The organism is Neobacillus rhizophilus (assembly GCF_018343535.1).
Classification (GTDB): Bacteria; Bacillota; Bacilli; order Bacillales; family Cytobacillaceae; genus Neobacillus; species Neobacillus rhizophilus.
In genome coordinates, this window is sequence record NZ_JAGYPF010000004.1 from 1 (window position 1) to 44,032 (window position 44,032).

The 44,032-nt window shown below is 41.2% G+C and carries 42 protein-coding genes, 1 rRNA gene and 2 riboswitches; of the genes, 36 read left to right on the forward strand and 7 right to left on the reverse strand.

Translation table 11 applies throughout. The annotated features are described in order from the left end of the window. The first annotated feature begins 10 nt into the window (after nt 1-10). The 10 genes from rrf to map all read left to right on the forward strand — a co-directional run bounded on the left by rrf (nt 11) and on the right by map (nt 9,706). A 5S ribosomal RNA gene (gene rrf, locus KHA99_RS18225) occupies nt 11-127 on the forward strand. A gap of 198 nt (nt 128-325) precedes the next feature. Beyond that, entirely contained in the window at nt 326-1,306 is a 981-nt protein-coding gene (locus KHA99_RS18230; RefSeq protein ID WP_213118930.1) for an NADPH:quinone oxidoreductase family protein, read from the forward strand. Nucleotides 1,307-1,398: 92 nt separating this feature from the next. Continuing rightward, on the forward strand, nt 1,399-2,142 hold the full coding sequence (locus tag KHA99_RS18235) for a glucose 1-dehydrogenase (RefSeq protein ID WP_213118931.1): 744 nt from the start codon (nt 1,399-1,401) through the stop codon (nt 2,140-2,142). A gap of 316 nt (nt 2,143-2,458) precedes the next feature. After that, nucleotides 2,459-3,565, forward strand: coding sequence for an iron-containing alcohol dehydrogenase family protein (locus tag KHA99_RS18240; protein WP_213118932.1), 1,107 nt, complete (start codon nt 2,459-2,461; stop codon nt 3,563-3,565). 24 nt (nt 3,566-3,589) lie between these two features. Continuing rightward, the gene (locus KHA99_RS18245) at nt 3,590-4,582 is read left to right on the forward strand and encodes an ABC transporter substrate-binding protein (protein ID WP_213118933.1); all 993 of its coding nucleotides are present in this window, start codon (nt 3,590-3,592) and stop codon (nt 4,580-4,582) included. A gap of 242 nt (nt 4,583-4,824) precedes the next feature. Next, entirely contained in the window at nt 4,825-5,622 is a 798-nt protein-coding gene (locus KHA99_RS18250) for an ABC transporter permease (RefSeq protein ID WP_213118934.1), read from the forward strand. Beyond that, the gene (locus tag KHA99_RS18255; RefSeq protein WP_249366769.1) at nt 5,612-6,451 is read left to right on the forward strand and encodes an ABC transporter ATP-binding protein; all 840 of its coding nucleotides are present in this window, start codon (nt 5,612-5,614) and stop codon (nt 6,449-6,451) included. The genes KHA99_RS18250 and KHA99_RS18255 overlap by 11 nt, the downstream gene beginning before the upstream one ends. Nucleotides 6,452-6,486: 35 nt before the next feature. Beyond that, nucleotides 6,487-7,689: an aminotransferase-like domain-containing protein gene (locus KHA99_RS18260; RefSeq protein WP_213118935.1), complete on the forward strand. Its 1,203-nt coding sequence runs from the start codon at nt 6,487-6,489 to the stop codon at nt 7,687-7,689. 320 nt (nt 7,690-8,009) lie between these two features. Beyond that, a complete protein-coding gene (locus tag KHA99_RS18265) occupies nt 8,010-8,837 on the forward strand; it encodes a dienelactone hydrolase family protein (RefSeq protein ID WP_213118936.1) in 828 nt (275 codons plus the stop codon). A gap of 128 nt (nt 8,838-8,965) precedes the next feature. After that, nucleotides 8,966-9,706, forward strand: coding sequence for a type I methionyl aminopeptidase (gene map, locus KHA99_RS18270; protein WP_213118937.1), 741 nt, complete (start codon nt 8,966-8,968; stop codon nt 9,704-9,706). A gap of 44 nt (nt 9,707-9,750) precedes the next feature. Here map and KHA99_RS31240 read toward each other — a convergent pair whose 3' ends face one another. Next, entirely contained in the window at nt 9,751-9,879 is a 129-nt protein-coding gene (locus KHA99_RS31240) for a hypothetical protein (RefSeq protein WP_261363815.1), read from the reverse strand. Nucleotides 9,880-10,092: 213 nt separating this feature from the next. On the opposite strand from KHA99_RS31240, the gene KHA99_RS18275 reads away from it, so the two are divergent. Continuing rightward, a complete protein-coding gene (locus KHA99_RS18275; RefSeq protein WP_213118938.1) occupies nt 10,093-11,397 on the forward strand; it encodes a sensor histidine kinase in 1,305 nt (434 codons plus the stop codon). A gap of 28 nt (nt 11,398-11,425) precedes the next feature. Here KHA99_RS18275 and KHA99_RS18280 read toward each other — a convergent pair whose 3' ends face one another. Both KHA99_RS18280 and dapA read right to left on the reverse strand, forming a co-directional pair. After that, nucleotides 11,426-12,196 (reverse strand): sulfite exporter TauE/SafE family protein, encoded by a 771-nt coding sequence (locus tag KHA99_RS18280; protein ID WP_213118939.1) that lies wholly within the window; start codon nt 12,194-12,196, stop codon nt 11,426-11,428. Between the two features lie 379 nt (nt 12,197-12,575). After that, on the reverse strand, nt 12,576-13,463 hold the full coding sequence (dapA, locus tag KHA99_RS18285; RefSeq protein WP_213118940.1) for a 4-hydroxy-tetrahydrodipicolinate synthase: 888 nt from the start codon (nt 13,461-13,463) through the stop codon (nt 12,576-12,578). A 112-nt stretch (nt 13,464-13,575) separates the two neighbouring features. Continuing rightward, nucleotides 13,576-13,756: riboswitch (Lysine riboswitch) on the reverse strand. Nucleotides 13,757-13,971: 215 nt separating this feature from the next. Here dapA and KHA99_RS18290 point away from each other — a divergent pair. The 4 genes from KHA99_RS18290 (at nt 13,972) to KHA99_RS18305 (ending at nt 17,823) form a co-directional block, all read left to right on the forward strand. Then, a complete protein-coding gene (locus tag KHA99_RS18290; protein WP_213118941.1) occupies nt 13,972-14,904 on the forward strand; it encodes a D-2-hydroxyacid dehydrogenase in 933 nt (310 codons plus the stop codon). Between the two features lie 22 nt (nt 14,905-14,926). Beyond that, a complete protein-coding gene (locus tag KHA99_RS18295) occupies nt 14,927-15,814 on the forward strand; it encodes an NAD(P)-dependent oxidoreductase (protein WP_213118942.1) in 888 nt (295 codons plus the stop codon). Nucleotides 15,815-15,980: 166 nt separating this feature from the next. Then, the gene (curA, locus tag KHA99_RS18300; RefSeq protein ID WP_213118943.1) at nt 15,981-16,997 is read left to right on the forward strand and encodes an NADPH-dependent curcumin/dihydrocurcumin reductase; all 1,017 of its coding nucleotides are present in this window, start codon (nt 15,981-15,983) and stop codon (nt 16,995-16,997) included. Nucleotides 16,998-17,154: 157 nt separating this feature from the next. Beyond that, the gene (locus tag KHA99_RS18305) at nt 17,155-17,823 is read left to right on the forward strand and encodes a phosphatase PAP2 family protein (RefSeq protein WP_213118944.1); all 669 of its coding nucleotides are present in this window, start codon (nt 17,155-17,157) and stop codon (nt 17,821-17,823) included. 29 nt (nt 17,824-17,852) lie between these two features. Here the strand turns inward: KHA99_RS18305 and KHA99_RS18310 are convergent, their stop codons facing one another. Continuing rightward, the gene (locus KHA99_RS18310) at nt 17,853-19,184 is read right to left on the reverse strand and encodes a solute carrier family 23 protein (RefSeq protein ID WP_213118945.1); all 1,332 of its coding nucleotides are present in this window, start codon (nt 19,182-19,184) and stop codon (nt 17,853-17,855) included. Nucleotides 19,185-19,366: 182 nt separating this feature from the next. On the opposite strand from KHA99_RS18310, the gene KHA99_RS18315 reads away from it, so the two are divergent. The 12 genes from KHA99_RS18315 to KHA99_RS18370 all read left to right on the forward strand — a co-directional run bounded on the left by KHA99_RS18315 (nt 19,367) and on the right by KHA99_RS18370 (nt 31,627). Further along, complete coding sequence (locus KHA99_RS18315) at nt 19,367-20,344, forward strand: Rieske 2Fe-2S domain-containing protein (protein ID WP_213119742.1); 978 nt, start codon at nt 19,367-19,369, stop codon at nt 20,342-20,344. Between the two features lie 128 nt (nt 20,345-20,472). Further along, nucleotides 20,473-21,372: a formyltetrahydrofolate deformylase gene (purU, locus tag KHA99_RS18320; RefSeq protein ID WP_213118946.1), complete on the forward strand. Its 900-nt coding sequence runs from the start codon at nt 20,473-20,475 to the stop codon at nt 21,370-21,372. Between the two features lie 109 nt (nt 21,373-21,481). Further along, complete coding sequence (locus tag KHA99_RS18325) at nt 21,482-21,619, forward strand: hypothetical protein (protein WP_213118947.1); 138 nt, start codon at nt 21,482-21,484, stop codon at nt 21,617-21,619. A gap of 38 nt (nt 21,620-21,657) precedes the next feature. Continuing rightward, nucleotides 21,658-21,801, forward strand: coding sequence for a hypothetical protein (locus KHA99_RS18330; RefSeq protein ID WP_213118948.1), 144 nt, complete (start codon nt 21,658-21,660; stop codon nt 21,799-21,801). A gap of 126 nt (nt 21,802-21,927) precedes the next feature. Continuing rightward, a complete protein-coding gene (locus tag KHA99_RS18335; RefSeq protein WP_213118949.1) occupies nt 21,928-22,929 on the forward strand; it encodes an LLM class flavin-dependent oxidoreductase in 1,002 nt (333 codons plus the stop codon). 239 nt (nt 22,930-23,168) lie between these two features. After that, complete coding sequence (locus tag KHA99_RS18340) at nt 23,169-23,702, forward strand: cysteine hydrolase family protein (protein WP_213118950.1); 534 nt, start codon at nt 23,169-23,171, stop codon at nt 23,700-23,702. Nucleotides 23,703-23,980: 278 nt separating this feature from the next. After that, nucleotides 23,981-24,433, forward strand: a complete 453-nt coding sequence (locus KHA99_RS18345; protein WP_213118951.1) for an OsmC family protein — start codon at nt 23,981-23,983, stop codon at nt 24,431-24,433. 86 nt (nt 24,434-24,519) lie between these two features. Then, nucleotides 24,520-24,720, forward strand: a riboswitch (cobalamin riboswitch). Nucleotides 24,721-24,856: 136 nt separating this feature from the next. Next, on the forward strand, nt 24,857-27,145 hold the full coding sequence (locus KHA99_RS18350; protein ID WP_213118952.1) for a ribonucleoside-diphosphate reductase subunit alpha: 2,289 nt from the start codon (nt 24,857-24,859) through the stop codon (nt 27,143-27,145). An 11-nt stretch (nt 27,146-27,156) separates the two neighbouring features. Then, nucleotides 27,157-28,194 (forward strand): ribonucleotide-diphosphate reductase subunit beta, encoded by a 1,038-nt coding sequence (locus KHA99_RS18355; RefSeq protein WP_213118953.1) that lies wholly within the window; start codon nt 27,157-27,159, stop codon nt 28,192-28,194. After that, nucleotides 28,191-28,646: a flavodoxin domain-containing protein gene (locus KHA99_RS18360; protein ID WP_213118954.1), complete on the forward strand. Its 456-nt coding sequence runs from the start codon at nt 28,191-28,193 to the stop codon at nt 28,644-28,646. Before KHA99_RS18355 ends, KHA99_RS18360 begins: the two co-directional genes overlap by 4 nt. A gap of 159 nt (nt 28,647-28,805) precedes the next feature. Further along, a complete protein-coding gene (locus KHA99_RS18365; protein WP_213118955.1) occupies nt 28,806-30,515 on the forward strand; it encodes a bifunctional metallophosphatase/5'-nucleotidase in 1,710 nt (569 codons plus the stop codon). Between the two features lie 185 nt (nt 30,516-30,700). Next, nucleotides 30,701-31,627, forward strand: coding sequence for a DMT family transporter (locus KHA99_RS18370; RefSeq protein ID WP_213118956.1), 927 nt, complete (start codon nt 30,701-30,703; stop codon nt 31,625-31,627). 138 nt (nt 31,628-31,765) lie between these two features. Here KHA99_RS18370 and KHA99_RS18375 read toward each other — a convergent pair whose 3' ends face one another. Further along, entirely contained in the window at nt 31,766-33,088 is a 1,323-nt protein-coding gene (locus tag KHA99_RS18375; RefSeq protein ID WP_213118957.1) for a M14 family zinc carboxypeptidase, read from the reverse strand. Nucleotides 33,089-33,617: 529 nt separating this feature from the next. Here KHA99_RS18375 and KHA99_RS18380 point away from each other — a divergent pair. Continuing rightward, on the forward strand, nt 33,618-34,904 hold the full coding sequence (locus KHA99_RS18380) for a Zn-dependent hydrolase (protein ID WP_213118958.1): 1,287 nt from the start codon (nt 33,618-33,620) through the stop codon (nt 34,902-34,904). Between the two features lie 54 nt (nt 34,905-34,958). Here the strand turns inward: KHA99_RS18380 and KHA99_RS18385 are convergent, their stop codons facing one another. After that, entirely contained in the window at nt 34,959-36,023 is a 1,065-nt protein-coding gene (locus tag KHA99_RS18385) for a sulfite oxidase (RefSeq protein ID WP_213118959.1), read from the reverse strand. Between the two features lie 105 nt (nt 36,024-36,128). Here KHA99_RS18385 and KHA99_RS18390 point away from each other — a divergent pair, with 105 nt between their 5' ends. The 4 genes from KHA99_RS18390 to argH all read left to right on the forward strand — a co-directional run bounded on the left by KHA99_RS18390 (nt 36,129) and on the right by argH (nt 39,733). Further along, entirely contained in the window at nt 36,129-36,302 is a 174-nt protein-coding gene (locus tag KHA99_RS18390) for a hypothetical protein (RefSeq protein WP_213118960.1), read from the forward strand. 114 nt (nt 36,303-36,416) lie between these two features. Further along, a complete protein-coding gene (locus KHA99_RS18395) occupies nt 36,417-37,562 on the forward strand; it encodes a DUF3800 domain-containing protein (protein ID WP_213118961.1) in 1,146 nt (381 codons plus the stop codon). 261 nt (nt 37,563-37,823) lie between these two features. Next, nucleotides 37,824-38,099, forward strand: coding sequence for a TetR-like C-terminal domain-containing protein (locus tag KHA99_RS18400; RefSeq protein WP_307852096.1), 276 nt, complete (start codon nt 37,824-37,826; stop codon nt 38,097-38,099). A gap of 143 nt (nt 38,100-38,242) precedes the next feature. Next, a complete protein-coding gene (argH, locus tag KHA99_RS18405) occupies nt 38,243-39,733 on the forward strand; it encodes an argininosuccinate lyase (RefSeq protein WP_213118962.1) in 1,491 nt (496 codons plus the stop codon). A 92-nt stretch (nt 39,734-39,825) separates the two neighbouring features. Here the strand turns inward: argH and KHA99_RS18410 are convergent, their stop codons facing one another. Further along, entirely contained in the window at nt 39,826-41,058 is a 1,233-nt protein-coding gene (locus KHA99_RS18410) for an NAD(P)/FAD-dependent oxidoreductase (RefSeq protein ID WP_213118963.1), read from the reverse strand. Between the two features lie 182 nt (nt 41,059-41,240). On the opposite strand from KHA99_RS18410, the gene KHA99_RS18415 reads away from it, so the two are divergent. From KHA99_RS18415 to KHA99_RS18430, 4 genes are all read left to right on the forward strand, one after another. Continuing rightward, nucleotides 41,241-41,543: an EthD family reductase gene (locus KHA99_RS18415; protein WP_213118964.1), complete on the forward strand. Its 303-nt coding sequence runs from the start codon at nt 41,241-41,243 to the stop codon at nt 41,541-41,543. A gap of 172 nt (nt 41,544-41,715) precedes the next feature. Continuing rightward, nucleotides 41,716-42,447 (forward strand): gamma-glutamyl-gamma-aminobutyrate hydrolase family protein, encoded by a 732-nt coding sequence (locus KHA99_RS18420; RefSeq protein WP_213118965.1) that lies wholly within the window; start codon nt 41,716-41,718, stop codon nt 42,445-42,447. A 266-nt stretch (nt 42,448-42,713) separates the two neighbouring features. Beyond that, nucleotides 42,714-43,007: a transposase gene (locus KHA99_RS18425; protein ID WP_213118966.1), complete on the forward strand. Its 294-nt coding sequence runs from the start codon at nt 42,714-42,716 to the stop codon at nt 43,005-43,007. Nucleotides 43,008-43,018: 11 nt separating this feature from the next. Then, a complete protein-coding gene (locus KHA99_RS18430) occupies nt 43,019-43,894 on the forward strand; it encodes an IS3 family transposase (RefSeq protein ID WP_307852136.1) in 876 nt (291 codons plus the stop codon). The last annotated feature ends 138 nt before the right edge of the window (nt 43,895-44,032 follow it).

Consider the following 44,032-nt stretch of genomic DNA (forward strand, 5'->3'; position numbering starts at 1 on the left):
ATTCAATAGGTCCGGTAGTAATGGCGAGAAGGTCACACCCGTTCCCATCCCGAACACGGAAGTTAAGCTTCTCAGCGCCGATGGTAGTTGGGGCGAAAGCCCCTGTGAGAGTAGGACGCTGCCGGGCAATCCAAAAGACAACCTGAAATATGGTTGTCTTTTTTGTTGGCTCTTTAATTTGAATGATGCATGAGAACCGTCCCTGTGCATCAAACAAATTGATTTACTAGTCAGAAAATATGGAATATAATAATTATAATGTTTGGTTTTTAAATACTAACCGGTCAGTATTAAGTGAAAGAATAATTAAAGGAGGAGTTTTAAGTTGAGAAGTTGGATTGTTAATGAATTAGGGGATCCGAAAGATGTGTTAAACCTGGAGGAAAAATCTGTACCTGCCCTTGAAAAGGGAAAAGTGTTAATTCAAGTGGAGGCATCCTCACTTAACTTTTTCGATATATTGCTTTGCCAAGGGAAGTATCAGGAAAAGCCGCCGACGCCGTTCACGCCCGGTGCTGAGGTATCAGGGATTATCCGGGAAGTGGGGGAAGGAAGCCGGTTTCAGATAGGTCAGCGAGTTATAGCTACACCACCTCTGCCAAACGGGGGATTATCTGAATGGGTCAGTGTTCCTGAGAATTCTGTTTATGTCATTTCTGAGAAGATGTCTCCTAGCGAGGCTGCATCTATGTTTATTACATACCAAACTTCTTATTATGCCTTATATCACCGTGCTAATCTTCAAAAAGGGGAAGTTCTTTTAGTACATGCCGGTGCAGGCGGTGTTGGATCGGCTGCCATCCAGCTCGGTAAGGCAAGAGGGGCGAAAATCATCGCTACTGCTGGTGGACCGGAAAAGGTTCAATTATGTAAAGACCTTGGCGCAGATATTGCCATCGATTATTTGACCGAAGATTTTGTTGATGTCGTGAAAAAAGAAACTGGCGGACGCGGAGCAGATGTCATCTATGATCCAGTTGGCGGTGATGTTTTTGACCGTTCCAGAAAATGTATTGCTTTTGATGGGCGTCTCTTGGTCATTGGATTTGCTGGCGGACGCATTCCGGAAGCCCCTGCAAATCATGCCTTAATTAAAAATTATTCAATCGTCGGAGTGCATTGGGGCTTGTTCCGCCGATTGTATCCGGAGAAGGCGGTCGAAATTCATGAGGATTTAATGAAACTCTATGACCAAGGCTTAATCAAGCCTCTCATTTACCGTGAATTTGATTTTACGGATGTTCCTTCCGCCTTGGAAGTTCTCGGTGATCGTCAAACTTATGGGAAATTGGTTGCCCTGCCATAATGAAATAGTTTAGACAAGACGCTTTAGTTAAATTTTACCCAATGATAATAGCAGGAAGTGTGCCTAAATAAAATGGAAAAAGGGTGAAAAATATGCGTTTAAAAGATAAAGTAGCTATTATAACAGGAGGCGGCGGAGGGATTGGCAGAGCAACAGCAATTCGCTTTGCACAAGAAGGAGCCCGGTTGGTCATTGCCGATTATAGTGAGAAAGCGGGAGCAGAAACCGTTCAGCTGGTCAATGAAATTGGCGGAGAAGCTAAGTTTATTCAAACTGATATGTCCAAACCCGAAGATGTACAGATTATGATTCAAGAAACCATAGATACTTATGGCAAATTAGACATTTTATTTAATAATGCTGGTGTAAAAAGTGGCGAGAAAAAGATTCCAGATGTTTCGTTTGAAGAATGGCAGCAGGTGTTTGATGTAAATACAAATGGAGTTTTCTTAGGCTTAAAATATGCCATTCCCCAGATGTCTTCAGGCGGTTCCATCATTAATACAGCAAGTATTGCCGGCATCAAAGGCCAAAAGCTGGTCGCAGCTTATTCTGCATCAAAAAGCAGTGTAATGGCTCTTACGAAAACAGCGGCAACTGAGTTTGGGAAAAAGAATATTCGTGTGAATGCGATCGCTCCAGGAATCATTGATACAAATATGGTTGAGGATTGGAAGAAAACAAAAAAATGGCCTGTATTATCTACAGCAAATGCATTGAACCGCATTGGTTATCCTGAGGAGATTGCTAACTTAGTTTTATTCCTTGCTTCAGATGAAGCATCCTTCATTACCGGCGAAACGATCGTAATTGATGGGGGTACTTTGAACTTGTAATTTGTGTGTTGAATTTAGATTATATTCGATAAAATATCTTACGCTAGTAAACTTCCATTTTGGAATTTTACTAGCGTTTTTTTAAACACTTTTTCAAAAAATCACCTTTATAAAGTACAAAATGGAGACTATAAATATTATCATTATAATAAAAATGGAAAATATATCAAGAAAATTTAATGTGTGAATAATTATCAATTAAATGTTATAAAAATAAGTTTTAGAAAATTTATATAATTATATTGACATAAAATGGACAAACATTTATATTAGTAGAATATTATTCATACGCAGGAACTAAAAGGGGAAATTGTAAATGAAAGTAGTCGTCGGTCCGGGACAATATGTCAGAAACCCTGGGATTCTAGCAGATGCAGGATTATACATAAGAAACTTTGGAACAACCGCTATTCTGATTGGCGGGAATACCAGTCGTCAGGTAATTGTGGAACCATTACGGCGAAGTCTAGAAGAGCAAGGGATCACGTTGAAACAGTCTCTTTGGTATGGCGGTGAATCCTCCCAATCGAATATTGATAGGTTGATAGATCAATTAAAATCTGAAACCTTTGATGTTCTGATTGCTACAGGTGGGGGTAAAGCATTGGATACTGTAAAAGCGGTGGCGTATCAATTGGAGAAACCGCTTGTGGCTATTCCAACGATTGCAGCCACTTGTGCGGCGGCAACACCCATCAGCATCATTTACAGTGATGAAGGGGAATTCCTTGAAATCAGCCGAAATGCTAAAGCACCGGAAATGGTGCTTGTGGACTCGAACATCATTCTTGAAGCACCTGTCCGCTATTTAGTGGCTGGAATCGGCGATACATTGGCCAAATGGTTTGAAACTAAATGTTCCATTAAAAAAGCTGTACCAAACGCCATCAATCAAACCGCGATTGCCATTGCCGGACAGCTATACCAAACCTTGCTGAAATCGGGAAAAGCAGCTGTTCAATCGATTCAGGAGCAAACCTTAACCAATGAGTTAGAGGACATTATTGATGCCGTCATTTTAGTCAGCGGCAGTGTCAGCGGGTATGGCGGTGATGATTGCCGGACTGCAGCAGCCCATGCGATATACTCAGGGTTGACCATCTTCCCGGAAATACATGATACCTATCACGGCGAAATTGTCGCTTTTGGTATTTTAGCGCAGCTTTGTATGGAAGGATTAGAAGCGGGAGAGGTAAGGTCGTTAATCGAATATTACCAAGAGGTTGATCTGCCTTATACATTACAGCAAATGGGAATAAAGGAATTAACCTCAGAACAATGGAAACAGCTAGGTGAAATAACTGTGACTATTGAAGATATGGAGAATATGCCATTCGCAGTTACACCGGAAATGGTCGTGACATCTGTTCAAAAAGCAGATGAAATTGGAACAACAATGTTAGCTGCTACAAATCAAAGATAAAGACAATCTTAGGGGGAAATTAGAATGAAAAAATGGCTAGTTATGCTTTGTTCAATTATGTTAGTACTAGCATTAGCGGCTTGTGGAAAAGATGAAGCTGCAAGCGGTGGCGCTAAGGAAAAGAAATCATCAGAACCGTTAAAGGTAACATTGCCTACTTGGACAGGTTATGGTCCATTATTTTTGGCAAAAGAAAAAGGCTTCTTTAAGAAAAATGGCGTCGATGTGGAGCTTTCCATCGTTGAAGGTTTGGGAGAGCGTAAGCAGGCATTAGCCAGCGGCAAAATCGACGGCATGGCAACAGCATTGGATGTTCAAGTAACACTTGCTGCAGCTGATATTCCGGTGCAGGTTGTTTGGTTACTGGATGATTCTTACGGCGGCGACGGAATTCTTGTTAAAAACGACATCAAAGATGTAAAAGATTTAAAAGGGAAAAAGGTTGCGTTTGAAGTGGGCTCTACCAGCCATATGCTTGCTTTAACCGCATTGAAGCAAGGCGGCTTAACGGAAAAAGACGTAGAAGTAGTTCAAATGTCTGCAGGTGATGCTGGTGCCGCTTTTGCAGCAGGCAAAGTGGATGCAGCTGTAACTTGGGAGCCGTGGTTATCAAAAGGATCTGAAGCAAACGGCAAAGTTTTATTATCAACAAAGGATCTTCCAGGCATTATTGTAGATACCATCAGCTTTAAAGAAGACGTCATTAAAAACCGTCCGGACGATGTAAAAGCATTTGTTAAGGCGATGGGTGAAGCAATGGCTTACTGGAAAGAGCATAAAGATGAAGCAGACGAAATCATGGCAAAAGGATTAAAGATTGATACAAAAGAATTTGTTGCCACCGAATCAGGCTTGAAGTTTTTCACAAAAGAGGATAACACCAAATTATTTGGTTCAGAAAGCAGCAAAGGCTCCATCTATCAATCAACTGAAAATGCCATTAAGTTTTACAAAGAGCAAAACATTATCAAAAAAGAGCCAAAAGCAGAAGATGTGCTTAATCCAAGCTTCCAATAAAGTGAAACTTCCATCAGTGGGGGAATCTTCACCTCCCCACTGATGGTTAGTTGAACCAATCGGACCTTTACGGGCAGTTGATTCCCCACCTATCGTCAATTTAATCTCTGAATCTTGAGGTGGGGGATCTTACTGCTCGTTAAGGCGGGATAAAGGATAGAGTAGAAAGCCTAATATATGAGGCGGGTTCGGTCCTCATATATTAGGCCTTTTTAAGAGATTAAGAGAATTGGGTGAGAAAAATGATTGCAAAATTATTAACGCCGAATAAGGACATACCAAAAAAGCTATATAGTACGGCAGGACTTGTAACATTTCTTTTATTTTTGTTAGTTTGGTCAGTACTGACCTATGGCGGTATTGTGAACCCGCTGTTTTTGCCGACACCTACTGCTGTGTTGACTACGGGTGTTGATTTATTTGTCAATGGAGACCTGCTATCTGATATTGGCATCAGTTTTACAAGGGTATTGGTTGGATTTTTGGTTGCCGCTCTAATTGGTATTCCTCTCGGGATTTTAATGGGTTCATTAAAAATTATGGAGGGAGCTTTTGAACCAATCATCGGATTCATTCGTTATATGCCGGCATCCGCTTTTATTCCTTTATTGATTTTATGGATTGGTCTTGGTGAACCGGAGAAAATGAGCGTTATTTTCTTAGGAACCTTTTTCCAGCTTACGCTCATGATTATGGACGTTACTAAAAACGTTCAAAATGACTTAATTGAAGTTTCCTATACATTAGGAGCAAAAAGAGGGCAGTTGTTCACAAAAGTGATTCTGCCAGCAGCGTTGCCGGGGATTGTTGATACACTCCGCATTACATTCGGCTGGGCGTGGACTTATTTAGTTGTAGCCGAAATTGTCGGAGCATCAAGCGGTTTAGGCTACATGATTATGCAGGCATCGCGTTTCCTGCAGCCTGATAAAATTATCGTTGGAATCTTAATCATCGGAATTCTCGGCTTGTTAACCGATATGATTTTTAAAGCCGTTTATCGGGCTTCGTTTTCATGGATGAGAAAGGATGGATTGTAATATGGTCATTCAAGCGGCGAAAAACATAATCGAAAACAATGTCCCTCAGGTAAAAACACCAAAGCTTGAAATTAAAGAAGTCGGTAAAGTTTTTAAAACAAAGAGCGGTGAAACGACAGCATTGGAGAAGACTTCTTTTTCCGTTAGCGATGGGGAGTTTGTCACCATTTTGGGTCCTTCCGGATGCGGTAAATCAACAGTTTTGAGGATTGTTGCGGGGTTGGAGGAAGCGACCTCTGGACAGGTTCTCATCGATGGACAGGAAGTAAACGGTCCGGGACTAGACCGGGGGATGGTGTTTCAGTCATACACCTTGTACCCTTGGTTGACGGTAAAGGATAATATTTCCTTTGGATTAAAATTAAAAGGGGTTTCTCAAAAGGAACGGGACGATGTAGCACGGCATTATCTGCAATTGATTGGCTTGGAAGGGTTTGAAAAACATTATCCAATCCAATTATCCGGGGGGATGAAGCAGCGCGTTGCCATCGCTCGTGCACTTGCCAATGACCCTAAGATTCTTCTAATGGACGAACCGTTTGGTGCTTTAGATGCCCAGACAAGAAATATTATGCAGGAAGTGCTATTAAAAGCGTGGGAGGATTCTAAGAAGACGATTTTGTTCATTACCCACGATGTCGAGGAATCGATCTTCTTGGCCGATTCTGTTTACGTTATGACGGCAAGACCAGGCCGCCTAAAGAAAAAGGTGCCGATTGCTTTGGAGAGACCGAGAGAGTTCAGTGTAAAAGGGTCGGTTGAATTTGCCCAATATAAAGAGGAATTACTGTCACTCATCAGGGAAGAGAGTTTAAAAGCAATTAACTAACAGATTGAGTTCGTAGTGAAAGGTGTTTGGTTAACGTGAAAATTGATTCTTTTTTTCCTGACAATGTGAAAGCGGCGTTAAAGAACGACCCGCCTGGGGAATGGATGCCTGCATTGCCTAAGGAGTGCATCCGTTTAAGTTCGGGGTATCCTGCGCCTAAACTTGTTCCTTCAGGTGAAATAAAGGCGGCAGCAGCCCGCTTGCTGGATGAGGAACATGATTTGCCGCTTCATTATTTGGGCACCCCACGGATGGAGAAATTAAAACAGCAAATCCAGAACCGCTTGGCTGAGCGTGACATAAAGGTCCAAGGGGATGAACTGTTAATTACAGCAGGGGCATGTCAGGCAATTGATTTAATTGCACGTGTGCTGCTTGACGAAAATGTGGCTGTTGCCGTTGAAGCGCCAACTTATATGGAGGCTTTGGAGATTTTTCGCAACTACACGAATCAAATTATCAGTATCCCGATTGATGACCAGGGACTTCGGACGGATGAACTCGCAAAGGTTCTTGCTGGAAGAAAAAGTGCAGGGCTGACTTTGCCGCGCCTCCTATACACGATTCCAACCTTTCAAAACCCGACTGGGACGACTTTGAGTGGAGAGCGTAGGAGACATTTATTGGAGCTCGCTGCTGTATACGACTTCCTTATTTTAGAAGACGATGCTTATGGTGAACTTTCTTTCGGAGAAAGCCCATTAACATTAAAAGCACTGGATACAGAAGGCCGCGTTTTGCATGTCGGTTCTTTATCCAAAGTCGTTGCTCCAGGTATGCGGGTTGGCTGGATAGTGGGGGAGCGTGAATTTATTACTGCTTTTTCATGGTTTAAAAAGGATTTGGACCACCCATTTTCTCAAGCGACAATGGCAGCCTATTTAGAAAAAATTAATCTTGATGAAAGGCTTGCGGAGTTAAAAACCGTATACCGGAGCAAAAGTGAAAGACTGGCTCAGTATATTGAGAAGTATTTTCCTGAATCGGTTTCTTGGTATGTTCCCCAGGGTGGTTACTTTGTCTGGGTAAAGGTTCCGGGTGTCGATACAGCTGAAATGTTAGAGAAGGCTTTAGCTGCAGGTGTTTCGTATGTGCCTGGAAAGTTCTTTTTTGCAAACCAACAGGAGGGCATCGAGTATCTGCGTTTATCGTTCAGCTACGAGTCTGAAGAGCGAATGGAAGCGGGCGTTCAGATACTTGGAGAGCTAATTGCTTCTTACTTAAAGAAAACAACCTAAAAATTGTAGGTTGTTTTTTTATATCCAAAATGCGCATTGTTTTTGTTTTCGTCTTTGTCTTCTTAAGCAAACCTGTGATTCTAATTGTTGGAATGGGCAGTTGACGAGTAAACGTTAAGAATAGGCGAGTAAATTCTAAATTTCGGCGAGTAAATCAAAAAATAGACAAGTAACCCCGGTATCAGGCTAGTAAAAATCAAAAATAGACGAGTAAATCCTGAAATACCCAAAATTATCCAGATGGGGCGGTTCACTTTATTTTAAAAACAGCTTTATTATGGTAAATTGGGATAGAAAAATTACATAAAAGAGGTGTCACGATGCCAATACAATCAGAATGGAGAACATTTACAGGGGCAAATGGAGATATTCGTGCTTATGTTGCTGCAATTGAACCTGTTACCGAACCAAGGCCGACGGTTATTGTCATTCAGGAAATTTGGGGTGTTGATGCTCATATCCAGGATGTTGCTCAGCGTTTCGCGGCTGCCGGTTACGTAGCCATTGCGCCAGATCTCTTTGCAGAAAATGGTGTCCGTCCAAATGAGTTGAATGAGGAGATGTTGAAAGAGGTGAAAAGCTTTCTCCATTCTATTCCACATCCAGCGTGGTTCAACCCGGATGCGCGGGAAGCGGAGATTTCAAAACTTCCAAACGAACGCCAAGAAACAATGCGTGCAGCATTAAACACGCTTTTTGGATTTTTAGATCCAAGTAAATCCGAAATGTTTGTCAATATTTTAAAGGCTGCCGCCGATTATGCACGAAATACTTACGAAAAAACGAAAAATATGACTGTCACATCTGTTGGATTCTGTTTAGGCGGCGCTTTATCAGCGGCACTTGCTGTGAATGACCAAAACCATGCCGGGGCTGTTGTATTCTACGGCCGCCCGCCAAAAGAACGTATAGATGAAATTCAATGCCCAATTCTCGGCTTTTATGGCGGAAATGATCCGAATATCACGAACTTGATTCCAGCGTTCGAGGAGGAAATGAAGAAGTTGGACAAATCCTTTGAAGCGATTGTCTACCCTGATGCGCAGCATGCGTTCTTTAATGACACGAACCCAACCTATAATGCTCGCTATGCACGTGATTCCTTTGCTAAAGCACTTACGTTTTTGAACCAAGTTACGGCCGAATAATTTCAAGGAAACAGGTACTAGTGAAATCATAATACCTGTTTTTCACTTGTTTTTTTCGAAAAAGAAAGGCTACAATAGAACCTATAAGTCATTTAGACAAACAAAACTAACATAAGTAGGGGAATGGCATGATTGTTAAAACAGAAGAAGATATCAATGGAATAAAGGAAATTGGCAGGATTGTTGGGGCCATTCGTGATGAATTGGTTGAACGGACAAAGCCTGGTATTACCACGAAAGAGTTAGATGATATCGCTGGTGAACTTTTTGCAAAGGAAGGAGCCATTTCCGCTCCAAAAGGGGAATACGATTTTCCTGGTTATACCTGCATCAGTGTTAATGAGGAAGTAGCCCATGGGATTCCGGGCAATCGGGTTATTAAGGAAGGAGACCTCGTTAACATTGATGTGTCGGCCTCAAAGAATGGTTATTTTGCGGACACTGGCATTTCCTTTGTTGTTGGCCAAGGAGACGAAGTGCTGACAAAACTCTGCGAAACGGCACAGGCAGCCTTTGATGCCGGTCTGAAAAAAGCGAAGCCAGGTTCAAAAAAGAGCGGAATTGGTAAAGCAGTCCACCAAACCGCGAAGCAGCATGGCTTCACCGTTATTAAAAATCTGACCGGCCATGGAATTGGACGGAGAATTCACGAACGTCCAGACCATATCTATAATTACCATGAGCCATGGGATGATGAGCTGTTGAAAGAAGGGATGGTCATTGCCTTTGAACCGTTTATTTCTACTCATGAGGAAGAAGTTTATGAAAAAGGCGACGGCTGGACCTACATTACGGAAAAAAGCTTTGTTGCTCAAGTTGAGCATACATTGATTTTGACGAAAAATGGCCCGATCATCGTAACTAAATAATAAGGAAAGATAAAAGGATAACTCTTCGGAGTTATCCTCTTTTCTTATTGATTTTTCTTGTTTTGTCTTGCAGCTTTCTTATCATCTTTTTTACTTAAAGTTGATTCGGCGCCAAATTCAGCATCATTACTGCCTGTATGCGGCTGGTTACGATTGTTATTACGATTTGTCATGGGTTCTCCTTTCATATGTACCTTCGTTAATAGGGCAAATGAGCCATTCATATAATGCAATTATTTTTGAAAAAATATTCATTCAATTTTATTGATATACGACTCAGGGGAAATTTTCCTTTAATTACTAGTATGATAAATGCTATAATAAATAAGCTGTGTTTCTTCTATTTTTAACTTGGAAATGCACATAACTTAAAGGGGCTGCCTGTAATGGATTTTGTTTATATTAATCACAATGTTTTAGATAATGTGTTTTATATAATTGTCAGTCTGTTGATGTTTTTTGTGTTAGTTGATAACGTCAAAAAATTTAAACAGTATCGAAAAGCCCTTCTGACAGCCTGCATGAGTTTACCGATCATATTTTGTATGAAATTCCCGATTTACATTGACGAGTATTGTGTACATGATTTAAGGCAAATTCCCGTATTTATTGGAACACTTTATGGCGGATGGCCAGTCGGGGCTGTTCTATTGGTGATTATGTTAACATCTCGCTTTGCCATTTACGGAATGAATGGTATTACATTAGTTGTATATATTGTGATATTTGTGGCTACAGCCCTATTTTCAGGAAGATTTAATAGGTTTAATCGAAAAAATAAATTGATCAGTTCCGTATTGCTGACCATTGTCCTTGAGATTTTTACGACTTATGTCGCCTTATGGATGTCTGATATTTTCGTTGTGACAGAAGCATACATTTTTTATTTTATTATTCTGCCTCCTATTCTTATGTTTTTTATGGTATATATCATTGAATTATTGTCAGATGCTATGTATATCCGATCAAAAATAGTTAAGTTTGAAAAAATGGAGGTTGTCAGCCAACTGGCGGCAAGTATTTCACACGAAGTTCGAAATCCTTTAACCGTTGTAAAAGGATTTATGGAATTGCTTAAATCTCCTAATCTATCTCTAGACGAGAAGAAACGCTATATTGAACATATAGAAAGAGAACTTCATAATGCCGAATCGATTATTAGTGATTACCTGGCCTTTGCAAAACCAGCAATCGAAAAAGTAGAACCACTTCTAATCGAACAAGAAATCCGCAATGTCATTGATATCATGAAGCCTTTAGCAAAAATGAGTTCCGTGACTATTACAGATAACCTTGGTCAAGGAACGGTTCAAGGAAACAAGAACTATTTCCGCCAATGCTTTTTAAATTTAATAAAAAATGCGATCGAAGCAATGCCAAATGGCGGGGAGCTTCAAATAGTTTCAGCTCTTGAAAAAAATAAGGTCACAGTTAAAATAGTTGATACCGGTGTCGGCATGAGTAAAGAGCAAATAAACCGCTTCGGTGAGCCATACTACACCAGTAAAACAAAGGGCACAGGATTAGGTTCCATGGTCGCGGTGAAAACCATTCAGACGATGAATGGGAAGCTTGATATTGACAGTATCTTAAATGTCGGAACGACCATAACCATCACATTACCCGCCTTTATTACAGAATATAAAATGGTTCAGAAGGATAGCCAATTAAAGTTAGAAACCGAATTTTAGCAAAAAAAGAGCTTTAAGCTCTTTTTTATTATAATCCTATAAGTTTTAGCGCGCTAAAAATGATGACCGCTGAGATGACCGTACGAAGGGGCTTTGTCGGTACTTTTGAAGATAAGGTACTCCCTATTAAAACGCCAGGGATCGACCCGATTAACAGGTTCCCTACAAGCATATAATTGACACTTCCAGCATTCGCGTGGAGGAGTCCGGCAACAGTCACTAATAAAAAGGCATGGGCAATATCGGTGCCAACCAGCTCAGATCCTTTCAAGCGGTAGAGATATAGCATGGCAAGGGCAAATAATGATCCTGATCCTATTGAAGTCAGGCCGACGATAAAGCCGAAACCGGCACCGATTAAAATTGTTAATGTTCGTTTTTCCTCAATCGGCCTTAATTGCCAGCGGTTCGGCCTGATTTTATTATCAAAAAATGTCTTAATTAAAATGGCTGTGGCCACTAGAATTAGAACATAGCCAAGTCCATGTTTGATAATTTGTTCTTGATTGTGGAAATATTTTTCAAAAACCTGAAGGATGAGAATGGCTCCTGCTGCACTTGGGACACTACCGATAGCAAGATACTTCATGAGTTTAAAGTTAATCGTTTTCTGTCTCCAATGCTGAATGACTCCAAACAGTTTTGTAATGGAGTTGTAAACAAGGTCCGTTCCCACCGCAATGGAAGGCTGAATTCCGACCATGATGAGCACTGGGGTTAACAATGCTGCCCCTCCAACCCCTGTTAATCCTACCAATAACCCAACTAATAATCCCATTAATGCAATTCCTATGCTCATGTTGGGGGCCTCCTTCTTTCATGATGAATTCCGAGTAAATATATGTGAATTATAGAGTTTGAAGGAGATTTTGTAAACACTTTTCTGAATTTATTAAAGAAATATTTTTGCAGTGAGGATAGAGGGAAAAAAGATTAGCGGATACATTGAGGCCATGAAGGACATAATGGACAAGGGAACAACTAAAAATGTCCTTCATCAAGGTTATGAAGGACATTTTGAAACAGGTAACGGAAGGTTTTGGTCTTCAACGGGGTTATGAAGGACATTATGAATTGGTGACAACATGAATTTGTCCTTCATCAAAAAAATGAAGGACAAATCCAACCAGAATCCGGTTATTTTTGTCCTTCTTAAACCGATATCAAATTATATCATTCTACAAAACTTCCACTGCACTGTTCTGCAACAGCATATTTCGAAGCGTTTTAGTCTCCTCATCGTTTAATGGAATCAGCGGCAAGCGCAGACCGCCAGCATTGATCCCTTTCATATTTAAAGCTGCTTTTACAGGTGCTGGGCTAGGCGCTGCAAATAAAGCCTTCATAATGGGCAGTAATTCACGGTGTGCTGCAGCAGCGCCCGCCAAATCCCCATTTTTAAAGCGTGTAACCATATCCTGCATTTCATTCCCGATAATATGAGATGCAACGGAAATCACACCAACGCCGCCAATCGAAAGCACCGGCAAGGTCATTCCATCATCACCACTGTATAAAGAAAAGTCATCAGCAGTTTGTTTAATAATTTCGGCCATGTCATCCAAGTGGCCGCTAGCTTCCTTAACCGCTACGATATTAGGAATCTGAGAAAGGCGGATGACCGTTTCAGCAGATATATTGACGACACTGCGGCCCGGAATATTATAAAGCATAACCGGAAGAGAAGTAGATTCAGCAATCGCTTTAAAATGCTGATACATGCCCTCCTGGGATGGTTTATTATAGTATGGTGCAACGAGCATGATGCCGTCTACGCCGACTTCCTCTGCTAGCTTTGTTAGACTGATTGAGGATCTTGTGTTGTTGGAGCCAGTGCCTGCAATAACGGGAACTCTCCCGTCCACAACTTCAACCACAAATTTAAATAATGCCACTTTTTCCTCAGTTGATAAGGTAGGGGACTCACCAGTTGTTCCACAAACCACCAACCCGTCAGTACCATTCGCTAATAAATAATTTACTAAATCACTCGTCGCATTAAAATCAATTTCGCCATGCTGATCAAACGGAGTCACCATTGCTGTTAAAACTTGGCCAAAGTACATAAATTTCACCCTTTTAAAATTATTTTTAAAAAGAGGTAAGGCCAAACGCAAAAAGCAGCTGAGGGAAGGGCCCAACAGCTGCATCAGAAACGTTAATTTTACAAGTTCCCCTGCGTGAGATAGCCCTCCATATAGTTTCCTATATGACAATTCTGTATTTATTCAATAACAGAACCAGCTTCCGGAACAATGAGATCCTCAGAAGCTTCGGCAAATTCCCCTTTCTGCCACCGTCAACGGGTCCCATTACCCTTGGATGGTTTACTGATGGTCTTTGCGCCTCTATCCTCACTTCATAAGGTATGAAGTAAGAAGTATGTAATTAAAATTAATATAACAGAATATTCCTATTTGTTCAAGGGGTTTTTATAAAAAACACTAAAATCGTATATTTATTGATAGTTATATAGCATTGGGAGGAGAGCAGGGATTAACAGACTACGCTTCTTTTTTGAGTTTTTTCCCAATTATCCTTAAAATGGAGGTAATGTTGAAGAGGTGAATTATTGTGAAAATCGAAAATATTTTAATTGTCAGTCCCATGTATCAGGAGCTTCGGGCATACATCCAAAATGCGGGCGTCCAAAAGAATTTCCGTTATATCCCGGAGGATGAAGTTATTCAGGATAATTTGAAATGGGCGGATGCACTTGTATCTTTTAATCTCAAATCCGATTACGATTACAGTCATTTAAAATGGGTGCACTCGCTCGGTGCGGGAGTTGACCGTTTTTTATTTAAAAATGCCTGGGACGATAGTGTACTTTTGACAAGGACCATTTGTTCGTTTGGTCAAAGAATCGGAGAGTATTGTTTAAGCTACATATTAAGAGATTTACAATTTCACGAGGAGTTCCGGGAATTACAGTTGCAGAAAAAATGGCAGCAAAGGACTCCGAAGTTATTAAACGAACTCAAAGTGATGGTTTATGGAACCGGTGAAATTGGACAGGCTGCCGCGAAGCTTTTGTCTGGTTTCGGAGTGGAAGTTTACGGCGTCTCCCAAAGTGGAAAAGAAAAAGAGTATTTTAATGATGTAATGACTGTTGAATCTCATTTTACCCTACTAGGGGAAATGGATGTGATCATCAACACGATGCCGCTAACGGAACAAACGGCTGGATTTTTTAATAGTCAAGTTTTTCAAAAAGTAACAAATTCCGGTTTTATTAATGTTGGGCGAGGGGCATCGGTGGATGAAGAAGCATTGCTGCAAGCTTTGGAAGACGGGCAGGTCCGTTATGCTGTCTTGGATGTGTTTGCACAGGAGCCGCTGCCGGAAAATCATCCATTATGGAAACATCCTGGCGTACTGATTACCCCTCATATTTCAGCGGTAACGTCACCAGAAGAAGGTGCAGCGTGTTTTTTGGATACACTTAAAAACTTGGAAGAAAACAAACCTCTTAACAATAGAGTAGATACCAAGAAGGGATATTAGAATAGCAGGAGGATGAACGAAAATGACAGGAGTAATTGGCTTTATTGGCCTTGGAAATATGGGAGAGCCTATGGTCATGAATTTATTGAAGGCTGGTTTTCAGGTGAAGGTTTACAATCGAACTCCCGAGAAAACAAAGGCAGTTGTTGAAGCTGGCGCCGAGCAAGTGAACAGGCCTGCAGACGCCGCAGCACCTGGCGGAATCGTGATTACTATGGTGGCAAACGATCAGGCAGTAGAAGAGCTCGTTATGGGACCAAATGGGTTTGGGGAAGTGCTGGGGCAGGGCGGTATCCATTTATCAATGAGTACAATAGCTCCAGCAACATCACGAAAATTAGCAACTTATCATCAGGAGCATGGCAGCCAATATGTGGCCTCCCCAGTTTTTGGTCGTCCGGAAGCAGCGGCAGCTCAAAAATTGAATATTCTTAGCTCAGGGTCCAGTGTAGCGAAAGAGCGGGTAAAACACATCCAGGATGCTCTTGGCCAGCGTGTTTTTGATGTAGGGGAGGAGCCTGAAAGTGCCAATGTCATCAAGTTAGGCGGAAATTTTATGATTATGGCAGCAATGGAAGCAATGGCCGAAGCCTTTAATCTAGCTGAGAAAAATGGTATAGACCGGCAGCTGGCTGCTGAAATTTATGCATCAACCTTATTTAATTGTACAGTGTATCAAGGTTATGGCCAGATGATTGCCAAAAAGCAGTTTGAACCGGCGGGTTTTCAGCTGGCGCTCGGTCTTAAGGATTGCAACCTAGTTTTGGAGGAGGCAAACTCGACCCAGACACCGATGCCGTTAGCGGGTCTATTGCATAACCGCCTGCTAGCCTCAGTGGCCAAAAATCGCGGAAATCAGGATTGGGCAGCACTTACTAGAATTGCTCTTGAAGAAGCGGGATTGGAATAACAGGGTGCAGTGATGAATGTTGCTGAAAAAGTAAGAAAAATAAGAAAAATTGAAGGTATACGCTCATTAATTTCGTGTTCTGGCAGGAGATTAGCCGTAAAAGTAGAACATTATAATCAAACACCTAGAATTGCTTCTTGGAGTAGATAAAACAGGGAGTGGTTAGATGTCAAACCTTTTGAACAGAAAAATTTTATTGGCAAGCAGGCCAGTAGGAATGCCAGATGAAAGTAATTTTGAATTTATTGAGGAGAATGTTCCAGAACTTCAGGATGGTGAAGTATTGATTCGTTCTCTGTATTTGTCTGTAGACCCTTATATGAGGGGCCGGATGTCGGCTGCCAAATCTTATGCCAAGCCATATGAAGTCGGTCAGCCATTTAAAGGTGGGGTAGTTGGAAAAGTAGTCGAATCGAAAAATTCTCGGTTTGAAGCGGGCCAGTATGTAGACGGACTACTTGAATGGGCTGAATATAACGTTTCTGATGGAAGCGGCCTTCGCAGACTTAATCCAGAAATGGCACCTGTGACCACGGCACTTCATGTGCTCGGAATGCCTGGCTTGACCGCATATTTTGGATTGCTATACATAGGGGAGCCGAAGGAAGGGGAAACGGTTGTCGTTTCAGGTGCATCTGGAGCGGTCGGCACTGTTGTTGGTCAAATCGCTAAACTGAAAGGCTGCCGGGTTGTCGGGATTGCCGGCGGCGATGATAAATGCGCTTATTTGACTGAGGAACTAGGTTTTGATGCGGCAATTAACTACAAAGCAGAGGAGAACCTGCGTAAAGCATTGAAAGAAGCCTGTCCTAACGGTGTTGATGTTTATTTCGACAATGTTGGCGGTCATGTAAGCGATGCGGTGATGTCCTTAATTAATTTCCAGTCCAGGACTGCTATTTGCGGACAAATCTCCCAGTATAATGCGGATAAACCGCCTGTCGGTCCAAGGGTTGCCGGTCAGCTGTTGACAACCAGTTCCTTGATGAAAGGCTTTATTGTTTCTGACTATGCACAGCACAACAAGGAATGCTTAGCACAGCTAGCCCAGTGGGTAAGGGAAGGAAAAATCAAATACCGCGAAACCATCGTTGAAGGCTTTGACAACACCATCGATGCCTTCCTAGGACTTTTCCGCGGTGACAACATTGGTAAACAGCTGGTGAAAGTAGCGGAGGAATAATGAAGAAAAGAAGTGTCCCTTTGGGGCACTTTTTGTATTTTGCCCTGAGCGAGAGTGTATTAGAGGTAAAAAACAAGTTGCCTATTTTTCCGAAACTTTATGATATAAACAGAAATAGGGTAAAATAAAGGAAATTTTATCTGTGAGGTTACCAGTAATGAACTTGAAGTTTCAGCTAACACGTGCATTCATCCTAAGCGTCATCTCCCTTGCGGCCTTTGCTTTGATGGCTACGCTTATCGAGGCTCATAAGATTGTCCAATTTGATAGCACCATAATAAGTTCAGTACAAGGTCTTGAGTCACCTGCGTTAACAGCCATCATGAAATTTTTCACCTTCATCGGGTCGACAAAAATAGTGGTGATTCTCAGCCTCCTTATTATCTTCTTTCTCTATAAGGTGCTGCACCATCGGCTAGAACTGATATTATTCATTGCTGTGATAGCGGGAACCCCGATTATCAATTCAATATTAAAATCAATCTTTCACCGAGCACGGCCCGAATTCCATCGCTTGATAGAAATCGGCGGCTATAGTTTTCCGAGCGGACATGCGATGAATGCATTTTCTGTATATGGAATACTTGCCTTCCTGCTTTGGAGACATATTGCTACCCGAACAGGCCGCATACTGTTAATTATTTTTAGTACCATCATGATTTTGATGATTGGGATCAGTCGTATTTATTTGGGTGTTCATTACCCAAGTGATATTATTGGCGGGTATTTTGCAAGTGGATTTTGGATGGCTACAGCCATTTGGTTTTTCCAATGGTATGTAGAAAGGCGGCCACAATTAAAAGGCAGACAGTTGAAAAGGACGTAAAAAAACGGGTGGCGCTCCACCCGTTTTTTTTATGCAACAACCTCAGTCGTTTTGCTCTTTTCCGTCTTTTCCTCAGGAATCAAAAGGTTCAAAAGAAGTGTCGCCAACGCCCCAACTGTCATGCTAGAAGAAAGGATATAGTTGACCCAGTCAGGTGCGCCCGCTAATGCCTCTTTAGGCAAGATTGTTACTGCAATGGTTAAAAGGATAGGGATACCGATAATCATCATATTTCGATCGTTGATGATAATTGGCTGAATCACCTTCATGCCATTGGTCACAATTGCCACGCAGACAATTCCGAAAATTCCATTGATTACTGCTTCAGGGATACAAGTAATTACTGTTGAAAGCTTTGGAACTAGACCAAGGCAGATTAGGATTCCGCCGCCCGTCATGATCGCCATTCTGCTTGCTACACCAGTAATTGCCAATAATCCTGCATTAGAAGAATAACCTGTCATCGGTGTGCTGCCAAACAAGGATCCGATAAAGCAGCCAAGGCCTTCACCAAAGGAAGCACGGTTAAGGCGTTTTTCATCCAATTCCTGTCCAGTAACAGTGGATACTACAAACCAAGTTCCAGTTGTTTCAATTAGAATAATGAAATAAACAAAAGCAACAGTAATAATAGCGCTAAGATCAAAGACTGGCTTTCCAAACGGGAAAAAGGAAGGGAGTGAGAACCATGCTGCTTCCTTCACCGGTGAAAAATCTACCTGCCCAAAAATGGCGGCAGCAATCGTACCAATAGCGATTGCTAGTAAAACGGAAACGAGACGGAAAAAGGTTCCAAATCCGTGCATTTTACGACCCAATAGCATGCAAATGACAAGTACCCCTGCTGAAATCGCTGCAATTAGAATGTTCGTGCCAATTTTTCCTTCGGCATGATAGATGCTGTTCATTCCCACTGGCATTAACGAAATCCCAACAATGATGATTACCGTTCCCCCTACAAGCGGCGGAATAAATTTTTTCACGGCTTTCGCAAACCATTTTAGTGGATAACCGAGAAGGGAAATAAGGATGGCACCGGGAATCAAACTTCCGGCAATGGCCCCTAATCCAAGCTTTCCGCCAATCGCAGCGATGGCGCCGATCGGAACATAAGAAGGTCCTTGGACGACAGGAAGCTTAATCCCGAAGCCTGTTTGGACGATGGTCGCTAATCCTGTTGCCAGGAAACACATTTGGATAAAGAAGGATGTGTTTTCCGTACTTAGTGAAAGTAATCCTGCGATAATGATTGGCGCAATATATAAATCCATCGCCAATACGTGCTGCATCCCTAAAATAAGGGCTTTGCCAAAACTTATTTTCTCATCTACACCCACAATAATATTATTCTGTTTTTCCAAGGATAAATCCCCCTCGTTCGTATTCAAAGGTATTTTCAAGTTGATTATAATGGATAGTTCACAAATTGTACACAATAAATACGAACGTTTTTTAAAGTAATGAAATTTTTATTCGTGTTTTGGTTGACCTTTTTGTTTGGAGTTTATAGAATTAAGGTAAGTTGAAAGACAGGAGGAATATAATTTTGGTAACTGATAAGGTATTGCAGGAAGATTGGCTGGTCGCTTGCCGTTCAAGTGATGTAGGGGAGAAGCCGATTCAAATTATGTTAATGGGCGAACGAATTGCCGTATTTCGGACAAGTGAAGGCGTTCATGCATTTAAAGACCTTTGCATCCACAGGGGTGCAGCTCTTTCACTTGGCGAAGTGAAAAATGACTGTCTGGTGTGTCCTTACCATGCATGGGAATATAATACGGGTGGAGAATGTGTTTCCATTCCACAATTGCCGGAAGGTCGTGCTATTCCGAAGAAAGCCAAGGCTATTAAATATGCTTGTATCGAGAAGTATGGATTCATTTGGATCAATCTTGCCGATAACACTCCGGAGCTTTTTTCCTACCCGCAAGCGGAGGCAGCAGAATACCGCAATGTTATCTGGGGACCTCAGGAGGTAGAAGCAAAGCCGCCGCGGATTATTGAAAACTTTTTAGATGTTGGCCATTTGGCAATTGTCCACGAAGGATACTTAGGAGATAACAGCCACCGGGAAATCGGTGATTACCAGGTGCATTGGGAAGAAAACCGCATCTATTCTGATGAGATTGCTATTTTTCAGCCAGACCCAGATGGTTCAGGTATCCCTAAATATGTATATTACACGTATGAGATTCTCCGACCATTCACAGTACTGTTTACGAAAAAGGATCGAGAAACAAATCAAGAAATGACGATTCTCTTAACCATTCGGCCAGTGGATGAAAATAAATCTATTGCCTATGGAATTCTTTCTTTTAACTATGACCCAGGTTTATCTGATGAAGAAATCGTCCAGTTCCAAAATTTGATCTTTGCACAGGATAAACCAATTGTTGAAAATCAAAAGCCAGAGGAGCTGCCGCTTGATTTGCAAGTGGAGTTGTCACTTGTGTGTGACCGTATGAGCATTGCCTATCGGCAATATCTAAAGAACCTTGGCGTAGTGCTGGGGACTGCTTAAGAATAGAAAAGGGCTGCCGAACCTTAAGTCATGGTTCGGCAGCCTTTTTCTATTTGGATGGTGACAAGACCCTGCTTTGAATTGTATAATAATTCACAATAATTAAAATGAGGGTAGAGGTAGCTATCATGAATTCGTTTTTTAAAAATCAGCTAGAACAATTTCAAGAGAAAAATCAAAATCGTGGCAGACTATTAGTCAGTTGTCCGGATCAACCGGGTATTGTGGCCGCGATTTCGCAATTTTTATATTCACACAATGCCAATATTATTGAGTCCAATCAGTATTCTACTAATCCGGAGGGCGGGCGTTTTTTCATCAGAATTGAATTTGAATGCCCCACTTTAAAAGATAAAGCTCAGGAAATGAAACAGCAATTTGCAGAGATTGCTTCGAAGTTTTCAATGGAATGGAGCTTTAGACCGGTTTTTGAAGTGAAAAGAACGGCGATTTTTGTGTCAAAGGAATTGCACTGTTTGCTTGAACTCTTATGGGAATGGCAAAGCGGTGATTTGTTGACGGACATCGCTCTTGTCATCAGTAATCATGAAGAGGCTAGGGATGTGGTCGAAGGACTGAATATTCCGTTTTACTATATTCCTGCCAATAAAGACATTCGTGCGGAGGTTGAGGCCAAGCAACTGCAGCTCCTCAAAGAACATGACATTGATGTCATCGTGCTGGCCCGCTATATGCAAATTTTGACGCCAAACTTTGTGGCCGCGAATCCGAATAAAATTATCAACATCCACCATTCGTTCCTGCCAGCCTTTATTGGGGCTCGGCCATATGAACGGGCATATGGCCGCGGTGTAAAATTAATCGGGGCCACCTCCCATTATGTGACCAATGATTTGGACGAGGGGCCAATTATCGAGCAGGATATTGCCCGGGTTGACCACCGTTCGAATGTTGAGGACCTAAAGAAAATCGGTCGTTCGATCGAGCGGAGTGTTTTAGCGCGTGCGGTCAAATGGCATTTAGATGACCGGGTTATTGTCCATGAGAATAAGACGATTGTCTTTTAATGCGAAGTTATAATTTTAAGCCATCCTGATTAGGTGGCTTTTTTGCGTTAGTCTGGAAGAATGAAGCTTTCAATTCAGTTCATAATAAGAACGTAAAGGAGTGATTTTCATGGATGAAAAATATAACACAAACAATGATGCAACGGTGGAATTAAAGAAGGCACTCAATAAAACCAAACCGCCGCAAAACCGGATGAGCGAAGCGGAGAGAAGAATGAAATATGGCGAAAAGGGAAATGAAGTTTAAACTTTCCTGAATCCTATAAAAAATAGAGGTGAAAAATGATGTCAGATAAGAATCCAATTGTGTATTCAGGAAAGGTTTTGGATCAAAGAAATACCTTGACTGGTCCAGACGATTCAGGAAAAACAGGTTATCCGAAACCTCCAAAGCATGTATCAATACAGCAGAAGAATAATAACGATTAGTTTGAAGGTAAAGGGTGTCGGGATGGTTCGGCACCTTTTTCTTTTTGTATAAGCATTTAATTTTTGTTCCTAAACTGTCATTGTTACTATAGTAGTGTATCTGTTTAAAGAAAGGACTTATAAATAATGACAAATATTCATATACCAGTTTCCGTATTAAACCTTGCCCCAATTCGGGAAGGACAGGATTCGAAACAAGCGATTGATGAAATGATAGATTTAGCACAGTCAGTTGAAAAAATGGGATATAAACGCTATTGGATTGCCGAACATCACAATACCCCGACGCTGGTTAGTTCTGCAACAGCCATTTTAATAAAACATACGTTAGAACATACAAATGAAATTAGCGTGGGCTCAGGCGGGATTATGCTCCCGAATCACTCCCCTTTGGTAGTTGCTGAACAATTTGGAACAATGGCAACCATTTATCCGGGGCGGGTTGAACTTGGTCTCGGCCGCGCGCCTGGAACAGACATGATGACAGCAAATGCACTAAGACGTTCGAAAAATGATTCTGTCTTTACGTTTCCTGAAGATGTTAAAGCGTTGCAAACGTATTTTGGACCAGAAGACCAGCAAGGTTATGTGCGGGCATATCCTGGAGCAGGAACGAATATCCCTATTTATATTCTTGGTTCCTCGACGGATTCTGCTTATCTTGCTGCAAGTCTGGGTCTGCCTTATGTTTTTGCCTCCCACTTTGCGCCAAGATTTATGGAGGAGGCGATTTCGATATATCGCAGCCGATTCCAGCCGTCAGAGTATTTGGATAAACCATACATGATGGTTTGTTTAAACGTAGTTGCTGCGGAAACGGACGAAGAAGCAAGTTTCTTATCAACTACGATGCGACAATTTTCCCTAAACGTTGTTCGCGGTTCCCGCATGCCATTGCAGCCACCTGTTGAAAATATGGATCAAATTTGGACTCCAATGGAGAAGGAAATGGTGATGTCCATGTCGAGAATGACGATGTTGGGAAGTAAAGAGGCCGTCCGGGAGCAATTATCAGCATTCCAGGAAAAATATAATGTGGATGAACTTATGGCAGTGTCTTATATATATGATGTGGAAAAACAAAAACGATCGTATGAGATATTGAAGGAAATTGTGGACGGGAAATAGGTAAATGGAGGGAAGTGTCTTCTTAGAGGGTTCATGAGGACAGAACCAGTCAATAAATTTAGTAACTTGTCGTCAAAAGCCATTCAGGGAGCCACCTCAAAAAAACCGCAAATCTCTTTTGAGATATTTGCGGTTTTTTTATTATCAAATTTGTGTGAAAATTAAGGTAAATGATGTAAATGTAGTAATCGGTTGGATGTAAAAAAGACAAAAGAATTGCGAAAGGGGAATGAATTCTTATGGGAGCAGGAAAGTCAGCTTTATTGGTTATCGATGTGCAGTTAGGTCCAATTTGGGGGACCTATAAAAAGGATGAAACGGTTTCCGTGATACAAAAGATGATTGCTAAAGCAGAAAGTGAAAATGTCCCGATCGTTTATATTCAGTTTGAAGGTCCGGAGGGAGATTTGTTGGAAAGGGGGACTCAATTTTGGCAGTTTGCTCCCGGTATCACTCCGCGCGAACAGGATATCGTAATCCACAAACGGGCGGCGGATTCTTTTTATCAAACGGAATTACAAGAAGAGTTGCAAAATCGAGGTGTGACCAACCTAGTTGTGGTCGGAGTGAGAACGGAATTCTGCATTGATACGACTTGCCGTGCGGCCATATCACAAGGTTTTGATGTTACATTAGTTGAGGACGGTCATACCACTGTTGACGGATTTTATCCTGCCGAGCAAATAATAAATCACCATAATAGTACCCTAAGAGGGGTGAAAACTCCTGAATATCAGATTGCCGTTGTAAAGGCGGATGAGGTTAACTTTTAAATTAATAACTTTTTACGACGAATGTCTCGCTAAACATTACCGATTTTTCTGATTGTAGGGATTGTGGAGATGGGCTTAGGTATTTTGATCATGGCAGAGGATTCAAATCAATTGTTCCGCCGCCATCATAATCACCATACACATTGAGTGAAGAATGGAGGAGTTTTACATTAAAAAATGTAAGATTCCTTTTTGTCATTTTTTGCAGGGGTTTCGAAAATTTTGTTGAAAGGTTAATAAGGATGGTTCATAAAAAATGATAAAGGGGTATTTGCAAAATGGAAAGTTTTTACTTTAAAGTAAATGGCAGCTGGCATGGAGATCGGAATGGGAAGGGGCATATTCAGACAAACGGTGGTCTGGATATTGCTGTTTCGGCACCGGCGGATATGGAGGGTCCAGGAATCGGGTCAAATCCAGAGGAGCTGCTTATTTCTTCTTCCAATAATTGTTATATGATTACACTAGGGGCGATGCTGGGGAATCGAAAAATTGAGGTAGAAAAACTCGAGGTTGTTTCTGAGGGTGTAGTTGACAGGGAGGATGGCAAATTGAAGTTTAAACAAATTATCCATCGCCCAGTTTTTTATATTAATAGTGCCTCGGGGATCTCCCCAGAAAAATTGCTAGAGATTGCAGTCCGGGCCGAGAAAGCTTGCTTTATTTCGCAGACATTACGGCCAAGTATCGATATTTCAGTAGAGCCAAATGTTGTTGTTGATGGAAAATAATACTTGACCAAAAAATGAGCTTGTACTAATATTGATATTAGTTTTTCTATATATTGTTTTATTTGCAAAACTAAAAACTATATATTGTGTTAGCCTTAAAGGAAGACGCCGAACACGGCTTAATAGGGAATCCGGTGTGATGCCGGAACTGCCCCCGCAACTGTAAATGCTGACGAAATGAGCAAACCACTGTATAAGAAGGCTTATGAAAATAGGTGCTTATACGGGAAGGGCTCAGAGTAGAGTGATGCATAAGTCAGGAGACCTGTCTTTCTTAAGATGTTTCAACTTCTTCGGGGATTGAGAAGAGGAAACGACGGCGACAGAAAAAGAAGGCATGGTTTCGTTTTCTATTTTGTTGTTTGCTCGTTTCATCCGCTCGGATCCCCCCGAAGCGGATTTTTTATTTTTAGGGGGAAAACCATGACCACACAGGAAAAATCAGATTTACATGAAGTTTTAGAAACAATTAGGCAGGTCTCGGAGAAATATAATCTCGATACAACAGAGCTGCAAAAACAAATTAGGGAACTTGATATTTCCAAAAAAGAGGCAAATCAGCAGGCGTTATTATATGCAGTAAACCAAATTGCTATGGACCAGCCAGATTGGACTTTTATCGCTGCCCGGTTATATCTGTATGAACTCTATATAAATGCATCGGAAAACAGAGGGTATGATTCTTCATTAAAATACGGAGATTTTTACGGCTTAATTCAACATTTAACGAGAATAGGGATTTATTCTAGTGACCTATTAAATGTATATACCAAAGAGGAAATGGATGAATTAGCAGCAGATATAAACCCAGAGCGGGATGAGTTATTTAATTACATAGGGTTATTCTTATTGGCAGACCGTTACCTTGCCCGAGACCATAATCGAACCATTTTCGAACTACCGCAGGAACGTTTCATGATCATTGCCATGACAATCATGAAAAATGAGGACAAGGACCATCGATTAAAGCTTGTAAAGGAAGCCTACTGGGCACTGAGCAATTTATACATGACCGTTGCCACTCCTACCTTGGCGAATGCCGGAAAAAGCTTTGGCCAGCTTTCATCCTGCTTCATTGATACGGTGGACGATTCCCTTGATGGCATCTATTTAAACAATTGGGATATTGCCAGGTTAAGCAAAGATGGCGGTGGGATTGGGATTTACTTTGGAAAAGTCCGGGCACTGGGTTCTGATATTAAGAAATTCAAGGGAAATTCCTCTGGTGTTGTACCATGGATCAAACTAGTTAATGACACCGCAGTAAGTGTTGATCAATTAGGGCAGCGTCAGGGGGCGATTTCCGTTTATTTGGATTTATTCCATAAGGACTTGATGAACGGATTCCTGGATTTGAAAACGAACAACGGGGACGAACGCCGGAAAGCACATGATATTTTTACAGGTGTCTGCGTGCCCGATCTTTTTATGGAAAAACTGCAAGAGACCGATGGGACTGGCAGAAGCAGCGGCGAGTGGCATACCTTTTGTCCCCATCAAGTGAAGCAGGTGATGGGCTGGAAGGATGCCGATGGAAATCCACTTGGACTAGAGGATTTTTACGATGAAATTGACCGGAGATACTTTACGGAGAAATATAAAGAGGCTGTTAACCATCCTTTATTGCCGCGAAAAACGTATAGGGCTATGGATATTATGGCCCGAATCATGATGGTGCAATTGGAAACGGGCACGCCATATATGTTTTATCGGGATGAAGTCAACCGGCAAAATCCTAATAAACATCTATTAGGAAAGGGCCGCACCTCGATATTCTGCAGCAACCTTTGTACGGAAATCACGCAAAATATGTCGGCGACGAAAATTGTTAACGAATACCAGGATCAGGATGGAAATGCAGTTATTGTTCGTAAACCTGGAGATTTCGTGGTGTGTAATCTATCATCTATCAATCTAGCAAAAGCGGTGCCGGCTAAGGTAATGGAGCGTTTGGTCCGTATCCAGGTCAGAATGCTGGATAATGTCATTGATTTAAATACCATTTCGGTAGGACAGGCGCAGATGACGAATCAAAAATTCCGGGCTATCGGTCTCGGTACGTTTGGTTGGCATCATCTTTTAGCGCTGAAGGGGATCCACTGGGAATCTGATTCGGCCGTTGAATTTGCGGATGAGCTTTATGAGGAGATAGCCTATTATACCATCCGTTCCTCAATGGAATTGGCCCGAGAGAAGGGAGCCTACAGCAAGTTCCTTGGTTCGGAGTGGCAGACAGGCGAGTATTTTGTCCGGAAAAAGTATCGGTCTGATAGGTGGCTGGAGTTAAAAAGGGAGGTCGCACAATACGGTCTCCGGAATGGCTGGCTAATGGCTATCGCACCAAATTCATCAACGGCCAAGATTGGTGGTTCAACCGATGGAATTGACCCAATTTACTCTGTCGAATACGCGGAGGAAAAGAAAAACTTTAAATTTAAAGTAACAGCACCAGATTTGAACCATCGAACGTATATCTATTACCGCCGGGCAAGGCACGAGCTCGATCAGCAGTGGAGCATTCAACAAAATGCTGCCCGCGCTCGCCATATTGACCAGGCGATTAGCTTTAATCTTTATGTCCGGCATGATATCAAGGCGAAAGAACTGTTGAACCTGCATCTAGAAGCGTGGCGGCAGGGTTTAAAGACGACGTACTATGTTAGAAGCACATCGCAAACGGAAATCGAGGAATGCGAAGCTTGCCATAGCTGATAGGAGGAACCATGAACCTTTTGAAAAAAATAAAACTGCTGAACCCGGAGTTTCCAAATAAATCAACAGGTATTATCAACGGGCAGTCATCGGGGCTGCTCAATTGGAACGATATTGCCTATCCGCAGATGTACGATTTGTATCAAACGTTATTGTCAAATTTTTGGAAGGCGCAAGAGATTAATATGCAGGATGACATAAAACAGTGGGACCTGCTTAGTGACATTGAAAAAGATGTATTTTTGCGAATCAATACCCAGCTTGCATCGCTGGACAGCCTGCAAACACCGACGATGACACAAGTAATGGATTATGTGACCGATTCCAGCTTTAAAGCGATTTTTGCAGTGATTGCCCAACAGGAGGCGGTCCATAATGAATCCTACTCATATATACTGAGCTCCCTTGTGCCGTTAAGTGAACAAAATGAGCGGTTTAATCAAGCGAAAAGTGACCAGATTGTACAAAAACGGAACCAACTGATTTTAGATGCATATGAACGATTTCGCGAAAAGCCCACAGCGCAACATTTATTTGAATTAGGTGTAAACTCAATTAACCTCGAGGGGATCTATTTTTATGCGGGCTTTGCCTTTTTCTATCATCTTGCTCGGGAGCAGAAAATGCTGAAAACCAGTACGATGATTAGCTATATCCAGCGGGATGAAATGCAGCATGCGTACTTCATGGCCCAATTTATACGGATTTTGTTAACAGAGAATCCAGAGCTGTACACTCAGGAGAATCTGGATTATGTATATCAGACCATTGGACAAGCCGTTGAACTGGAAAAGGAATGGGCGTCCTTTATCTTAAAGGAAATTGACGGTATCGATTTAAGAGAGTATGAGGAATATACAGAATATCTTGCAAATAAGCGCCTTCGACAGCTTGGATTGCAGAATTTATATAAGGAAAGGAACAATCCGATGCCTTGGATTCATGTGTTTAGTGATGAAATGCTGAACGGAACAAAATCCGATTTCTTCGAGCAGAAGCCGCGGACCTATTCTAAGGTCACCCAATCAAATGGGTTCGATGAGTTATGAAAATAGCCATCGTCTATGCATCAAAAACAGGGAATACGGAGGAGTTAGCCTATTTGCTGTGGAGTTTATTTTTACAGAAAAATAGAGATACAGCCCTGTTTCGTGTCGACCAATTTCCAGTTTGGGAATTAGCGGGGTTTGATGCAGTCGTGGTTGGAACCTATACGTGGGGAAATGGGGAAATCCCATACGAAATGATGGAACTGTACCGCGCTTTTGAAACTTTGGAGGTCAGCAGCATGATTACGGGGGCGGCAGGAACTGGCGACAGCGGGTACCCAAGATATTGCGGGGCAGTTGATGAATTTAGGGATATGCTTTATGTTCAGACTAACTTGGCGGCCACTCTTAAAATTGAAGTGATTCCGCAGGCAAAGGACTTAGAGCGATGCAAGAAGTTTGTGGATGCCATTGTGCAACGAATCAACCAAAGAATTGCTTTGGGTTCGTAACTAAAGAAATGCGAGAATTTAAAAATAGTTCTCGCATTTTTGGATTTAATTTCAGTCATATCCGCAAAAGGAGGGAAATCCCTAGAAAAATTTGCTAAAATAGAAATGACGTATGTATTCATACACCAGGTGAAAATTTAAATGTAAAGAGGGGATTGGATGAAAGTTCAAAAAACGCTTTACCGCAAGTTTTTCTCGGTATTAACTGCCGCCGCCATGATGACAACCGCCACTGCTGCTCTTGCAGCCCCTAAAGAACTTCCCGTACCGCCGGCAAAAGCACAAGCTAATGCCTCCTATGAATCTGCTCTACATAATAAAGACAAAAGCAGCTATACGTTGACTATCATGCACACCAATGATACCCATGCACATTTAGACAATATTGCAAGAAGGATAACCGCTATTAAACAAGTGCGCGAAGCACATCCAAGTTCACTTTTATTGGATGCAGGGGATGTTTTTAGCGGGACACTTTATTTTAACAAGTATGAGGGTCTGGCGGATCTAGAGTTTATGAATCTTGCGGGCTATGACGCGATGACATTTGGCAACCATGAATTTGACAAAGGGACAGCCACCTTGGCGAATTTTGTGGAAGGGGCGGGATTTCCATTTGTCAGCGCCAATGTCGACTTCAAGAAAGATGGAAATATCAACCGGTATTTTAATGATGAAATAAAAAACAATCCCAAGCACAATGGGGAAATTTACAATGGCATAATTAAAAAGGTAAACGGCGAGAGAATTGGGATTTTTGGATTGACGACTGCCGAAACCGTGGACATCTCCAGCCCAGGCCCTGATGTGGTTTTTCAAAATTATCTAGAAGAAGCAAAACAAGCAGTCAAATCGTTCAAAGAAAAAGGCGTCAACAAAATTATAGCGCTGACTCATATCGGATACGATGATGGCGGCGGGGATAACGACCTCACTTTAGCAAAGGAAGTTGACGGGATTGACATCATCGTCGGCGGCCATACCCATACTAAACTGGACCAACCGGTAATGGTAGAAGCCGGCAAGGAACCGACGGTCATTGTCCAGGCCAATGAATACAGCAAATTTTTGGGTACATTGGATGTTCAATTTGATAAAAATGGAAAAGTTGTTAGCTTTGGGGGCAAGCTAATTGACCTTGATCAACAAGTGAACAACGCTTATGTCATCCCTAATGATCCGGTGGCCGCACAAATACTCGAAACGAAATACAAACCAGCTGTAGTAGAAATGCAAAATACCGTGATTGGAAAAACAACCGTTGACTTAATCGGCGGCAATCCGCCTGCACGAACTGGTGAAACCAATCTAGGTAACCTGATTACCGATGGTATGCTGGCAAAAGCAAAAACAATCAATCCGGATACCGTTATTGCTTTCCAAAATGGCGGCGGAATCCGGACCTCAGTGCTGGCAGGGGATATTACCTTAGCAAAGGTTCTCGAAATCATGCCGTTTGGAAATTCGCTGGGCATCATGAAATTAACTGGTGCAGAAATTAAAGAGGCTCTGGAAATAAGCGTAAAGGACGCACCGAAAGCATTTGGCGGGTTCCTGCAAGTATCCGGTATAAAATTTGCCTATAACAGCAATCAAGTAGTCGGGCAAAGGGTGAAATCAGTAGAGGTAAAAGAAGATGGTGTTAATTATGTACCTCTTGTTGATAGTAAAACATACGTGGTTGCAACGAACACCTTCACCGCAAAAGGCGGAGACGGTTTTACCGTATTCGCGAAAGCGTACAGTGAAGGCCGTGTCAGCGAGCCGGGATATGTAGACTGGGAAACCTTTACTGAATATGTTACCGCCCAAGAAGGAAAAACAGTCAGTCCAAGTTTGGAAGGACGCATCGTAAACCTGGCAAATTAATCGCCGGAGAATATGAAGGCTATACAGAAAACCGAACAATTAAGGTATAAAGTTGGGAATTTTACTTATGGTAAGATTCCCTTTTTTAATGTAAAAATATTGAATTCTAGCAATAAAAATACGTTTCGTGTCACGAAACACCATGCTATAATGGATAACATGATTATAGTAAATTGGAAAGGTTCGTGTACATCCTTATGAATGTCGGCCAAAATAAAGCTTTTATCAGCTTGTTTTTAGTCTCTGTCTTTTGGGGCTGTAATTATCCCATTAGCGCTTATTTACTTCAAGGGTTTTCCCCTGTTTTCTTATCAACTGTTCGGATTTGCATTACATCCCTTTTTCTCATCATTGTCGCACTCTTTTATAAGGGTATAAAGCGCCCAACAACCTCGGAATGGAGATATCTTGTTGGTGTTGGAATTTTTGGTACGCTTTTAAACCAGACGTTTTATTTTACCGGTCTGAAACATACCACACCTGCCAATGCGTCATTAATCATTTCGCTGGCACCAATTGCGACAATTATCCTCGAACGGATTATTTTTAAGGTGAAATTAACAGCTAAAAAATCTTTAGGGGCTATGATCAGTTTGATTGGTGTTTTTTCAATTATTGGAGTTGCCGGAGGTACACTCGGAATCTCTTGGGGAGATTTTAATATTTTTATAGCAATGCTTTGTTTGTCGATCAGTATTTTATTTATCCGCGGTTTATCCCAAACAATGCCATCTTTTGTCGTTACGGTTTACGCAACTGTTTTAGGGAGTGTCCTGATGATTCCTGCTGCCGGGGTGGAAGGATTGGTGAGCGGGACTGCCATCAGTCATTCTGTCTTCATGTGGTCGTTGCTAATTTTTGCAGCGATATTTGCCCAAGGAATGGCCGGTTTTTGGTGGAATAGCGGGGTGGCTAAGGTGGGAGCAGGAACGGCTTCCATGTTCATGAATATTCAGCCGTTTGTTGCCATTCTTGCTTCGCATTTTATATTGGGGAATCGGATTATGCTGTCGCAAATTTTAGGGGGCATATTAGTACTGATGGGGGTTTATATCGCCAACATGCCTAGTGTCAAACCAATCATGGCGGTTGATTCGAAGAAAGGCATTTAAATATAGTGTAATTTTAATATGGTAGTAAACAATAGAGAATGATCTTTTTTGGGGATTAATTTTAAAAGGAAAAACCGCAGATTCACAGTGAACTGATCTGCGGTTTTTTCTCATTTTTCCAGAGATTAATAGAAATGATTAGAACGCCATATCATTATCCCTGGTTGTTGGGTCACTAATTCTGTTCGAGGATTCCGGAACATCGTCATAAATTTTAGTGTCAACATTGTTTATAGAACCGTCTGCTAGCCCTTTAAAGACCTCATATAATGGCGCTTTTACGGTTTCCTTCAACATCCCGGACTGCTTTTGTCCAAGAGTTTGGCTCTGGCCTTTAAGTTCAATCAACATAATCGCAGTGTCATTTAAAGCGAATGCCCCTAGAGCCGTTCCAGGCAAGTTTACATCCGGATATTTTTGAATGGCTCCAAAATGGGAAAAGCCACGTTGCAATGCCAGATAAGAAAGGGCATTTACCTGCTTGCCCAGCTTCAGGACATCTTCGTCCACTTCATAGTGTTTCCCTGAGAAAGGATCTGTATATGGATCAGCTACCACTGCCGCAATTTGCACCGGAACGGAACGCTTATCTTCATCGGAAACAGTATTGAAACCGCGGTGATGAACATCAACGTATACATCTGGTTTAAACTCTTTAAAGACGGAGGAAACAGTTCGGGCCTCAGCGGTGACAAAAAATCCTCCATTGTTGCTGTTATTTGTTGCCTTGCTGTTTAAAAACTTGGTGAACTCGGCCGGGTCTTGATTTTCAACTCTAAAATCTAAATTTGGATTGTAGTCACGGTTTTGATCATAACCTGGAATACCGTATACTACTGTACCATTATTATTCTGGGCCCGTTCACTGCCTAGAGCATTGTAGTACCAAGGTGCTTTTGTATCGGATGGCAGGCCTATTTTTTCTGGGAGCCACGTTTGATGGGTGTAGCGGGTCGGATACCATTTTCCTTCAAATTGGTTATCGGCACCTTCCGGGTTGATCCGTGGCATAATCCAAATGGAGACCTTATCTAGTATTTCATTTACTTCCTTGGCGTTGCTTGATAGTCTTTGGATAATATCAATCGCTGCTTCGGTTCCGATTTGTTCGTTGCCGTGAATTTGCGTGGTGATAAGAATTCGTTTCTTACTTGGGTCTGAGTCCCCAAATTTCACCACATACAATGGATAGCCTTTTTCAGTCTCTGTTTGGTAGCCATCTGGTGCCAAATTGGAGTATCCGGCAATTTCCAGCTTCATTTTTCCTTTCGAGGATGCTTCCAATTTTTGAAGAGTTTTTGCCAGTTCTTCATTGGACATGTAACTTGAGAGTGAGATGTTTTGCTCATTTTCAACATATGGTCCGTTTGGATTGGATTGCGGCTCTGCAAGGGCGGTAGAAGACACCGCCATGGTAAGAGCCATTGCAGTCGGAACGACCAACTTTGTAAATTTTCTCATTCAACACTTCCCCCTAATAATTATGTAATCCCGGATTTTTCATTTATATTTAACAAATCTTTCGGGACTCTAATAAGATAATAATAGAAAATGAACTGGAAGTTTAGGAAAAAGTTAGTAAATTTGGAAAATTGAATCTTTTGTTCTAAATAAAATAATAGAGGGATTCTATCGAACTATGTTTTGTTAGGTGAAGGATAGGAGTTTTGCCTTATTTTAAAAAATGCATATTTTAGGGTGTTACTGATTAGATCAGGCAAGACTCAAAATGAGCCATCATGAGGAGTTTGTCCTTCCCATCGACCGTTTAGGTCTTTTTTTATTGTTTATCATATCCACAAAAATTTTGGTAAAATTTAAGAGAGTTATACATAAAGTGGATATTGTGATTGGGATATTTGGAAGTCCCTCCGGAGGATTAGCTGTTTTCAAAAAGGGTGCTATGGCACCTCTTCCAACGCTTAACGATGTAAAGGAAACCCTAGGAAGATAGTGGGGACCAATAAGAAATATGTATAGGAGGGTTTGTATGTCAAAAGAAAACCTTATATCAAAACTTTTAAAAGACTATGATTCCGCGCTTAATCACTCGGGTGTAAATGGGGAACGATTAGGGCATAGATTGGCCATGCTTTCGGAAATTGGTGCTACTGCTGACGGTGGCGTCAATCGCCCTGGTTTTTCGGCAGAGGAAAAGCTAGCAAAAGAACAAGTGAAAGTATGGATGAAAGACGCCGGTTTAAAGGTTTGGGAGGACGGGGCAGGCAATGTATTCGGAAGGTTATCGGGATTAGCCGATTCTATACCAGCAGTTGCTTCAGGTTCCCATGTTGATAGTGTACCTAATGGCGGGAATTTTGACGGCCCACTGGGCGTATTAGCTGCTCTTGAGGTGGTTGAGGCGTGGAAGTACACGGGATATCGTCCGCAGCGTCCATTTGAAGTTGTCATTTTTTCAGATGAAGAGGGAGCTCGGTTTAATGGCAGTTTAACAGGAAGTATGAGCTTGATGGGAACGATTGATCTCGAAAAACAGCTTCAATTGACTGATTTTAATGGGGATTCATTTGAAGAGGTACTTGAAAAATACGGGACAAGTCTCGACGACTTGAAAAAGGCTTCAAGCCACAAGAAGGACATTGGATTATTTGTTGAGGTACATATTGAACAAGGAAAGCGACTTGAAAAGGCGGGGCTCCCTGTTGGCATTGTTAGCGGAATAGCCGGGCCGTGCTGGCTAGAAATTATTTTTTCAGGTAAAGCGGGCCACGCCGGAAATACACCGATGAATGACCGGAAGGACGCGCTAGTTGCTGCAGGTGAATTTGTGGTTGCGGTGGAGACATTACCCGAAAAAGTAAGCTCTACTGCTGTTGCAACGGTTGGTAAGCTTTCTGTTCATCCAAATGGGGTAAACGTCATCCCAGGAGAGGTCTCCTTGTTTGCTGATATCCGGGATATTTATGAGAATACCCGTGATGAACTCGTCTCGCTTGTTACGGAAAAAGCAAATTCCATTGCTCAAACACGAGGGATGGAGGTATCGATTAAGGTAAACACTTCTGTCAAGCCTGTACCGATTGATGAAAGTATTCAAAAGAAGCTGGAAAAAGCATTTCTAGAAAATCAAATTGAGCAAATGAGATTACCAAGCGGTGCCGGACATGATTCGATGGTTTTAGGAGAGGAGATCCCAGTCGGCATGATTTTTGTAAGAAGCAAGGACGGAATCAGCCACAATCCAAAAGAATGGTCCTCCCTAAACGATTGCGTAATATCAGTACATGTACTAAAAAGCTTTATTGAAAGCTTGTGAAACGCTGGGACGGTTCTTTTGTTTCTGAAGCAGAAGAACCGTCCCTATGAAGCATTATTCTATCTTTATTTTTATCTGTGACACCGCATTGTACCCATATCCCTTCCAGTTCCAGAAAGCTATCTCAGGTTGGAAATGGCCGTTTGAATCATAGGCTCGGACCTTGATGGAGTATTCTCGATTTTTTTCAAATAAAAAAGAATATGACCACATAATCCATTGATATTGAAGGGGCTGGCCATGGAGATTGGCCGGCTTCCATGTTTCACTATCATCCAAACTGACTTCAACGAATGTAACCACACCTTCGCCAGTCCAAGCTAGACCCTTTATTTCATGCTGGCCAGACTGCAAGATTTGCCGGTCACGCGGCTGCTGAATAATCGAATTGACATGGCTCACTGTCACAGGGACGGCCTCTTCATTATTGTTTTTGTGGGGATAATAAACATAATCATCAGTCTGGAATGGCCCGGTAAATGGATGGTCCACCACACGAATGGTCTTTAACCACTTGACTGACGCCATTCCGTACCAGCCAGGAACGATTAAACGAAAAGGAAAACCATGTTTTGAGCTGATCGGTTTATGGTTATGTTCCCAGGCGACTATACAATCATGTTCCATTGCTTTTTTGAGCGGAAGGCTTCTTGCGAAATGAACGTGCTGACCTTTCTTGACTCCAGAATCATTACCCTCAAAGACCACTTCACGGGCACTATCTTGTATCCCGGCAATCTGCAGCAGATAGAAAAGGGGCACCCCTTTCCATGTTCCTTGACTAATAGCCCCATCATTCCATTGCTCCCCAAACACTTTTGGTTCGAAGTGGGCTCGTTTGTTTCCTGAACACTCCAGGACAGAAGTTACTGTCCGAGATGGCATTGTAATGATTTGATTGTATGGGATGGAAATGGGATTTTTCACTGAGCCTGTGATGGTTAGATAGTACGATTTGGTGGAAAGGGCAGGAAATGGAAAGTGATTTCTTCGATAGGTTAATCCGGTTGGGGTTTCACTGTTTTCAAGAAAATGGATCGGTGCCTCCTGATTTTCGGGAAATAAACTATGTGTTGTTAGGTATGGTTTTATTTTTATAAAAGGATCATTGGGATTCAAAAAATCACTCCTTTCTCATTTATTTATATTAGAAATTAAGTCTTTTAAATCACTAAACGGTCAAAACTTAGAATGAGGAGATTTTTTAGGAAGGGGTGAACGTTTATGAATGAACCATGTGAATACCCATACATACTGTACAACGAAGTCATTATGTACCTTGAAACAAAATGGTGCCGGTCCCTGGATGCCCATGAAAAACATCTTTTGATCGAAGGCTACAAATACGGAAGAATGGTCGAAGCGGAAAACGAAATCAAAATATTATTTGCAGAATAAAGCGGGTATTCCTGCTTTATTTTTTTGCTAAGGAAAAAGATAACTTTTTAAAGGGTTTCCAAACGTTTTGTTGAAATAATTAGGTAAATTCCTTTATATGGTGAGGTGGGAAAGTTGAACGAGTTACAATTTGCGTTTCTTGATGAATTTGGAAATTATGGATTTAATTTTGACAACCACGACTATTCGACCCACTTTATCATCGTATCCATACTTGTTAAAGAATCTGAAAAAGAAAACTTAGAACGACAGCTTCAGAACTATTTTCCGTCAGAAGCAGCGCCTATGGATGATGCCCAAAGATCCAAGCTTTTGCAGGATATTAAGGATTTGCCTTTTAGCATATATGCGTACGTCATTGATAAGCGGAAGGTAAGAGAAGACAGCGGCATCATGCATCAAACACCTTTTATTAAATATGTAAATCGGATGGTATATGAGGACTTAAATAGAACCTTTGATCAGCTTGATCTTGTGGCGGATGAAGCTGAGGGGAAGAAATTTTTGCAGGAATTTAAAAAATACATCATGACAAGGAGTATTCCAGATTTATTTAATTATTCTTCTTTTGGGTTCAATAACAGCCAGTCTGATATCCTGCTTCAATTGGCCGGCTTAATGGCGGAGACGTTGGGCACAAGCTACGACCGTAGTTCGTATTCCGTCCATTCCCATTCATTGTTAAAAATGATTAAACATAAAATTGCCGCAATTAATCTACTGCCTTTGGATTACCGACATTTTCTTTATGATTACAAAACAGACCCCGCCGACTCCCGATACAACGAAGTAATCATCAAACAAGCCGTCAATTCCTCCTATCAATATATCGAAAATCATCGCAAAAGTGAGGAAGAGGACGAAAGGCTCCGAATCGATTTTTTAAAGTTCCTTTTATTCAATTTGAAGGAAAATCCCGATGAATACGTCTATACTCAAGAAATTCTCGATAATTTGAATGCCATTCGAGATGTGAAAATGAATCAGCATTATTTCCGTTCCAACATTGTTTCGAAACTGCGCGATAGCGGGTTGTTAATCTCCAGCAGCAATAAAGGCTATAAATTACCCGTTTGCTTAAACGACTTATATGATTTTGTAAATCTATCAAGTTTGACTATATACCCAATGCTTCAACGAATTTCAAAGTGCCGAGACCAGATTCTCCTCGCGACAAATCAGGAGATTGACATTCTCGACCCAAAGGAATATGGATACCTGAAAAAAATAATTGAAATGGAAAAATTAAAGGCTCAATAAAAAACCTTTTTAATGGACGGTTACCGTCACCTATCGCAAATTAAATATGTAACGAAAAATGACTATCATTGATATTTTGATAGTCATTTTTTATTGGTAAAGCCATTTCTTATATTCAATCTAACTTTCCTTTGCTAATTCAGATGATGCGGTTTCTATTTTTACAGCACTTTTCCTCACATTTGAAGGCAATCTGTTGAAGAAAGCATTTATAATCGATAAAGGAGTTTAAAATGTCTAGTCCAAAAAAAGAAGATCCGCGTGCCATTCGCTCGATTTTTTGACTACATCTATGAAAATCGGAAATTTTTTTCGATTTTATTTGAAAATAAAAGTATTGAAACCAATTTATTCAATCTTATAAAAAACCTCATAGAAACTAGAAGAAACAACAAACAAAAAGAGTTACCGAAAAGTTATGTTTCAATTGATATCCTGACAGCTTCATTAATGGGGATTATTATCTGGTGGATTAAGGATGGAATTCATTATAGCTCTGAATATATTGCTAACCAAATTTCTCTAATGTACAAGTGATGAACAACTTTTGCTCCGGTTTTTTATGTCAATAAAGTAATCAGATGTCACTGTCAGAAAATAAATCCCGTATATATGTATTGCAGGGACAGTTTGGTGGAAAAAGATTCGACCATCAAAGCCAAAAAATCGGAGTGGACTATATGAACAAGCATCATGAATTTCTCAAGAATGAAGGGACTTCATTTCCGGGTAAAACCTACATCGAAGAGCTGTTAAAGCCAATATTTTATGACCAAAGAGATTTTTTATTTGAGGCAATGTTTGATATTCATCGTGCACATGTGATTATGCTTTCGGAACAGCAAATTATCAAAAGGGACGAAGCCAAAATCATGCTGGTGGGAATTGAAAAAGTTGCAAAAACGGATATTACGGAAATTCCATATGACCCTCAATATGAAGATTTATTTTTCATGATGGAGGCAAAAATTGGAGAGGAGATCGGGAATGATCTGGCAGGGAAAATCCATATCGGCCGAAGCAGAAATGACATGGGGGTAGCCATGTACCGTTTGGTGCTGAGGAAGCATCTTTTACAGCTGATAGGGAATGGGTATCGATTGAGTGAAGCAATATTGGAGCAATCGGAGCGTCATGCGGAAACCTATATGACGGCCTATACGCATACACAGCCAGCACAGCCAACGACGTTAGGGCATTATTTTTTGGCAATATATGATGTCTTACAGCGGGATTTAAAGAGATTATGGTCTGCCTTTGAAACAGTAAACCAATCACCGCTTGGAGCGGCGGCATTAGCCACGACGGGCTTTCCCATCAGCCGGACGCGGACGGCAGAGCTGTTGGGGTTTGATAGAGTTATTGAGAATTCTTATGATTCCATCGCCGGAGCGGATTATTTATTGGAAACAGCAACCGCCATCATGACTTGTATGGTGAATACCGGTAGATGGATTCAGGATTTCTTATTATATGTAACGAGGGAATTTGGCGCGTTTAGGGTAGCAGACCCGTATGTTCAAGTCAGCAGCATTATGCCTCAGAAGCGGAATCCGGTATCAGTTGAACATTCACGGTCGCTTGCTAGCAGCTCTGTTGGTGAGGCGTTGGCCGCCATCCAAATGATTCACAATACGCCATTTGGGGATATCGTTGATACAGAGGATGATCTGCAGCCGCATTTATACAAGGCCTTTTCGAAAGCTAACCGCGTGATGAAGCTGATGTATGCTGTGATATTGACACTTCAAGTTAATAAGAGTCATTTAAAGGAAATGTCCGAAAAATCCTGCATCACGATTACGGAGCTGGCCGATACATTAACGAGGAAATATAATATCTCCTTCAGGAAGGCGCATTCGGTTGCAAGCGCAATTGCCAATAAAACATGTAAGGGACAAAAAGAATTAAATGATTGGAAGATTGATGAGATTAACTCGATGCTGCAAGAATTCGTCGATGTATCCCTTACTGAGGATGAATGGAAAAACATTATTTCTCCAGAGTATTTTGTTAGGATAAGAAGCATTCATGGGGGACCGAATCCAGATGAGGTGAGGAGAATGATTGTCGAGAGAAAGCAAAGTCTAGGAACGAGGTTACATGAGTACGAACAAATCGTTGACGAATTGTCCAGAAAACAGAAACAGTTAAGGGGATTTTTAGTATAAATATCAAGAGAGCAGGCCCCCAATGATTAATTAGGGGGCTGCAATTCGCCCTATTAATAATTTTCCGAAGTAATAAATCTCTTTTTTGATGATTAAGTATTTTCACCCATAATGCCCATTAGTTCTTTTTCCAAATCAGCCGGTTCGTTTGCATAGTTGTAGATTCCTAGAAATTTCTCAACAGCTTTAGGGTGAGCGCTAATCAGCTTATTGATAGCGTCTTGCTGCTCAGAAATCCGTTCATTTTTGGATATTTCGCAGCCCATATAAAAACGGACCATAAACTCATCTTCCAGTGACTTTTGATACTCCTCAGATATTATTGGCCATTGTTGATATTTATTTTTATATTTTACTAGAATTCCAGAAAGTATTTTTGCGCCATATACCGCATCATGGATCCCTTGTGCCATGCTTGGGTCTTTAAAACAAACCGCATCCCCAACCAGCGCCCAGCCATTTCCCATCCCGGTATACCAGAAGTTTTCATAGCCTAGAATCCCTTTAATCGGTTCAACAAGGGTGGCCTGCTTCAGCCGGGAACCGATAGTGGTGTTTGGAAAACCTTCCGTTAATAGGCTGCGAAGACTTTCTTCCGGTTTATTCTTCAAGTTCTGAATGAAAGCTTTGTTGTCTAATGGGAATATTCCAACAACGGTACATAGGTCATCATTTGTAGGAAAGAGAATCGCCGTGTTGTCTTTTACCTTGTGGACTTCAAATTTCGGTACAAGATCGTTGTTAAAGTTTCTGAAATACCCATAATAAATGCCTACTTTTGCGGGCACACGCAATTTCTGCTTGCTGTCAGTAAGCCTGCGGATGGTTGAGTTTCTTCCATCGGCACCAACAATGATATCGGCAATAAATTCTTGATCAAGGCCATTAGAATCAGTCCCTTTGATACCAACTATTGCTCCATTTTGGAGGATGATGTCCGTTACCCGAAATCCTTCTAAAACAGTCACGCCCTTTAGAGATTTAGCGTGTTCAAAGAGAGTATGATCCAGAAATGTTCTCCTTATACAATAACAATTTTCCTCTCCAAGAACTTCAGGTATTTTCCCTTCAATCGTGGTATCCTCGAACTGAAACTTTATATCTTTAACCGGAGGCGCATTGGTTTCCAATAACTTTTCAAGCACACCCATTTCGCGGAAAAGCGCGGTGGTATTATTGAAAAAGGTATGAGTGGATAGAGTATCACTAGGGAAAGAAGACCGATCAATTAACAATACTTGAAAACCTTCCTTTGCTAGATAAATAGCTAAAGAGGAGCCTGCACATCTTGCTCCAGTAATAATTACGTCAAACTTTTTATCCATTCTATCACCCCGAATTGAATTTTTAGTCTGAAAATCAACCAATGGTAACTAAACTAAGATTATGGAACTATTATTTAAAAAATTACGATTATTTTCATTCGGGCATTTATTCATATCAAAAAAGGTATTTTAAGAGAAAAACCGAAATATATTGACCTTGCAATATATAAGGGGGAGTTTTTATGGCCAAAATGATTATTATGTATGAACAACCGATTGATAAGGAAGCATTTGATCAACATTATTTTAATGTTCATGTTCCATTAGGAAAGAAGATTCCTAACATTTTGCGGGAATCGGTTCGCTACGTCCTGCAGACTCAAAATACTGATTTAAATTTGTATTTAATTACTGAGCTTGAGTTTGAGAGTGTAGACACATTAACACAAGCATTGGCCAGTCCTGAGGCAAAGGCGGCTGAAGAAGATGGACCGAATTTAATGAGATTCTTAAAAAAACCACCAATTATTACGATTGTGGAATAGCTTCATTGGAAAATCAGTTACGTTTTGCGGATAGCAATAAAAGTCTATTAGTAGAAGTTTAATATGAATCTTTTTCTAGTTTCTTTAAAACTTTTTTATGATATATTTTGAATAATGCCATCATTTGAAAAAATGGTGGTTTTTAGTGTTGCTACATACGAGGGGGATGAAAATGCATAAGAAACCAATTATCGGCATAACAGGTGCCTACGTTAACCACAACGAATATATGGAAGGTGTTTATGTACATCATGATTATCATAAAAGCATAGCGGCAAATGGAGGAATCCCGATTGTACTTCCTTTTATAAATCCTGAATTGGCTGTTGAAACTCTAGGACTATGTGATGGAATCGTCCTTAGCGGTGGAGAGGACGTCGATCCAAAGTATTATGGACAAGACCCTCATCGCCGTTTAGGGCCGACCACTCCAGAACGGGATTTGACTGAAATAGCCATTGCAAAATATGCAATAGAGAATAATATTCCACTGCTTGCAATTTGCCGAGGAGTCCAAATATTAAATGTAGCCTTAGGTGGAACATTAATACAGGATATCCCGAGTCAAGTCAAAGAGCCAATTCAACATACGCAAAAGATTGATAGGAGCAGGGATAGTCATTGGGTGAATATCTCAAATAATAGTAAATTATTTGATATGATTGGTTCTGAACGGGTAAGAGTTAATAGCCTTCATCATCAAGCTTTGGATACGGTCGCTGCCGATTTACGTGTGGTTGCGACGGCATCTGACGGAATTATTGAAGCAGTAGAGTATATTCATCCAACCACATTTACTTTAGGAGTACAGTGGCATCCGGAATCTATGGCGAGTACCGATTCAGTGATGAATAATTTATTTGTGGAGTTCATTAAAAGCTGTTCGAAGGTGCCGGTTTTGTAAGGAATTATAACCACAAATGCAAAATAAGGGTGTCATTTGTTGGCACCCTATTTGTAATTTTTAAAACAACCCCATTTGTTCGGATTCAGACTGTGCTTTGGACTTTGATTCTGACGCTTTATAGAAGGCTTTTAAAAGACAAAACGAGGGGTGGCAGTCGCCAAAATGTCCAATAGAAGGGTTCTAATGAGGTTAGTCTAAAAAGTGGACACGTAAAAATGAGATTTAGTTTATAATACAATCATCATTTAAAAGGACGTGTTCACATGGGTCAACATCATTCTCAAGAGTATAAAGAGTATGTTGCAAAGTTAATCGTTGAGGAGGGGAGAAAAGCCTCCCAGGTAGCTTTTGAGCTCGAGCTCTCCCCTAAAACTGTTAGTCGATGGGTGGCAGCTTACAGGGCGAAAACAACCCTTGGGAAACCTGGAGAAAACTATCTTACACCCACAGAACTTGAAAAACTGAAAAAGCAACACGAAAAAGAGATACAAAAATTGAAAGAGGAAAACGAAATCCTAAAAAAGGCCATGCACATCTTCACGAAAAACCAAGCGTAATATATATCTTCATTCAAGCCCACTCTGATGAGCACGCCGTGGCGAAGATGTGCAAAGTTCTGAAAGTATCATCAAGTGGCTATTATAAATGGCTAAGGATCCAGAATAAACCTCAATCTGAGAAAGATGCTTACCGTAAAGAAATCAAGCAAAAAATAAGTAAATCATTTCACGAGAGCTTTGGTACGTATGGGAGTCCCAGGGTCCATGCCGACTTGGTGGAGTGGGGTTATACCATTTCTCAAAAGACGGTTGCCCGTATGATGAAAGAGATGGGTTTAACAGCTACACCAAAAGAAAAGTTTGTCGTTACCACTAATTCCAATCATGATTTACACATCTATCCTAACCTGCTTAATCGCCAATTTAATGTTGAAGAGCCCAACCGAGCATGGGTAACTGACATTACGTACATTTGGACGATTGAGGGCTGGGTTTATTTATCATCCGTTATGGATCTATTCTCAAGAAAAATCGTAGGCTGGAGTATGGCTTCACATATGAAAAAAGAGCTATCCATACAAGCATTGAATATGGCGATTGTTACAAGGCAGCCTAGTGAAGGGTTAATCCATCATTCGGACCGTGGGTCCCAGTATTGTTCAAATGATTATATCGACATCCTGAAAGGGAAAAACATGCATATCAGTATGAGCAGGAGGGGCGATCCTTACGACAATGCATGTATTGAGTCTTTTCATGCCACGATCAAGAAAGATTTGATCTACAGAAGACGCTTTAAGACCAGGGCTGAAGCCGTAAAAGCTATTAATCATTATATTAGTAGTTTTTATAATGAAAAGCGTAAACACTCTACTTTAGGGCACAAATCACCGAATCAATTTGAGAGAAACCACCGGCAAGATGAAGTTGCATATACCTCATAATATAGCCATTTGGTGTTAGGAAATGAGCAGTCATGCTTTTCGACTGATCATTTCTAATACCGTACCAAACGAAGTGCGGTAGTAGTTTTATTTCTAAAAGTCTCAAATTTTACTGTCCACTTTCTTGACAGAAGACCA

Excerpts from the sequence above, each read along its gene's own strand:
- KHA99_RS18255 (WP_249366769.1), top strand. The coding sequence starts at position 5,612 with ATGGATTGTAATATGGTCATTCAAGCGGCGAAAAACATAATCGAAAAC.
- KHA99_RS18265 (WP_213118936.1), top strand. The coding sequence starts at position 8,010 with ATGCCAATACAATCAGAATGGAGAACATTTACAGGGGCAAATGGAGAT.
- KHA99_RS18330 (WP_213118948.1), top strand. The coding sequence starts at position 21,658 with ATGTCAGATAAGAATCCAATTGTGTATTCAGGAAAGGTTTTGGATCAA.
- KHA99_RS18425 (WP_213118966.1), top strand. The coding sequence starts at position 42,714 with ATGGGTCAACATCATTCTCAAGAGTATAAAGAGTATGTTGCAAAGTTA.
- curA (WP_213118943.1), top strand. The coding sequence starts at position 15,981 with ATGTCAAACCTTTTGAACAGAAAAATTTTATTGGCAAGCAGGCCAGTA.
- KHA99_RS18360 (WP_213118954.1), top strand. The coding sequence starts at position 28,191 with ATGAAAATAGCCATCGTCTATGCATCAAAAACAGGGAATACGGAGGAG.
- KHA99_RS18250 (WP_213118934.1), top strand. The coding sequence starts at position 4,825 with ATGATTGCAAAATTATTAACGCCGAATAAGGACATACCAAAAAAGCTA.
- KHA99_RS18245 (WP_213118933.1), top strand. The coding sequence starts at position 3,590 with ATGAAAAAATGGCTAGTTATGCTTTGTTCAATTATGTTAGTACTAGCA.
- argH (WP_213118962.1), top strand. The coding sequence starts at position 38,243 with ATGAACAAGCATCATGAATTTCTCAAGAATGAAGGGACTTCATTTCCG.
- KHA99_RS18280 (WP_213118939.1), bottom strand. The coding sequence starts at position 12,196 with ATGAGCATAGGAATTGCATTAATGGGATTATTAGTTGGGTTATTGGTA.
- KHA99_RS18295 (WP_213118942.1), top strand. The coding sequence starts at position 14,927 with ATGACAGGAGTAATTGGCTTTATTGGCCTTGGAAATATGGGAGAGCCT.
- KHA99_RS18340 (WP_213118950.1), top strand. The coding sequence starts at position 23,169 with ATGGGAGCAGGAAAGTCAGCTTTATTGGTTATCGATGTGCAGTTAGGT.
- KHA99_RS31240 (WP_261363815.1), bottom strand. The coding sequence starts at position 9,879 with ATGACAAATCGTAATAACAATCGTAACCAGCCGCATACAGGCAGTAAT.
- KHA99_RS18365 (WP_213118955.1), top strand. The coding sequence starts at position 28,806 with ATGAAAGTTCAAAAAACGCTTTACCGCAAGTTTTTCTCGGTATTAACT.
- purU (WP_213118946.1), top strand. The coding sequence starts at position 20,473 with ATGAATTCGTTTTTTAAAAATCAGCTAGAACAATTTCAAGAGAAAAAT.
- KHA99_RS18390 (WP_213118960.1), top strand. The coding sequence starts at position 36,129 with ATGAATGAACCATGTGAATACCCATACATACTGTACAACGAAGTCATT.
- KHA99_RS18240 (WP_213118932.1), top strand. The coding sequence starts at position 2,459 with ATGAAAGTAGTCGTCGGTCCGGGACAATATGTCAGAAACCCTGGGATT.
- map (WP_213118937.1), top strand. The coding sequence starts at position 8,966 with ATGATTGTTAAAACAGAAGAAGATATCAATGGAATAAAGGAAATTGGC.
- dapA (WP_213118940.1), bottom strand. The coding sequence starts at position 13,463 with ATGTACTTTGGCCAAGTTTTAACAGCAATGGTGACTCCGTTTGATCAG.
- KHA99_RS18410 (WP_213118963.1), bottom strand. The coding sequence starts at position 41,058 with ATGGATAAAAAGTTTGACGTAATTATTACTGGAGCAAGATGTGCAGGC.
- KHA99_RS18345 (WP_213118951.1), top strand. The coding sequence starts at position 23,981 with ATGGAAAGTTTTTACTTTAAAGTAAATGGCAGCTGGCATGGAGATCGG.
- KHA99_RS18335 (WP_213118949.1), top strand. The coding sequence starts at position 21,928 with ATGACAAATATTCATATACCAGTTTCCGTATTAAACCTTGCCCCAATT.
- KHA99_RS18375 (WP_213118957.1), bottom strand. The coding sequence starts at position 33,088 with ATGAGAAAATTTACAAAGTTGGTCGTTCCGACTGCAATGGCTCTTACC.
- KHA99_RS18235 (WP_213118931.1), top strand. The coding sequence starts at position 1,399 with ATGCGTTTAAAAGATAAAGTAGCTATTATAACAGGAGGCGGCGGAGGG.
- KHA99_RS18350 (WP_213118952.1), top strand. The coding sequence starts at position 24,857 with ATGACCACACAGGAAAAATCAGATTTACATGAAGTTTTAGAAACAATT.
- KHA99_RS18355 (WP_213118953.1), top strand. The coding sequence starts at position 27,157 with ATGAACCTTTTGAAAAAAATAAAACTGCTGAACCCGGAGTTTCCAAAT.
- KHA99_RS18420 (WP_213118965.1), top strand. The coding sequence starts at position 41,716 with ATGCATAAGAAACCAATTATCGGCATAACAGGTGCCTACGTTAACCAC.
- KHA99_RS18275 (WP_213118938.1), top strand. The coding sequence starts at position 10,093 with ATGGATTTTGTTTATATTAATCACAATGTTTTAGATAATGTGTTTTAT.
- KHA99_RS18305 (WP_213118944.1), top strand. The coding sequence starts at position 17,155 with ATGAACTTGAAGTTTCAGCTAACACGTGCATTCATCCTAAGCGTCATC.
- KHA99_RS18380 (WP_213118958.1), top strand. The coding sequence starts at position 33,618 with ATGTCAAAAGAAAACCTTATATCAAAACTTTTAAAAGACTATGATTCC.
- KHA99_RS18325 (WP_213118947.1), top strand. The coding sequence starts at position 21,482 with ATGGATGAAAAATATAACACAAACAATGATGCAACGGTGGAATTAAAG.
- KHA99_RS18415 (WP_213118964.1), top strand. The coding sequence starts at position 41,241 with ATGGCCAAAATGATTATTATGTATGAACAACCGATTGATAAGGAAGCA.